This window comes from Providencia sp. Je.9.19 (assembly GCF_051129765.1).
Lineage (GTDB): Bacteria > Pseudomonadota > Gammaproteobacteria > Enterobacterales > Enterobacteriaceae > Providencia.
Genome location: NZ_JBCPSS010000006.1, coordinates 1 through 57671, shown reverse-complemented (window position 1 = coordinate 57671; position 57671 = coordinate 1). Strand labels below are relative to the sequence as shown.

The following is a 57671-nucleotide window of genomic DNA, read 5'->3' as shown; positions in this document are numbered from 1 at the left end:
GATTTAACGTTATTAGAGTGTTTAACTTATAGTTTTTTTGGTCGTAGTTTATGGAATTTTGAAAAAGAGGGAGAGTCATTTTCAGTTCTTGTCGATGGTCGATTAAGTGCAAATGAATCAGTTTTTTTGGCTGAGGCGACGTTAAATGGGGCTGGTATTGCCATGCAACCTTATTATTCAGTTGCTAAATATTTAGATACGGGGCAGCTAGTTCAGTTATTACCTGATTATATCCCAATGCCTTTAGGTATTTATGGCGTGTATACTAGCCGCCAGAATATGCCAACCACACTGAGGGCTGTTATTGATTTTCTCGTTAACTGGTTCAATACATCGGCATATTGGCAATCATTGATGCAGCAAGGCCGTCGCTAAATTCGTTTCAATTTGCTTGAATGTTGTGATTAAGTGCTGGGTGAAAATATCCGTAAGTTGTGAATAAGGGCGATGAATTGGTTTAATCAGGCTGACAGTAAACGGAATTGAAAAGCTTAGCGGACGAATGACTAATTTACCCGCCGATTGTTGATGAAAATCGAGTGCGGTTAATGGATTTACAATTGAGATACCAATACCTTTTAACGCCATTGCACAAATAGACGAAGCAGAATGGGTTTCCATGATCATTTTCCTATCAACTTGTTGCTCGGTAAAGATTGCATCGATTAGTTGTCGATAACTATCTGTTAATGACAAACTGATAAATCGTTGATGTTGAAAATCTTTTGGTGTCAAGATGCTCTTTTCTTCAAGAGGATGTCCTGCGGGTAAAACACAGACTTCATTAAGCGAGCCAAGAGTTTGCTGTTCAGTGCCTGGGGGCGTTTGAAGATGCTCTGTTAATCCAAAATCATAGCGCTGTGCTGATAGCCACTCTTCGAGTAATGGAGATTCTTGTGGGATCACCGTTAAACTGACTTCAGGGTAACTTTCCATAAAAGACTGACAAACTTGTGGGAGCAATGATTGTGCGAAAGCGGGTAGGCAGGTGACAGAAACCTGAGCATGTTCAAAGCGTCGAATTGTTTCTGCGGAATTTTTGATCCGCTCTAAACCATAATAAGAGCGTTCTACCTCTTCAAAAAAGCGTAATCCTTGCACGGTAGGATGTAAACGGCCTTTTACCCGATCAAAGAGCCTGAATTGCAATAAATGTTCAAGGCGAGCAAGTTCTCGGCTGATTGTAGGCTGAGATGTATTGAGCAGCACAGCGGCTTCCGTTAAGTTCGGTGCTGTCATGACTGCCCGAAAAATTTCAATGTGGCGCCATGAAATAGTCTGCATTATCACTCTCCAAGACTTATATATATCAAATATGAATAGACTCTAGCAAAATAGATATTTTTTTTCCCGTTTTTTCTCTGAATAATAGAGAACAACATAATAATGATATTAAAAAAACTTGCTGACGAGAAAACCATGACTTCATTCGCTACGACCACAAGCCAGTATTTAACACCTGAATATTTACGCGAGCTACCAGCGCAATATGGTACGCCGCTATGGGTTTATGACAGTGCCGTTATTGTTGAACGTATCAAGCAGCTTCAATTATTTGATACTGTTCGGTTTGCACAAAAGGCTTGCTCAAATATTCATATTCTTCGTTTGATGCGTGAGCAAGGCGTTAAAGTTGACTCCGTTTCTTTAGGGGAAATTGAACGTGCGTTAGTTGCGGGGTTTCAAGCAGGAAGAGATAACGCAGAAATTGTGTTTACTGCGGATGTGCTGGATAAAGCAACTTTAATAAAAGTGACCGAGTTAGATATTCCTGTAAATGCCGGATCTATAGATATGCTTGAGCAAATTGGTGAGCAAAAAGCGGGTCATCCAGTTTGGTTACGCATTAACCCAGGTTTTGGTCACGGTCATAGTCAAAAAACAAATACTGGTGGCGAGAACAGTAAGCATGGCATCTGGTACCAAGATCTGCCAGAGGCATTAGAAAAAATTCGCCAATACAACTTATCGCTTGTTGGATTACATATGCACATTGGTTCAGGTGTTGATTATCAACATTTGGCTAATGTATGTGATTCGATGGCTGAATTAGTTATTTCTGCGGGTGTTGATATTCAGGCTATTTCAGCTGGTGGTGGTTTATCCACCCCTTACCGTGAAGAAGATGAATTAATTGATGTGCAAAACTATTACAGTTTATGGAATAGCGCACGTCAACGTATTGAACAACATTTAGGTCATTCAATTGAGCTCGAAATTGAACCAGGGCGCTATCTTGTCGCTGAGTCGGGCGTATTATTAGCAGAAGTGCGAGCGGTTAAAGATATGGGTAGCCGTCATTATGTGCTGGTGGATAGCGGTTTTAATGATTTGATGCGCCCAGCGATGTACGGCAGCTATCACCATATTTCTGTTTTGCCTGAAAATGGGAATACGGTAGATAGTCGTCAACAAAAAGAAACGATTATTGCAGGGCCTCTTTGTGAATCAGGCGATGTATTCACACAGCTTGAAGGGGGAATGGTTGAAACGCGTTTACTCCCAGATGTAAAAGTTGGCGATTATTTGGTATTTCATGATACCGGCGCGTACGGCGCGTCCATGTCCTCTAATTATAATAGCCGCCCTTTATTACCTGAAGTGATGTTTGTGAATGGACAAGCAAAACTGATCCGCCGCCGTCAAACTATTGAAGAATTATTAGCATTAGAATTATAAGAATTAGAATGTAGATTATATTTGTTCTTTTAAAACCAGCGATTAATAACCGCTGGCTTTTTTTGTTTTAAAATATACTGAGGTATGAAAATAACTATTATGGGTTATTTGAAAGTGATTTTTATTAATTCAAGGGCGCTATTTTAATAATTTAAATCATTATTTGGATTCTGATGAAATTATTATCATAATGGCTTTTGTTTTTGGTGTTTTTAATAGTTATGGATTTACCGAAAGTGAAGTAAATGATTTTCGATTACCTTCATATAGAATGTTGAATTTTTCTTTTTCTAAAGTTGAGATTAAATATAATAAAGAATTAATCTCACTACTCGTATTACCTAAAACTTCGAAGGATTTTGTTGAATTGCAAATAAAAGCAAGTAAAGGGGATGCGGCAAGTAACTATCTTTTGTTTTTTTTGTATTATGATGATTCTAATTGCTCTGAAAAAAGTACGATATTACGGAAAAATCCTCATGAAAATTGTCTTATTGCATTAGATTATCTTAATAAGTCAGTTGAAATTAATCCTAAATTTGAAGCCAGTTTATATAAGCTAGCTTATTTTAATCAACAAGGAATTGGTATGGCTGTTGATGTAAAAAAATCAGCTGATTATTACCAACAAGTAGCTATATTAGAAGGGAGTTATCGACATATTGCAATGCGAGAGCTTTCTAATATGTATTTATATGATTTTCAACAGACCGATAAGGCTAAATATTATATTAATCTTTGTGCCAAAGAAGGTGATGAGTTGTGTAAGTTTATGGATTCAAGCTGGGATAGAACATTAAAATATTCGCCTTATATTATTAAAGCAAAAGAGAGAGAAAGGCAAAGCAAGAGTGAGTAAATATTTAAGTTTTGGTACCATTGAATTTTATGATTAAAAAGGGAGCAATTAAGCTCCCTTTTTGTTAATGATTGGTGTTCGTGATTGCTAATGAATCACTTCATTAGGCCGCTTTTTTCTTCTTGGATGCTTGCGCATCTGATGGTTCATCTAATAACTTTTTTTCTGGGATGACTCCCAAATCATTAAAGTCAAACTCATCAACATTAATAGTGCGTAATCTGCTGGCTTCCGCTTTACACAGAATATCAGCTTCTTCTTGAGTGATAACTTTAGTGGTTAACATCTCCTCTGCCAGCTTATCTAAACGAGTGAAGCTAAGTTTACGTTCTTTTAAACGACAGATACGGTCGAAAATAGGCTCTGCGGCAATAATGTCATATAGCGCTTGGTTTACTAAACCATGTGGATTATTTGCTGTTGGCGTCAAGTACTGACCACGCCCTAATCTGTCTCGAGTTTCTGATGGTTCCATAATCAGTTGAGCTAATTTGTGATCAAGTCTATCAGAAGGCATCGACATAGCACGGCCTGTAGGGAATAACGTAATACGCATTAGCCCAGCAATAACACGGTTAGGGAAGTTTTTCAGTAAATCGTCAATGGCTTTTTCAGATTGATAAAGACAATCTTCGACGGCCCATTTAACTAATGGTAAATCTGCTTTTTGACGACCTTCATCTTCGTAGCGTTTTAGTGTAGCAGACGCAAGGTATAAGTGGCTTAAAATATCACCTAATCGTGCTGAAATGCGTTCGCGGCGTTTTAAGCTGCCACCAAGCACTCCCATCGCAACATCAGATAATAAGGCTAAGTTGGCGCTTTGGCGGTTTAACATTTGATAATAACGACGGGTTTCATCTTTTGTAGGCGCGCTGCTACCACGGCCGTTTGTTAATCCTAACCAGAAGCTACGGAATTGATTACTAATCACATGACCAATGTGACCAAATACCGCTTTATCAAATTTGTGTAGATTGTTGTCTTGTGCTGCTGCCATTTCTTCTAATACATAAGGGTGACAGCGAATAGCTCCCTGTCCAAAGATAATCATGCTGCGGGTCAGAATGTTTGCACCTTCAACCGTAATGGCAATCGGTGCGCCTTGATAAGCGCGAGCAACAAAGTTGGAACTGCCAAGACAGATACCTTTACCTCCAGTGATATCCATTGCATCAATCACTGCACGTTGACCACGGTGGGTACAATGATATTTTACGATAGCGGATAAAACAGCGGGTTTTTCACCCAGCATGATCCCTGAGGTAATTAAGGTTGCTGCTGCATCCATCAAATAGGTATTCCCAGCGATGCGAGCCAAGGGTTCTTCAATCCCTTCCATTTTACCGATAGAGAGCTTGAATTGACGGCGAATGTAAGAATATGCGCCAGTAGCCATTGCAATGCTTTTTAGACTACCAGTTGAATTTGATGGCAGAGTAATACCGCGACCAACAGACAAACATTCAACGAGCATTTTCCAACCTTGTCCGGCCATTTTTGGACCACCAATAATATAATCGATAGGAACAAAAATATCATTTCCCCGCGTTGGGCCATTCATAAAAGGCACATTAAGCGGGAAATGGCGGTGACCAATTTCGACACCTGGTGTATTAGTTGGGATTAAAGCGCAGGTGATGCCTAAGTTTTTCTCGCAACCTAACAGTTTTTCAGGATCAGATAATTTAAAGGCAAGACCAAGAACGGTAGCGATAGGTGCTAAAGTGATATAACGTTTATTCCAAGTTAAGCGCATCCCCAGAACTTGTTCACCTTGCCATTCACCCATACAAACAATTCCTGAATCAGGGATTGCACCCGCATCTGAACCAGCTTCTGGGCTAGTTAATGCAAAGCAGGGGATTTCTTCACCTGTAGCAAGTCCGGGTAAATAACGTTGTTTCTGCTCATCAGTACCATAATGCTGTAATAGCTCACCGGGACCTAAAGAGTTTGGTACGCCGACGGTGATGGCTAAAATGCCGGATACACCTGCAAGTTTTTGTAAAATTTGTGATTGAGCATAGGCAGAAAAATCTAAGCCGCCATATTCTTTTTTTATGATTAAGGCGAAGAAACGGTGATCTCTGAGGTATTGCCATACTTCAGGGGGCAGATCGGCAAGTTCATGACTCACTTCAAAGTCATTGACCATGCCACAAACGGTTTCAACTGGGCCATCAATGAAAGCTTGCTCTTCGGCAGTGAGTTGTGGTTTAGGATAATTATGTAATTTATGCCAATCCGGTGCGCCACGGAATAGGTCACCTTCCCACCAAGTGGTGCCAGCATCAATCGCTTCCTTTTCGGTGCGAGACATTGGAGGCATCACTTTCTGGAACATTTTCATTCCACGGGCTGAAAATAGTGACTGACGAACAGGTGTAAATACAAAAGGAAAAAGTACAATCGCTACAGGTAGTAACATCCAGTAGCTCCAAATATTTAACACACCCATAATTGCGGTATAAATGAGTAATAATGCGGTACTGAGTACTAAAGATGTTTTGTGGTAGCAAAGAATACCAATTAACGCGAAAAACAAAATTATGCTAAGAAGGGTCATAATGAAACTCCTGTCCACTTGTAAGAGGTCTGACCTGTTTGTTGCTTTAATCTATATCCATTAATAAACAATTAGCAACATATTTACATCTTAATTACAACTTGGCTCACAAAAACATCAAATAACAATTAGTGATAATGTCATTGGGCATGTGATTTTAGATAAGTAGCCGCATTTCTAGACGAGAAAACATTAAATTGGGGGGCTAAGGTCAATACAGCACAATCAAAAGTAGAAACAAAATGTACCCTGTGCAACAATCTGAGTACTAAAGACTTATCTCAATGACCCCTTCGTTAAATTTAAGAGGAAACCTCATGTATCAAGATTTGATCCGTGGTGAGCTATCTGAAGCAGCCGATACGCTGTCAAACTTTTTAAGTGATGATGCAAATATTAAGGCAATTGAACAAGCTGCGGTATTACTAGCCGACTCCTTTAAAGCGGGGGGCAAAGTATTATCATGCGGTAATGGCGGTTCTCATTGTGATGCGATGCATTTTGCAGAAGAATTAACCGGTCGTTATCGTGAAAATCGCCCTGGTTATCCGGCGATTGCTATTTCTGATGTTAGCCATTTATCTTGTGTCAGTAATGACTTTGGTTATGAATTTGTTTTTTCTCGCTTTATTGAAGCAGTTGGAAAAGAGGGGGATGTTTTACTCGGGATTTCAACTTCAGGTAATTCAGGAAACATTATTAAAGCTATCAATGCTGCTCGTGAAAAAGGCATGAAAGTGATTACCTTAACAGGTAAAGATGGCGGAAAAATGGCAGGCAGCGCTGATATTGAAATCCGTGTTCCTCATTTTGGTTACGCAGATCGTATACAAGAAATTCATATCAAAGTTATTCATATCTTAATTCAGCTAATTGAAAAAGAGATGGTGAAATAATTTTTTTTCGAGTTTAGGAGTCTTTAAATGTGCGAATTACTTGGTATGAGTGCCAATGTACCAACTGATATTAGTTTCAGTCTTAGTGGTTTGATATCTCGAGGAGGGCAAACGGGTCCTCATAAAGATGGCTGGGGTATCACTTTCTACGAGGGGCTGGGATGTCGCACATTTAAAGATCCGCAACCAAGTTCTGTTTCGCCAGTTGCACGCTTTGTGCAGGAATATCCCATTAAGTCTGAAACTATTGTGGCTCATATTCGCCAAGCAAATCGTGGTGATGTTGCATTGGTGAATACCCACCCGTTTACACGGGAGCTTTGGGGAAGGAACTGGACTTATGCACATAATGGTCAACTTAAAGGTTATCGAACGCTAAAAACAGGAAATTATTGGCCAATTGGTGAAACGGATAGCGAATGGGCATTTTGTTGGATCTTGCATCAGCTCAATGAGAAGTACCCACGCAAGCCATCAAACTGGAAAGCCGTTTTTCGCTTCATTGCTATTCTTGCGGATCAACTTCGCAGCAAGGGGGTGTTTAATATGCTGTTATCAGATGGGCAATATTTGATGGCTTTCAGCTCGACAAAATTGCATTGGATTACACGAAAATCACCGTTTGGTAAGGCTAAATTGCTGGATCAAGATATTGAAATTGATTTTCAGCAATGCACGACTCCTACCGATATTGTTTCCGTTATTGCGACTGCACCGTTAACTGGAAATGAAAGCTGGCAAAAGATTGAGCCTGGTGAATTTGTATTATTTCATCTTGGTCAGCGCATATTGTGATTTAGAGCCTAATAACTTAGTTGGTGTCTCGGGCATATTAAGCACGGCATATTCGCCTAATAATACTGATATTTCCGCGGGCTTGCCTGTGCGATTAAAATAATCATAAGCTGGCTGTAGCTGCTTCCAAAATGTGTAATGACTTGAATTACGATAGCGTTGCATGTTTTCTTTCGTCATTTTGAAAGGATAGATACTGACATCAATAGCGGATTGGCCATTACGTAATGCACGTTCTACAGTCTGATAAATCTCGCCCATATATTCATCTGTCATTGCATAACAGCCTACAGATACACAGTCTCCATGGATCATCAAATAATTGCCATTATATCCTTGAGCCTTATCGAACTCATTAGGAAAACCAATATTGATAGATCGGTAATACCGACTATTTGGGTTTAACTGTGATGTGGTTATTTGATAAAATCCTTCAGGGCTTTTTAAATCGCCTTCAATCTTTTTTGGACCGAGTCCGCCAGAAAATTTACATATCGGATACGTTTTGGCTAATTTGTACTGGCCGCTAGGCATTTTTTGGTAAAGCTCTAAGATTGCTTCTTGTTTAAATATTTGGATAAAAATTGACGGATCTTGATTGTTTTTCGATTTGTTATTATTCAAAAATGACTGGTTTTCAGCTGGTGTGGCTGTTGAATATAGGAAGGCAAAGGTAATAATTGCACTGATAAAGTTACTTTTTTTCATTCTTAAACCAAATATAAAAGATAGCATTGATTAAAAATAGCACCTGTTTAAAACATTTTAGGTGGCTAGATAAGAATGTAATATAGCATGTTAATAGTTTTCAATTGAATCTTTATTGTTTGAAAAACAATCAAAACTCGATAAACATGATGTAATGCATCGTCAATACCGAGTTGTTAAAAATATATTTCAAATGTTATTACGATTTGCTTGAACTATGTCACTTCTATAACCGGACATAGGTCAAGGGAACTGATAAAATTACGACCGGCGAAATAAGAAACTTGAGTAAAAATATTTGAGAATTACGTGCTTAAGTCATTAACGTGACTTGAGTTGTTTTTATTAATGAGTCGCTATCATTCATTGTTGAATCGTTAGCATAGGGTTTAACTAATAAACTTGTGCAGATCTTATGATTAAAATTAAAAAAGGCCTCAACCTTCCTATTGCAGGTGAGCCAGCCCAAGTGATAGAAGACGGCCCGAAAATTCAACACGTAGCTTTGCTAGGTGAAGAATATGTCGGAATGCGTCCTTCGATGCTGGTTAAAGAAGGTGAGCGTGTCATAAAAGGACAGATTCTTTTTGAAGATAAAAAGAATCCAGGCGTGATGTTCACGAGTCCAGCCTGCGGTAAAGTTGTTGCTATTCATCGCGGTGAGCGTCGAGTTCTTCAATCTGTCGTTATTGAAATCGATGGGGATGAGCAAGAAACTTTTACTGCTTATAATCGAGATGAACTTGCAACGATAGAAAGTACAAAGGTTGAAGAAAATCTTTTAAAGTCAGGTTTGTGGACATCTTTACGAACGCGTCCATTTAGTCGCTCTCCACAGCCGGGCTCATCACCTGCTGCTATTTTTGTGACAGCGATGGATACAAATCCTCTCGCGGCAGATCCGATGATTGTTATTCGTGAAAATGAACAAGCATTTAATGATGGGCTGGTGGTGCTTAGTCGTTTAACTGAAGGTAAAGTTCATGTTTGTCATGGAATGGGAGAATTACCAAAAGTTACTTCGAGCTCACAAATTAGCTATACGCAGTTTGTCGGTCCACATCCGGCGGGTTTAGCAGGAACACATATTCATTTTCTTGAGCCTGTGAGTATCAAGAAAAAAGTATGGAGTCTTAATTATCAAGATGTTATCGCGATAGGTAAGTTATTCATTACTGGGTATCTTTATACAGATAGAGTTATTTCTTTAGCAGGACCGCAGGTTGAAAAGCCTCGTTTACTGCGCACTTGTTTAGGTGCAGATCTGTATGAACTCACCAAAGGTCAGCTTAAAGATGGGGAAAACCGTATTATTTCCGGTTCCGTGCTTTGGGGGGGTACCTGTGATGAAACGCATCATTATCTTGGCCGTTTTCATAATCAAGTCTCTGTTTTATCTGAAGGCCGTGATAAGGAACTATTTGGTTGGATCATGCCGGGTGCGGATAAATTTACGATTACACGCACGACTATTGGGCATTTTCTCAAAAATAAGCGCTTTAATTTCACCACAACAATGAATGGCGGTGAGCGTTCAATGGTACCAATTGGTAATTATGAGCGTGTTATGCCACTCGATATCATGATCACCCATCTGCTACGTGATCTCCTTGTTGGGGATACGGACACATCTCAAGAGTTGGGTTGTCTGGAGTTGGATGAAGAGGACTTAGGGCTAAGTACGTATGTATGCCCGGCCAAATATGAATATGGTCCAGTACTTCGTGACGTTCTGACTAAGATTGAGCTAGAAGGGTAATTCCATGGGTCTGAAAAATTTATTTGAAAAGTATGAGCACCATTTTGAACCCGGTGGAAAGTTAGAGAAATACTATGCGTTGTTTGAAGCTGTTTCGACCGTTTTTTACACGCCGGGAACTGTTACTAAGGGTCGTTCTCACGTTCGTGACACCATTGACCTGAAGCGTATGATGATTTTAGTTTGGCTTGCCGTATTCCCTGCGATGTTTTGGGGAATGTATAACGTTGGTAACCAAGCTATTCCTGCATTACATCACCTATATAGTGGCGTTGAGTTACAGCAAGTGCTTGCCGGTGATTGGCATTACAGTGTTGCTCAATTTTTAGGTGCATCATTGACGCCTGATGCGGGCTGGGGAAGTAAAATGCTGCTTGGTGCAGTGTATTTTCTTCCTGTCTATCTAGTTGTCTTTCTTGTTGGTGGGTTCTGGGAAGTTTTATTTGCCATGATCCGTGGGCATGAAATCAACGAAGGCTTCTTTATTTCCTCAATATTATTTGCGCTAATTGTTCCACCAACCATTCCATTATGGCAGGCGGCGTTAGGGATAACATTTGGTGTTGTGGTTGCGAAAGAAATTTTTGGTGGAACAGGGCGCAATTTCTTAAACCCTGCTTTGGCAGGCCGAGCTTTCCTTTTCTTTGCTTATCCTGCACAGATTTCAGGTGACTTGGTTTGGACTGCGGCTGACGGTTTTTCGGGTGCAACTCCATTATCACAGTGGGCAACTGGTGGTGAACATGCGCTGATGAACACAGTGACAGGTGAACCCATTACTTGGATGCAAGCATTTCTAGGTAACATGCCGGGTTCTATTGGTGAAGTCTCGACATTGATGATTTTCATTGGTGGTGCACTTATTATTTTCTTCCGTATTGCTTCTTGGCGTATCGTTGCTGGAGTGATGTTAGGCATGATTGCCATGTCTTACTTGTTCAATCTAATCGGTTCAGACACCAATCCATTATTTGCTATGCAATGGTGGTGGCATATGGTTTTAGGCGGCTTTGCATTTGGTATGATTTTTATGGCGACAGACCCCGTTTCTGCATCATTTACAGATAAAGGTAAATGGGCATACGGTATTTTGATCGGTGTAATGTGCGTGCTTATCAGGGTTGCGAATCCAGCCTATCCAGAAGGAATGATGCTAGCAATCCTGTTCGCCAATCTGTTTGCTCCTCTGTTTGACTATATGGTCGTTCAAGCAAATATTAAGCGGAGAAAAGCCCGTGGCTAATGAAAAACCAAACAATAAAGATGGTATCGGAAGAACATTTCTAGTCGTTTTCATTTTATGTCTAGTATGTTCTGTCGTGGTAGCCGGTGCTGCTGTTGGGTTAAAACCTCAACAACAAGAACAAATCTTGTTAGATACACAACGTAATATTTTGAGTGTTGCGGGTTTGTTGAAACCAAATATGACTGTTGAAGAAATTCAACAAGTTTATCGTGAACGTATTACACCTAAACTTCTGAATTTTAAAACTAATGAGTTATCCGATAGCACTAGCCGATATGATTTGAACAATGAATTACGCAGTGATGAAACCAGTATTGCACTTTCACCTGCTGAGGATATTGCTAAAATTCGTCGTCGTGCAAATAGCGCTGAAATTTATCTGGTTAAAGATGAAGCGGGTAAAGTTTCTCAAATCATTTTGCCAGTATATGGTTCAGGTTTATGGTCGGTGATGTACGCATTTGTAGCAGTGGATATTGATGGCGTGACATCTCGCGGTATTACTTACTATGCACATGGTGAAACACCGGGCCTAGGTGGTGAAGTTGATAACAAACAATGGATAGCACAATGGCCAGGTAAAAAATTGTTTAACGAACAAGGTATGCCTGCGATTAAAATCGTGCGTAGTGGCTCAACCGATAGCCCATATGGTATTGATGGTCTTTCAGGTGCAACGCTGACATCAAACGGAATTCAACACACATTTGATTTCTGGATGGGTGATAACGGCTTTGGTCCGTTCCTGAAAAAAGTACGAGAAGGAGCGCTGAATAATGGCTGATTCAAAAGAAGTAAAACGCGTCCTACTTGGGCCGTTATTTGATAATAACCCAATTGCATTACAGGTTTTAGGTGTGTGTTCGGCATTAGCCGTTACTACTAAGCTGGAAACTGCGCTGGTTATGACTATCGCTGTAACCTTGGTTACTGCGTTCTCTAACTTTTTTATCTCACTGATTAGAAATTATATTCCAAGTAGTGTGCGGATTATTGTACAAATGGCAATTATTGCTTCACTGGTAATTGTTGTTGACCAAATTCTACGCGCTTATGCCTATGAGATATCAAAACAGCTTTCTGTCTTTGTTGGTTTGATTATCACCAACTGTATCGTTATGGGACGCGCTGAAGCTTATGCAATGAAAGCGCCACCTATTGAAAGCTTTATGGATGGTATCGGTAACGGCCTTGGTTATGGCGTTATTTTAGTTTTAGTGGGTTTCTTGCGTGAATTATTTGGCTCAGGAAAACTGTTTGGTATCACGGTATTTGAATCGCTGCAAAATGGTGGTTGGTACATGCCGAACGGCTTGTTCCTTTTAGCACCAAGTGCGTTCTTTATCATCGGTATGCTGATTTGGGGATTACGAACCTTGAAACCAGCTCAGATAGAGAAGGATTAACCTGATGGAACATTATATTAGCTTGTTTGTTAAAGCCATATTCATTGAAAACATGGCATTAGCGTTCTTTTTAGGTATGTGTACATTCCTTGCCGTATCGAAAAATGTCAAAACAGCTTTTGGTCTTGGAATTGCAGTTACTGTCGTTTTAGGTATCTCTGTGCCTGCAAATAACCTCGTGCTTAATTTAGTATTGCGCGATGGTGCTTTAGTTGAAGGAGTGGATTTATCATTTTTAAATTTCATTACCTTTATCGGGGTGATTGCAGCACTGGTTCAAATTCTCGAAATGATTTTGGATCGCTATTTCCCATCACTGTACAACGCATTGGGTATCTTCTTACCGTTGATTACCGTTAACTGTGCAATTTTTGGTGGTGTATCTTTCATGGCCCAGCGTGATTATAACTTTAGCGAATCCATCGTGTATGGTTTTGGTTCAGGTATTGGCTGGATGTTGGCGATTGTATTAATGGCCGCAATTCGTGAAAAAATGAAATATTCAGATATCCCAGCGGGTCTAAAAGGTTTAGGCATCACCTTTGTGACGACCGGTTTAATGGCATTGGGCTTTATGTCCTTCTCCGGCGTGCAGCTATAAAGGCGAGAAGAATTCATGGAAATTATTATTCTAGGTGTAGTGATGTTCACCCTGATAGTTTTGGTTTTGACAGGTTTGATCCTGTTTGCAAAATCTAAACTTGTCAATACAGGGAACATTAAGGTTGAAGTAAACGGTGACCCAGAGAAAAGTTTTGATGCGCCAGCAGGGGATAAGCTGCTAGGTATGCTGTCAAACCAAGGTATCTTTGTTTCATCGGCTTGTGGTGGTGGCGGTTCATGTGGCCAGTGTCGCGTAGTTATTAAAGAAGGTGGTGGTGATATTCTTCCAACCGAGCTTTCACATATTAACAAACGTGAAGCGAAAGAAGGTTGTCGCTTAGCTTGTCAAGTTAACGTCAAGCAAGACTTAAAAATTGAATTACCTGAAGAAATTTTTGGGGTTAAAAAGTGGGAATGTGAAGTTATCTCTAATGATAATAAAGCCACTTTCATTAAAGAATTGAAACTGAAAATTCCTGATGGGGAAGTGGTACCATTTCGTGCGGGGGGCTTTATTCAAATTGAATGCGCTGCACACGTAGTGAAATACTCAGATTTTGATGTGCCATTAGAGTACCGCGAAGATTGGGATAAATTTAATTTATTCCGCTATGTTTCTGAAGTGAAAGAGCCAACAGTACGTGCTTACTCGATGGCAAACTACCCAGACGAACATGGCATTATCTTGTTGAACGTGCGTATTGCAACACCTCCGCCACGTAATCCAGATGTTCCACCAGGCATTATGTCCTCTTATATTTGGTCATTAAAACCGGGTGATAAGGTCACTATCTCGGGTCCATTTGGTGAGTTTTTTGCCAAAGAGACTGATGCTGAGATGATTTTTGTGGGTGGTGGTGCAGGTATGGCACCTATGCGCTCTCATATTTTTGATCAACTTCGTCGTTTAAATACTAAACGTAAGATTAGTTTCTGGTATGGGGCTCGTTCTAAACGTGAAATGTTCTACACCGAAGATTTTGATCAATTAGCAGCGGAACATGAAAATTTCACATGGAATGTTGCACTTTCCGATGCTTTACCAGAAGATAATTGGACTGGCTATACTGGATTTATTCATAATGTCCTGTATGAAAATTACCTCAAAGATCACCCAGCGCCAGAAGATTGTGAGTTCTATATGTGTGGACCTCCAATGATGAATGCTGCGGTCATCAAGATGTTAAAAGACCTTGGTGTTGAAGATGATAATATCCTACTGGATGATTTTGGTGGCTAATACTACTAACGCTAAGTAAGTTGTATTGATTGTTCATGTATAGTGGCAGTAAAATCTGAAACAAAGAGGGGAAAACATGTTTTTCCCCTCTTTAAGATTTAAGACCGAAAATCAGTGAATTGATTTTTTATTTATTTTGACTGAAACATTCTCTTTATTTGTAAAAATGTTGATATTGTTAATAGTCTAAGTGTCCACAAATGTGAACATTTACGATTGAAGCAGAGAAAATTATGCTAAACAGAAAGATTATCGCCCCAATACTGTTATTTGCAGCAACTTTATTTTTAACCGCCTGCGGTGGACCTGAACAGCAAAATATTCAGGGACAAACAATGGGGACTTATTATTCTGTTAAGTATGTCTCTGATTCGTCAGAACATTCAACTGAAGCGATTCAATCGGAAATTGATAAGCGTTTGGAAGAAGTTAATGACCAAATGTCAACATACAGACCTGATTCTGAGCTAAGTCGTTTTAATCAATCAAAAGCGGTCAACGTGCCTTTTCCTGTTTCCGCAGCAACGGCTAAAGTCGTTTCAAAAGCGATTGAAATTAATAAGTTAACCGATGGTTCTTTAGATGTGACGGTCGGCCCTTTAGTGAATTTATGGGGATTTGGACCGGAAGGACGCGTAACAAAAGCACCTACAGATGAAGAGTTAGAAAAGCGTCGGGCATGGGTTGGTATTGAAAAACTGTCTGTACAGGATAATAACCTAATTAAAACCATACCTGAGCTCTATGTAGATTTGTCATCAATAGCTAAAGGTTATGGTGTTGATGTTGTTGCTGAGTATTTAGAATCACTTAATATCAATGATTATATGGTTGATATCGGTGGAGAAGTTCGCACTAAAGGCCATAATGGTAAAGATGCACTTTGGCGGATTGCAATTGAAAAGCCCTCTACTGATGGCGTAAGCCAAACTGCACAAGAAATCATCGAACCAGGAAATCTGTCTATTGCGACTTCTGGTGATTACCGTAATTATTTTGAGCAAGACGGTGTTCGCTTCTCACATACAATTGATCCAAAAACAGGCAAACCAATTGTTCATAACCTCGTTTCGATTACTGTGCTTGCCGATAATTGCATGAGCGCTGATGGGTTATCGACGGGGCTGAATGTGTTAGGTCCAGATGTAGGTTTTGCACTTGCCGAAAAAATGAATATTCCTGTTTTTATGATTGTTAAGACGGATAAAGGGTTTGAAGAGCGTTATACTAAAGCATTCGAACCATTCTTAAAGAAAGACAGTAAATAGGAGGAGAAAGGAATGCTAAATACCTTTATTGCAGCCTTTGTCTTATTTTTATTGGCATTTTTAGGTATGTCACTTGGATATATTATTAAGCGTAAAAGTATTCAAGGGAGTTGCGGTGGGCTAAGCAGCATTGGTGTTGAGAAAGTATGCGATTGCCCAGAGCCTTGTGATGCACGTAAAAAACGGATGGCGCGTGAAGAAGCACGGCAAAAAATGTTAGATAAACATAGAATTATTTAAAGTGATATTTCTCGGTAAGCATACTTATGGAATATGGGTATGCTTATATTTATTAATATCTAATACATTTCTTTCGAACAAGAACCAGATGTAGGGTAAATAATAGACATCTGCTTTGAATTCCCGTTAAAATTAATGGTTACTTTGCCATTGTCGTTATTCTGAATTTGACAAGGCAGATAATCCCCACTACTCCAAAACTGCCCATCTTTAGTGACTATTTTTGCTTTCCATGCCATTTTGTCTTTTAAATCAAAGCTAAAGGTCTAGATATCCTTAATAGTTCTTTTATCTGCCAAATTATAAAGAACAAAAACGTTCTCGATGATATTAGAACCTCGTTGATAAAAAATTTCGACTTTCTTTAAATCTTCATTCCAAAAATTCTCAATCGAGATTTGCCCAAGTGATGTAGACATAAATTTAGCCCTTTGATTATTAGATGTAATTAATTATCACACCAATATCTTAGGGTGTAATTAATATTGATTATCATTTGCTAACAATAAGGTATTCATTGGAATGCGTTATGAAATAAAAATGGCTTAATTAATCTATAGCGGGTAACAATATAATTTTGTTATTACATAAATTAGCTTAAGCCAGTTAATAAACTACTGTTTGAAGGCCTTCGGTGAGTCAACCATCACTGCATCTGCACCAATTTCTTTAGCTAATTGATAGTCACTGGCATTGTTTACACCAAATAAAATAATATAGGCGTTCCCTGTTTTTCTAAAACAATCAACTGCTTCTTTATCCCAAGACAGTGTTGCAGGAGAACGGGCTTCACCTAAAGTGTATTTCTCAACAACCTCGACTTTGCGGTGTAATTCAAAGCCATACCAACGAACGGATTGCGTATCTTGAGTGGTAGATTGTTCAGCTGCGACGGGGCACTGATGGTTCATTACGCTATTTGCTAATAGGGTACGGGTATCATCACGGCTTTCAAAGGTATTAATTTTTGTCGAAATCTTTGGCAATGCTTTAATGAAATCGTTATTAGTGGAATAGAAGCGAACCTGATTAAATGCATTGGTTTTATTTAATAATGAAAATATCGCTTTTGCTTGGATATCAGGATCTGCATCTGGAGATTTCAAATCGATATAAAAAGGTGTATCTGGATATTTTTTTAAGATAGTTTCTAAAGTAGTAATGGTTGTTTCTTGAGCGGGTAATTGTAAGTTATTTTTTTGATTAAATTGGTGAGCTGCGCTTATTTGGCTGAGTTGTTCGGCAGAATAATTTGAAATTGGCCCTTTTTTATTGGTTAGCGCATCTAAGTCACTTGGTCGATACAGCACCAGCTGATCATCTTTACTGAGTTGTACGGTGAGCCAAATCGCATTGGCTTTATTATCTTTTGCTAAGTTAATGGCATAAAGGGTATTTTCTGGGGCATCAGCAGTTCCGGCTCGGTGTGCCACAATTTGTGGGTTTTGTGCGAATGCACTGTGGCTAGCAAGAAGAAATAGACTGATAACCATTCCTTTTTTTATACGTGGTGTTAATTTATTCATTGTGTGTATTTCCTATGATGTTAATTATATCAATATGTTGTGTTAATTTTAATGAATTGTTGTTGTAATACTTTTTTTGTCATTTGTAAGTAGTTCTTCATGAAATTAAGACTAACTTGCAATTGTAATCCGATTTTTTAATGGCTCTTCTCATCAAATTATATGGGTGAAGTTTAAGCTAATTGCTAGAATGCATTGATGTACAGGCACTATATACATATGGAAATCGTAGATTCTGGCAGTAATATATTTCAATCGTATGAATAAGTGCGTGACTGAATATTTCAAACGTCATCACACAATGAGGCATGTATATAATTGAATGTTTCATAACTATACTGTATATTTAATCAGTATTTTATGGTGTGAGTGTATTATGCGTAAAATTATTCATATTGATATGGACTGCTTTTATGCAGCGATAGAAATGCGTGATGATCCCTCTTTACGCAATGTGCCTGTCGCTGTGGGAGGAAGTACGGATCGCCGAGGGGTTATCTGTACGGCAAATTATGAAGCGCGGCGCTTTGGTGTGCATAGTGCCATGTCCACGGCGATTGCGTTACGACTTTGTCCTCATCTTAAAGTTGTTTCAGGGCGAATGTCGTTATATAAAGAGACATCTGTCCGTATTCAGCAAATTTTCGCACGTTACACTGACTTAATTGAACCTCTTTCCCTTGATGAAGCTTACTTAGATGTTACTGATTGCCAACAATTACATGGCTCAGCAACCTTAATCGCAGAAGCTATTCGTCAACAAATTTTTGATGAATTACAACTCACCGCATCTGCGGGTATTGCACCGATAAAATTTTTGGCAAAAATCGCATCTGATCTGAATAAACCGAACGGTCAATACGTGATTAAACCGCAAGATATGGCTGAGTTTGTTTTAACATTGTCACTTAAAAAGATCCCCGGAGTAGGCAAAGTCACGGCTCAAAAATTAGCAGATATGGGATTACATACTTGTGCCGACGTCCAAAAATATGACGTAATCGCATTAATTAAAAACATGGGTAAATTTGGACAATCATTATGGGAGCGTTGTCATGCTATCGATGAGCGCCCAGTGAATCCTGATAGATTACGTAAATCGGTTGGGGTAGAGCGCACATTAGCGCAAGATATTCATCAGTGGGAGGAATGTTTATTGTTGTTGGATAAGCTATACGATGAACTGCAATTGCGCTTAGCAAAAGTAAAACCAGACTTACGTATTGCTCGCCAAGGTGTGAAATTTAAATTCGCTGATTTTCAACAAACAACACAAGAGCATGTTTATCCAATACTTGATAAATCAGATTTAGTTCAAATTGCAAAACAAGTTTGGGAAAATCGTCGGAAAGGTAGGGGAGTCCGGCTAGTGGGGTTACATGTTATGTTGATAAGTCCTCAGCTCGAGCGGCAATTATCCTTCATACTTTGAGCTATAACGTTGTTGGCTGCATTCGCTAACCGTGGTCACATACTTATGTATGCTCCCAAGGATTAGCTCAATTGCCGCCTAGTTACAGCTCAAATTATTTTGGATAATATTTCAAAATTCAAAATTCAAAATTCAAAATTCAAAATTCAAAATTCAAAATAAAAAAGCACCCTTTGAGGATGCTTTGATATGCAAAGATAAAATGAAGTTAAATTAATTTTTAACTGGAATATCTTTTAAAATTGCGGTTAATAATGTCCAGTATTGGCCAACACTTTCAATATGCACGCGTTCATCGGGTGAGTGAGCACCACGAATAGTTGGGCCGATAGAAACCATATCCATTAATGGGTAAGGTTTTTTGAACAAGCCACACTCAAGACCCGCGTGGATAACCATAATATTAGGTGTTTTACCAAACAGTTTTTGGTAAGTTGCGCTAACAATGTGCATAACCGGTGAATTTGCATCAGGTTGCCAGCCTGGGTAGCTGCCTTGTGCTTTGCATTTGGCTTGCGCTAATTTGCTGATTGAAGTCAGCATATTAACAACATAATTTTTGCCACTATCAATCAAAGAGCGGACTAAGAAGATAACTTCGGCTTTATCTTCTGTCATGGTGACAACGCCTTCATTCAGTGAAGTTTCAACAACACCTTTAGCAACATCACTCATACGAATAACGCCATTTGGCGCAGCATTTAAGAAGAACACAAACCGTTTTTGGCAATCATCAGTGATCGCTTTAAGCTCAGTTTTGGTTTCATAGAGCAAAAAGACCACATTAGGCTCTACAGCCGCTAATTCATTTTGCAAAATAGCTTCATAACGTGCTCTAAGCGCTGTTAACTCATCTACTTTATCAGCAGGAACTGCAACAATAGCATGACCTTCACGTGGAATTGCATTGCGCAGAGTGCCACCAGTTAATTCGAGCAATTTTAAGCCCAAGTCTTCTGCATGACCTGCGAGAAAACGTGCTAATAGCTTGTTGGCATTGCCTAATCCAAGGTGTACATCACCACCGGAATGGCCACCTTTTAAACCTTTTAACGTTAAGGTAAAGGTTTTATAGCCTTGGGGTAATGCTTCACGAGTTAAATCGAATGTTGCAGTGAAATCAACACCACCCGCACAACCCATGTAAATTTCGCCTTCTTCTTCTGAGTCCGTGTTGATCAGAATGTCAGCTTGTAACCAATTAGGCTGTAAACCAAATGCGCCGTCCATGCCTGTTTCTTCGGTCATGGTTAGCAAAACTTCAAGTGGACCATGTTCAACTGTATCATCAGCCAACACTGCAAGTGCAGATGCCATACCGATGCCATTATCAGCACCGAGGGTAGTGCCTTCAGCAGTGACCCATTCACCATTCACATAAGGACGGATTGGGTCTTTTGTGAAATCATGAACAGTATCATTATTTTTTTGTGGAACCATATCTAAGTGTGCTTGTAAAACGACTGCTTTACGATTTTCGTAGCCTGCCGTTGCTGGCTTACGGATCAAGATATTACCCACTTGGTCTCTTTCTACGTGAAAACCTTTTTGTTTTGACCATTCGATAATATGTGCAGCAAGCGCTTCTTCATGCTTAGAAGGGTGTGGAATTGAGCAGATTTTGGCGAAAATGTCCCAAAGCGGTTGTGGTGAGAGTTTAGATAGTTGTGACACGTTTTTTCTCCTTAAATTTTCCCGTTATATTTCAAGTTGTCGCATTATCGGGCGGCTAAACTACAACTCTCAATATTTAAAGGATATATCGCTTAAATGGTTGCCTAACAGCATGAAGCCTATAGTTAAAGACCTCATTATTGATTGGTTCAGCATACCACTTTATTTTGAACAATGGACAGTGTAAATGATATTAATTCAGGCCAGTAGGTGATTATTACTGGTTTTTAGTGCGCCGAATCACTATAATCTCGCGCAACCTTTTTTCCGCAAAACACATTCAGTTTTACTCAGCGTCGGGACCCGAATATTATGAGCGAAAAATATGTCGTAACGTGGGATATGTTGCAAATACATGCCCGTAAACTCGCACAACGTTTGTTACCAGTAGAGCAATGGACTGGGATTATCGCGGTTAGCCGTGGTGGTTTAGTTCCTGCCGCACTTCTTGCTCGTGAGCTAGGTATCCGTCACGTTGATACCGTATGCATCTCTAGCTATGACCATGACAATCAACGCGAAATGAATATTATTAAGCGTGCAGAGGGTAATGGTGAAGGCTTTATCATCATTGATGATTTAGTTGATACCGGTGGTACTGCACAAGCTATTCGTGACATGTATCCAAAAGGTCATTTTGTCACCATTTTCGCAAAACCTGCGGGTCGTCCATTAGTTGATGACTATGTTATCGATATCCCTCAAGATACTTGGATTGAACAGCCATGGGATATGGGGGTTGTATTTGTGAAACCTCTGTGCGAGCAAGATAAATAAATCGTTATTTTATATTTTTAATGCATAGGTAAAAGATAACGACAATTAAATCTTAAAAGTTTTTAGTTGTTGTAAACAAAACATGAATACCTAATAAATTTGTTAAAAATACGATATTATAGGGGAATGCAATAGCATTCCCTTTTGTTTTATATAGCCGTCATATTCCAAAATTATATGAGTAGGTGATAAGTAATGACTCAGCAAAATCTCTCCGAAAAACTCTTCAAACCTAAAATAAGACAAGTTGAAACCTCTACATTAGTCTCTTATTCCTCATATGATCTGCCTGAAATAAAAGATCATAGCGTATTAAACGGAACTCAACATGCCGGTTGGTACCGGATGATTAATCGCTTAATGTGGATTTGGCGTGGTATCGACGCATTAGAAATTGAGGAAGTTTTAAGTCGTATTGCTGTTTCAGATGCTAAACGCAGTAATGAGAACCTTCTTGATACTGTTATTGGTAATCGACGCGGTAATTGGTGCTTTGAATGGTCGCATCAAGCCATGCTTTGGCAGCAAAAGGCATTACAATTCGAAAAGGGTGAAAAGGCATGCGATGCATGGTTACGGGCGGCTAATTTATATAGTATCGCCGCTTATCCTTTTATTAAAGGCGATGAATTAGCTGACCAAGCTGTATTATTGGCGTGTAAAGCTTATGACAGTGCAGCACAATTTTCTGAATATCAATTGAAAAAAATTGCGTTCAAAATTGAAGGTGGTAAAGAGGTTTGTGGTTTTTTACATATTCCTTCAAATGCACAAGGACCTTATCCTACCGTGATGGTTTGCGGTATGTTAGATAGTTTGCAAATTGATTTTAATCGTTATTTTCGGGATTATTTAGAGCCGCTTGGCATTGCGATGTTAACGTTGGATATGCCTTCAATTGGCTACTCAATAAAATATAAATTATCTCAAGAAACCAGTACATTACATGAGCAAGTTGTTCGCCAGTTAGATACCATTCCTTGGATTGATCATACTCGTTTTGGTATTGTAGGGATGCGCTTTGGGGCAAATATAGCATTAAGACTAGCTTATATGTGTCCTGATAAAATAAAAGGCGTTGCCGTCATCGGACCAATTGTTCACAGTTTACTTAATGACGAAAAATATCAAAAAGATATTCCTCGTATGGTATTAGATGTATTTGCGAGTCGTATTGGTATTTATCAAGTTGATGGTGCTTCTTTACGTCATGAATTAAGTTGTTATTCATTGAAAAAACAAGGCCTTCTTGGTAAACGTAGTAAAGTACCTATGATGTCAGTATGTTTGAAAAATGACATTTATAGTCCGAAAGAAGAGTCAACTTTAATCGCGCGTTCATCAGTGGATGGTGATTTAGTTATGTTGCCAAGTAGTCCAATTTTTGCAAATTTTGAAAAAGCACTGAGTGAAACGACAGCTTGGTTAAAAACTAAAATACTTTAATTTTATTGAATGACTTGCTTATTTCTTGGCTTTTGTTAAAAAGGGATCTTCCCAAGAAGGAGATCCTTAACATGGCTTTACCGACTGAATATTCAAATGGAAAGTATTTAAAGAAATTTGCTGCAATGGGTCCTTATTTACGCGAAAAACAATCACTAAATGGTTGTTATTTTTTTGATAGCTTAGTTGTTTGCGTTAATGCGAATATCTCACCCGAAAAACGTGAATTTTGGGGGTGGTGGTTGAAATTAGTTGCCACTAGCGAAGGTTTTGAATTTTCTTATCAACTTGGCTTATATAATAGCCATGGTAGTTGGCAAGCTAAAGTGTTGAAAGATCCTGTCACGATAGCCGCAGTAGAAAAAAATTTGGTATCGTTTCACCAAGCCCTTTCTAAACAATTATCCGAGCTTGAGTTAACCCTCTTCCCTTCGCAACTAATGACAGAATTAAAACTGGAATTAAGCGCATAAATTTGTTTTAAACAAACTTTTGTTGAATTTTGCGTTATGCCTGTTGGCATAACGCGTTTCACCTGATAAAAATGATAGCTACTTTGTAATTTATTAATCCTAATGGCAGAAAAATGATGAAAAATAGCCAGACGCTGGTTGTTAAGTTAGGTACCAGTGTATTGACGGGGGGCTCACGCCGTTTAAATCAAGCTCATATTGTTGAGTTAGTTAGGCAGTGTGCGCAGCAATATGAAAAAGGGCACCGCATTATTATTGTGACATCAGGGGCAATTGCCGCTGGTCGCGAACATCTTAATTACCCCGAATTACCAGCAACTATTGCATCTAAACAGTTGTTAGCGGCGGTCGGTCAAAGTCGTCTGATCCAATTGTGGGAAAGGTTGTTTTCTATTTACGGCATTCATATTGGCCAAATGTTGCTAACTCGGGCAGATCTTGAAGACCGTGAACGTTTCTTGAATGCCAGAGATACACTTCAAGCATTACTTGATAACGGTATTATTCCTGTTATTAATGAAAATGATGCGGTAGCGACTGCGGAAATTAAAGTGGGCGATAACGATAACTTATCGGCTCTTGCCGCAATTTTAGGCGATGCTGACAAACTTTTATTACTGACCGATATCGAAGGTTTGTATGATGCAGACCCCCGCAGTAATCCTGATGCTAAGTTGATCCCAGAAGTTTATGGTGTTAATGACGAATTACGTAAAATGGCGGGTGATAGTGTAAGTGGTTTAGGGACAGGCGGAATGGCAACTAAATTACAAGCTGCGGATGTTGCTGGTCGAGCGGGTATTGATGTTATCATTGCCGCGGGTAATAAGCCGGATGTAATCAGTGCTGTAATTGAAAATATTCCTGTGGGGACAAGGTTCTACGGACAAAAAAATCCAATGGAGAACCGTAAACGCTGGATTTTTGGTGCGCCAGCCGCAGGTGATGTTTATATTGATGATGGCGCACAGCTTGCCATCTTAGAAAAAGGCAGCTCATTATTGCCTAAAGGTATTAAGAAAATCGAAGGTGATTTTTCACGAGGTGCAGTGATCCGAATTCGTAATATGGTCGGAAAAGACTTAGCTCATGGTGTGAGCCATTACAATAGCGATGCACTGCGCATGATTGCGGGTCATCATTCACAAGAAATTGGTCGCATACTTGGCTATGAACATGGCTCAGTTGCTGTTCATCGCGATGATATGATAGTGAGTTAATTATGTTAGAGAAAATGGGTAAAGCGGCACGAGTGGCCTCATGGCAATTAGCGCAATTAAGCACAAAACAAAAAAATGCAGCCCTTGAGCAAATTGCTGATTTATTAGAACAAGAAAGTGCAGTTATTTTGTCTGCTAATCAGCAAGACATGAAACTGGCGAAAGACAGTGGCATGACTGAGGCATTACAAGATCGTTTGTTATTGACCGAAGCTCGCCTAAAAAATATTGCTGATGATGTTAGGCAGGTTTGCCAATTAGCAGACCCTGTTGGTCAAATTATTGATGGCAGCTTACTTGATAGTGGCCTAGATTTACAACGTCGCCGAGTTCCTCTTGGGGTTATTGGTGTGATTTATGAAGCTCGCCCGAACGTTACTGTTGATGTCGCTTCCTTGTGCTTAAAAACAGGTAATGCGGTTATTTTGCGTGGTGGAAAAGAGACTCATAATACCAACCTTGCCGTTGTGAGTGTTATTCAACAAGCGCTTAAAAATAGCGGATTGCCTGCTGATGCAGTACAAGCAATTAATAACCCTGATCGTGAATTGGTTGCTCAGCTACTAAAATTAGATAGTTATATCGATATGCTGATACCACGAGGTGGCGCTGGTTTACATCGATTATGTCGTGAACAATCAACGATCCCAGTCATAACGGGTGGTATTGGTGTTTGCCATACTTTTGTCGATGAATCCGTTGATTTTGATAAAGCACTCAGTGTGATAGTCAATGCTAAAGTTCAGCGTCCAAGTGCGTGTAATTCACTTGAAACATTATTAGTGCATCAAAGTATTGCAGCTGATTTTATGCCGCGATTGAGTGAAGTCATGGCACAAAAACAAGTCACCTTACATGCCAGTGAGCAGGCTATGCCTTTCTTACAGCAAGGGCCAGCTAAGGTTATTGATGTTAAACCTGAAAATTTAATTGATGAGTGGTTATCGCTTGATCTGAATGTTGAGATTGTGGCTGATATAGATGCGGCGATTGACCACATTCGACATTATGGTACCTCTCATTCAGATGCGATTTTGACTGAATCGCTGAGTCAGGCAAATTATTTTGTTCATCGGGTAGATTCCTCAGCGGTTTACGTTAATGCGAGCACACGTTTTACCGATGGTGGGCAATTTGGTTTAGGTGCTGAAGTTGCTGTGAGTACGCAAAAATTACATTCACGAGGCCCTATGGGGCTTGATGCACTAACGACCTATAAGTGGATTGGCTACGGTGATTTTCTTAGCCGTGCTTAACGCGTAAACTGTTATAACGAGAGCTACACTAAGGTGTAGCTTTATTTTTTTATTGTTTGCCGTTTTTGACCGCCACTGATTAACAGCTGTGTGGCAGATGTAACGTAACAATCATGATGGGATGAATTTTGATGTTTTACATTATAGGTCCAAGAGGTTCAGGAAAGACAACAATCGGCAAGCGTTTAGCTGAGCATAAAGGGTATCAATTTGTCGATACTGACAAACTTATCTTAGAACATGCAGGTAAAAGTATTGCTGAAATTGTTGCTCAACATGGATGGGCGTATTTTCGACATCTAGAAAGCGAGATATTACAATCAATTAAGCAAGACAAAACGATTGTTTCGACCGGTGGTGGAATTATTCTTTCTGAAGAAAACCAGCGGATTATGCGTGATAACGGCACTGTGATTTATTTGAGTGCAGATCCAGCAATATTGGCGCAGCGGTTAGCCGCAGAACCTCAAGAAGATCAACGCCCTAGCTTGACTGGAAAGTCTTTATTAGAGGAAATAGAAGAAGTGATGCAGCTAAGAGAGCCTATTTACCTAGCTACAGCGCATCATGTTGTTGATGCCACTCAACCTATAGATGTTATTATTCAACAAGTGAAAGATTTAACATAAATGCTTTACCGTTTAATCACACTTTCGGAATAAACTACTTAGTATCATAAGTAATATCGCGACATAATCATGATTGTATAATTATTCACTAATTCATAAAGCATCGTCATAATATAGGGATTCATTATGTTGGCAAAAATTGTCAAAACCATACTTAGATTTTTATTTCGAGTTCAAGTTATTGGCGACGCTAAGGAATTTAATCAAGATAAATGTTTGATTACACCTAATCATGTTTCCCTTCTTGATGGTGTTTTAGTCGCTTTATTTTTGCCTGTAAAACCCGTATTTGCTGTCTATTCTACATTTGCGACACCGCGAATGATTAAGTTATTAAAGCCTTATGCTGATATTGTTCCTCTCGATCCCGCTAACCCTTTAGGTATTAGAACGTTAGTCAAAGAAGTCGATAAAGGGCGTCCAATTGTTATTTTTCCGGAAGGGCGCATCTCTGTTCATGGCTCTTTGATGAAAATCTATGAGGGTGCTGCATTTGTGGCGGCTAAATCCCAAGCTAAAGTTGTCCCAATTCGTATTGAAGGGGCTGAACGTAGTCATTTTGGATATCTAAAGGGGATTATTCCGCTTAAATGGTTCCCTAAAATCACGTTGCATATTTTACCCGCTCAAACAATCCCAATGCCTGATGCACCTAAATCGGTTGAACGCCGTAGCCTTGCAGGGGAACATCTTTATCAAATAATGAAGTCGGCGCGTATGGCTTGTCGACCACAAATGACATTAGTTGAAGCTTTCATCGATAGTGTGCAACGCTTTGGTCGATGCACTCCATGTATTGAAGATATTGCGTTCAAAGAAGATTCTTACCAAGGCCTACTAAAAAAAACCTTGGGTGTGGGGCGCATTATCGAACGCTACACAAAAGAAAATGAGCGTATTGGTCTATTGCTACCGAATGCAACCGTTACTGCTGCTGCTATATTTGGCGCATTAATGCGGGGGCGAGTGCCTGCCATGCTGAATTATACCGCAGGTAGCCATGGAATTAGTAATGCATTAAAAGCCTCTGCGGCAAACGTGGTCTTTACTTCTCGTCAGTTTTTAGAAAAAGGCAACTTGACCTATATTCCTCAGCAAGTGCCGGAAGCAACTTGGATTTATCTTGAAGATTTAAAAGATACCGTCACTTTGCAAGATAAGATTTGGATTGTTAAACATTTATTTTCACCCCGTAAGGCAATAATCCCTCGCAAAGTTGATGATGAAGCTATCGTACTGTTTACCTCTGGCTCAGAAGGTACGCCAAAAGGGGTGGTTCATAGTCATGCAAGCTTGTTAGCGAACGTTGAGCAAATTAAAACCATTGCAGACTTCACTCCGCGCGATCGCTTTATGTCATCACTGCCATTATTTCATGCATTTGGTTTGACGGTGGGTTTGTTTATCCCTCTCTTTTCCGGTAGCCGCGTATTTCTCTATCCAAGCCCTTTGCATTACCGAATTATTCCTGAGTTGGTTTACGATAAAAACTGTACCGTTTTATTTGGTACTTCGACCTTTTTAGGTAATTATGCCCGTTTTGCTCATCAATATGATTTTGCTCGCTTGCGTTATGTCGTTGCTGGTGCTGAAAAATTATCAGATAGCACCAAAAAAATCTGGTTTGAAAAATTTGGTATTCGTATTCTTGAAGGCTACGGCGTGACCGAATGCGCACCTATAGTGTCAATCAATGTGCCAATGGCAACCAAAGAAGGCTCTGTGGGACAGATCTTGCCAGGAATGGAAGCTCGAATCATCCCACTTTCAGGTATAGAAAAAGGTGGAAAGTTGCAACTCAAAGGCCCGAATATCATGAAAGGCTATTTGCGTGTTGAAGCGCCGGGTATTCTAGAAACGCCGAGTGCTGAAAATGCACAGGGTGAGCGAGAGCCAGACTGGTACGATACTGGTGATATTGTTGAATTAGATAAAAGAAATTACTGCACCATTAAAGGTCGAGTAAAACGTTTTGCAAAACTTGCAGGCGAAATGGTTTCTTTGGAAAGTATCGAACAAATGATCTTTAGCATGTCACCGAATGCACAGCACGGAGTTGTTACTAAACCAGATAGTAGTAAAGGCGAAGCACTCGTTTTATTTACTACCGATAAGCAATTAGACCGTAGTGCATTATCTACGGCGGCTAAAAGTAAAGGGTTAACTGAACTTGCCGTTCCTCGTGATATCCGTTGGGTAAAAGAACTTCCTGTATTAGGTAGCGGAAAAACTGATTTTGTTACGCTAAAACAAATGGCTTTGAAGGATGAATAAAATGGAAGATTTAGCGCAAAAGGCTCCGTTATTAAGTCGAGGGATGAAGGCTGTACTAGCTTCACAATTTCTTTCTGCTTTTGCGGATAACGCATTGTTATTTGCAATTTTGGCGCAGCTCAAGGCTGAGTTTTATCCAGAATGGAGTCATCCAATACTGCAAATGGTTTTTGTTTTTACCTATATCGTATTAGCACCTTTTGTCGGCCAAATCGCAGATCGGTTTTCAAAAGGCCGAGTCATGTTGTTTTCTAATATCTTTAAATTTATTGGTGCGCTTGGTATCTGTGTCGGAGTCAATCCATTCTTATGTTATGGATTAGTGGGAATAGGTGCTGCATCTTATTCACCTGCTAAATACGGGATATTAGGTGAATTAACTGGGGGGGATAACCTGGTTAAGGCCAATGGCATGATGGAAGCTTCAACTATTGCGGCAATCCTTGTTGGTTCAGTCGTAGGTGGAATGTTATCTGATATCAATCTCATGCTTGCACTTGGCACCTGCGCTGCATTATATGCGCTCGCCGTTGTGGTCAACTTTTTCATTCCGCATCTTGCTGCCGCAAGACCGGCTAAGGGTTGGAATTTCAAACAACTTTTAATCGATTTTTTATCTGCTTGTCGTATATTGTGGGCGAATCAAGAAAGTCGTTTCTCTTTGGTAGGTACAAGCTTGTTTTGGGGGGCTGGTGTCACGTTACGTTTTTTATTAGTGGCATGGGTACCTATTGCTCTTGGGTTACAAGATAACACAACGCCAACAGTCCTTAATGCGATGGTTGCTGTGGGAATTGTTGCTGGGGCAGGGCTTGCCGCTAAATTTATCACACTTAAAACAGTTTATCGTTGTATTCCTGCTGGTATTGTTATTGGTGTGATGGTTATCTTACTTTCGTTACAAACTAGCCTATTACCTTCCTATTTTATTCTCATTGTTCTTGGGATATTTGGCGGTTTATTTGTCGTTCCTCTTAATGCGTTATTGCAAGAGAAAGGAAAAGAAACTGTCGGTGCAGGTAATGCCATCGCTGTTCAAAATTTAGGTGAAAATAGTGCAATGCTAATTATGTTAGGATTGTATTCACTGGCAATAAAAGTAGGATTGTCGGTAGTTCATGTGGGAATTGGCTTTGGTGCGGTATTTACTATCGCTATTGCAGGATTATGGATTTGGGATCGCGCTCGTAAAAAAGTTTAAATAAAGGTGTACAACAAAATGGTCGATGAGAAGCAACTCGAAATATTAAGTATTCAGATTGGCAAATTACTCTTGCAACAAGGTAAAACAGTCACCACTGCGGAGTCTTGTACTGGAGGATGGATAGCTAAAGTACTTACGGATATTGCAGGTAGCTCAGCCTATTTTCATCGTGGTTTTGTAACATACAGTAATGATGCAAAGCACCAAATGATTGGTGTACAAAATGAATTATTTCAGCAATTTGGTGCGGTAAGTGCACAAGTTGTATCTGAAATGGCAACAGGCGCACTAAAAGAAGCCGCGGCTGATTATGCTGTATCTGTGAGTGGTATTGCAGGTCCTGATGGCGGTAGTATAGAAAAACCAGTTGGGACCGTTTGGTTTGGTTTTGCTCAAAAACAAGCTGATGGAAGCAGTGATGTGATAACAAAACAGTGCTTGTTTCAAGGTGATAGAAATCAAGTTCGTTTAGAATCAACGTGTTATGCACTTGAGTTTCTTTTACAGATCATAAGTAAAAAATCTTCTTGATACTGTATGATTATACAGTATACTTGGTTCCAACAAATTAAATCCAATCGTTTTATCGCAGTGGTTAATATCATTGCACTTAGGGAGTGAACATGGCTATTGATGAAAACAAACAAAAAGCACTTGCTGCGGCACTTGGTCAAATTGAAAAGCAATTTGGTAAAGGTTCTATTATGCGCCTTGGTGAAGACCGCACAATGGATGTTGAAACTATCTCAACAGGCTCTTTATCACTCGACGTTGCACTAGGTGCTGGTGGTTTACCATTAGGGCGTATTGTTGAAATCTATGGCCCTGAATCTTCAGGTAAAACAACGCTGACATTACAAGTTATTGCATCAGCTCAACGTAGTGGTAAAACATGTGCGTTTATCGATGCTGAGCATGCTCTTGACCCTATCTATGCTAAAAAGCTAGGCGTTGATATCGACAACTTGCTTTGTTCTCAACCGGACACTGGTGAGCAAGCATTAGAGATTTGTGATGCACTGACACGCTCTGGCGCTGTAGATGTTATCATTGTTGACTCCGTTGCCGCTTTAACACCAAAAGCAGAAATTGAAGGTGAAATTGGCGATTCACATATGGGCCTTGCTGCTCGAATGATGAGCCAAGCGATGCGTAAGCTTGCGGGTAACCTGAAAACATCAAATACACTTTTAATCTTTATCAACCAAATTCGTATGAAAATTGGTGTGATGTTCGGTAACCCAGAAACTACAACGGGCGGTAATGCACTGAAGTTCTATGCATCTGTACGTTTAGATATTCGCCGCATTGGCGCTGTAAAAAATGGTGACGAAATCGTTGGTAGCGAAACGCGTGTCAAAGTGGTGAAAAATAAAATTGCTGCGCCATTTAAACAAGCAGAATTCCAAATCCTTTACGGTGAAGGTATTAATACCGTTGGTGAGCTGATTGACCTTGGTGTTAAACATAAGTTGATTGAAAAAGCAGGGGCTTGGTATAGCTACAAAGGCGAAAAAATTGGCCAAGGTAAAGCTAACTCAACAGTTTATTTGAAAGAACGCCCAGAAATCGCAAATGAAATCGATACGAAACTGCGTGAAATGTTATTAAACCACACTGGTGAATTTAATAGTGCAGCAACTGACTTCATCAGTGATTCTGATGAAGAGGAAACGACAGAGGAAATTTAATTCTAGTTTAGTTTTCTAATAAATCAGTCGGTTATAGACGCCACTCTAAAATGAGTGGCGTTTTTTTGTTTTTATCTATCATAATATTTATTTTCACTTATCATAATAATAGTTTATCGGGTTGTTTTTCTGTGGAAAAATACCGTGACCAGAGGTATAAACATACTTTCAGAAAATATCTAGACGCTTTACAATAAAAGCCGCAAATGGATGTATCTAAATTTTACTTCTAAATAAAGAGACTTTATTTTATTAGTCACTTTTTAATCGGAGAGTTGATTAGAGGTGATGTTACATTCCATCTCAACAATTCGTAATTCAGTTTTCAGCTTGTTATCGGGATAAATATGAGTAAAAGCACCGCTGAGATCCGTCAAGCGTTTCTCGACTTTTTTCATACGAAAGGTCATCAAGTGGTCGCCAGCAGTTCGCTAGTGCCAAATAATGACCCTACTTTATTGTTCACTAACGCAGGGATGAACCAGTTCAAAGATGTATTTCTTGGCCTGGATAAAAGAGCATATTCCCGAGCGACAACCGCACAACGTTGCGTGCGAGCAGGTGGTAAACACAACGACCTAGAAAACGTAGGTTATACAGCACGTCACCATACCTTCTTTGAAATGTTAGGTAACTTCAGTTTCGGCGACTATTTCAAGCATGAAGCGATACAATTTGCTTGGGAATTATTAACCAGTGAAGATTGGTTTAATCTACCGAAAGAAAGACTGTGGGTTACTGTATACGCGACAGATGATGAAGCTTATGACATCTGGAATAAAGAAATTGGCATTCCAGTTGAACGCATAATTCGTATTGGCGATAACAAAGGTGCTCCATACGCGTCTGATAACTTTTGGCAGATGGGCGATACGGGGCCATGTGGTCCTTGCACTGAAATTTTCTACGATCATGGTGATCACATTTGGGGTGGACCGCCTAATAGCCCTGAAGAAGACGGTGATCGCTATATTGAGATCTGGAATCTTGTTTTCATGCAATTTAACCGTCAATCAGACGGTACGATGGAACCGCTACCTAAACCATCAGTTGATACAGGAATGGGCTTAGAGCGCATTTCAGCAGTACTACAGCATGTAAATTCTAACTATGATATTGATATTTTCCGCGAATTAATTTCAGCCGCTGCAAATGCGACAGGTGCAAGTGATCTTTCTAATAAATCATTGCGCGTGATTGCTGACCATATTCGTTCGTGTGCATTCTTAGTTAGCGATGGTGTCATTCCGTCGAATGAAGGGCGTGGTTATGTACTTCGTCGTATTATTCGCCGTGCGGTACGTCATGGTTATATGCTAGGTGCGAAAGAGACATTTTTCTACAAATTAGTCGCGCCGTTAGTTAAAGTCATGGGCTCAGCTGCGGATGAACTTCAACGTCAACAAGCGATGGTAGAAAAAGTTCTTAAAACAGAAGAAGAGCAATTTGCACGCACGTTAGAGCGTGGTTTGCAATTACTTGATGACGAATTAGCTTCTTTAAAAGGCGACACCCTAGAAGGTGAAGCGGCATTCCGTCTATATGATACTTACGGCTTTCCTATTGATTTAACGGCAGATGTTTGTCGTGAGCGTAATATCAAAGTAGATGAAGAAGGTTTTGAGCGTGCAATGGAAGATCAGCGCCGTCGCGCAAGAGAATCTAGCGGTTTTGGCGCGGATTATAACTCATTGATTAAAGTTGAAAAAAGAAGTGAGTTTTCAGGTTATCAAGAGGATAAGCAACAAGCGACAATCACTGCACTTTATAAAGATGGTCAGCCTGTTGATTCTTTAAATGTAGGTGAAGAAGGCATTGTAATCCTTGATAAAACTGCATTTTATGCAGAGTCAGGTGGTCAGGTTGGTGATACTGGTATCTTGAAAAATGATAGTGGAAACTTTGTTGTTACAGATACTCAGAAATATGGTCAGGCAATCGGTCATATTGGTAAGGTGACAACGGGTTCGTTGGTTATCAATCACCGTATAAATGCTGAAATTGATAGTGAAAGACGTAATGCTATTCGCTTAAATCACTCAGCAACACACTTATTACATGCTGCACTGCGCCAAGTTTTAGGTGAACATGTTTCACAAAAAGGCTCATTAGTTAACGATAAATACCTGCGCTTCGATTTTTCGCATTTTGAAGCCATGACGCAGGACCAATTACGTCAAGTAGAAGATATTGTTAATGCTCAAATCCGTCATAATTCAGTAATTGAAACAGAATTGATGGATTTAGAGGGGGCAAAAGCAAAAGGTGCTATGGCATTATTTGGTGAGAAATATGATGAGCGTGTGCGAGTATTGAGCATGGGCGATTTTTCTATCGAATTATGTGGTGGTACACATGCTAGCCGCACGGGTGATATTGGTTTATTCCGTATCTTGAGTGAATCAGGTACCGCAGCAGGCGTTCGTCGTATAGAGGCCACAACAGGCTCAACGGCGATTGAAAGTGTTCACAGTCAATCTGAGCAACTTGCCGCAATTGCTCATTTATTGAAAGGTGACATGAATAGCTTGGTTGAAAAAGTTAAGTCTGCATTAGATAAATCTCGTCAACTCGAAAAAGAAATTTTACAACTTAAAGACCAGCAAGCTTCCCAAGAAAGTGCTTCATTAAGTAGCAAAGCAAAAGATATTAAGGGTGCTAAGTTACTCGTTAGCCAATTAAGTGACACTGAACCTAAACTATTAAGAACCATGGTTGATGACCTGAAAAATCAGTTGAAGTCAGCGATTATCGTGCTTTCAACAACGAGTGGTGATAAAGTCAGTGTGATTGTTGGTGTAACTAATGATTTGACTGCTAAAGTTAAAGCAGGTGATTTGATATCTTATGTTGCACAGCAAGTTGGTGGTAAAGGTGGTGGACGCCCAGATATGGCTCAAGCTGGAGGTAATGACGTTAATGCGTTACCGGCGGCTATGGCGAGTGTCGAAGAATGGGTTGCTTCACGACTATAACAGCTTGTCTAAATTGCCTCATCATTTTATGAGGCAATTTTAATCTGTTGCAGCATTGTTAAAGTGTTGCGGGTAGTGCTATATTTTGCTTGTAAATAATTAGAATGCTTGCCTTGATGGCATCAATGCTTTAGGTGAATGTCATTGCTTTACGTTTTCACGGTGTGTGATGGACAATAGCGGGGATACCTAGAGACCCGACTCTTTTAATATTTCAAGGAGCAAAGAATGCTTATTCTGACTCGTCGAGTTGGTGAAACACTCATGATAGGCGATGAGGTAACAGTTACTGTATTGGGCGTCAAAGGCAACCAAGTTCGTATTGGTGTTAATGCCCCAAAAGAGGTTTCTGTTCACCGTGAAGAAATTTATCAACGGATCCAGGCCGAAAAGACTCAACCAGATAATCAATAATAATGAATAAGCGTCCAGTTATTGACCACACAGCATGAATGGGCGCTTGTCTTACTCCTTAAATTCAATTCAACAAACTTAATTTCTAAGTCTTTATTAGTGAAATTTAATGCCTTTGAGTCGTTAGCAAATAAATTTGCGGGCTGCTATCAATTCTATTTCTTTCTTTTTTATTTTTCTTTAGCTTAAGATTTGGCCGATTTTAGATGGTTAATCAAAATAATGCGATTAATTACTCATTTTGGGTGCGCTGTTTTTATTCATAAAGTTATACAGATAACAGCGGATAAATATGTATTTCGGTGTTAAACTAAGCATCTTGCTTGTGAAATGTGCAAACAGACACTGGAATGCAAAAAGTTTAGAGAAATTGTTTGACTTCTAAGTGTAGGAAAGTAATATGTGCGCCACACAGAGACGAGATGTTTGAAAAAACAAATCGTGTGTAACTAAAATATGGTGAGGTGGCCGAGAGGCTGAAGGCGCTCCCCTGCTAAGGGAGTATGCGGTCAAAAGCTGCATCGAGGGTTCGAATCCCTCCCTCACCGCCATTTTAGATTGTGCATCCGTAGCTCAGCTGGATAGAGTACTCGGCTACGAACCGAGCGGTCGGAGGTTCGAATCCTCCCGGTTGCACCATATTCAACCCTATGAGTAAATCTGATGGGGTTTTATTTTGGTTTTAAAATGCCAAAATAGAGTAAAAATTAAAAGTAAGTTTTGATAAAGAAATAAGTTTTAAACGACATGCATCCATAGCTCAGCTGGATAGAGTACTCGGCTACGAACCGAGCGGTCGGAGGTTCGAATCCTCCTGGATGCACCATTTCTTGGCTAGAAAATCTAGTATATCAATATAATATTTACCCTTAATTTGTTATTCCTGAGAGTCGATTGATTATCGACATAAAAAATTATGCATCCGTAGCTCAGCTGGATAGAGTACTCGGCTACGAACCGAGCGGTCGGAGGTTCGAATCCTCCCGGTTGCACCATCATTAAAAAACTCCTCATATTGAGGAGTTTTTTTTATCTAAAATTTTGCATATCACATTCACTTACCTATCTATTACACCATTCATCGATAAACCACACATCTAGACAGCGACAATTTATGTGATTTAAGCTAAAGTAATTGCCTTAATAACATAAAACTAAATCACAGGCGGGAGGTCGATTTGATCCCGGACGTATCTAAAGCGCTCTCATGGTTAGAGGCGCACCCAAAAGCACTCAATGGCATTCAACGCGGTATTGAGCGTGAAACCTTGCGTGTTACTCCAACAGGTTCTATTGCAGAGACATTGCATCCTGAAGCGCTGGGAAAGGCGCTAACACATAAATGGATCACGACAGATTTTGCAGAGTCGTTACTTGAGTTTATTACACCTGTAGATAAAAGCATCAGCCATAACTTAGCATTTTTGAGAGATTTGCATCGTTATACTGCTCGTCATCTTAAAGATGAAAGAATGTGGCCTTTGAGTATGCCGTGCTTTATTGAAAGCGAAGGAAAAATTACGCTTGCTCAATATGGTTCTTCCAATGTCGGACGTTTTAAAACACTTTATCGTGAAGGGTTAAAAAATCGTTACGGTGCATTGATGCAGACAATTGCAGGGGTGCATTATAATTTCTCTTTACCTATTGAGTTTTGGCAAGCTTGGGCAGGGGTAGAAGACGAAGAAAGCGGTAAAGATAAGATTTCTGATGGCTATTTGCGCCTTATTAGAAACTACTATCGCTTTGGGTGGGTTATTCCATACTTATTCGGCGCATCACCCGCTATTTGTGGCTCTTTCCTTAAAGATAGAGACACCATGCTAACTTTCAATAAAACCGAATGTGGTACGTATTACTTGCCATATGCGACATCATTGCGAATGAGCGATCTTGGTTATACCAATAAATCTCAAAGTGATTTAAACATCACGTTTAATCATTTAGAGGAATATGTCGAAAGTCTTAAAAAAGCGATTCACAAGCCATCTGAAGAATTTAAACAACTTGGTGTGAAGAAAGAGGGTAAGTACATTCAGTTAAATACGAATGTGCTACAAATTGAAAATGAGTTATACGCACCAATTCGTCCTAAGCGTGTGCCAAAAGGCAGCGAATCGCCTTCGGATGCGCTAATCCGCGGTGGTATTGAATATATTGAAGTGCGTTCTCTCGATATCAACCCATTTAGTGCAATTGGTGTAAATGAAACACAAGCTCGATTTGTTGATCTATTCTTAATATGGTGCGTACTTGCTGATGCACCTGAGATGAATGCTCAGGAGTTAGATTGTAGTCGTCAAAATTGGAATCGAGTGATCCTTGAAGGTCGAAAACCGGGACAAGTAATTGGTTTAGGCTGTGGTAGTGAAGTTAAGCCTCTCGTTGAAGTCGGACAGCAACTTTTTAAAGATCTTATTCGTGTTGCTGAAGTTTTGGATACTTGCTGTGATGAAAAATATCAGGAAGTTTGTCATCAGTTCGTGGCGATGTTTGAAGATCCAACTTTGACATATTCGGCATTAGTGATGGATGAAATGTTGGATAAAGGGATCGGTGGTTATGGTTTAGAACTAGCTGAGAAATATTTTGAGCAGTTAATTAATGAACCTTACGAAGTGATCACAGAAGCGCAATTTGAACAAGCTCGATTGGCTTCAATTGAAAAGCAAGCGTTGATGGAACAAAACGAAACGGAAAGTTTTGAAGACTACCTGCATACGCACGCAGGACGTTAAAAGAAAATGGCCACATTAAGTGGCCAAATAAAAAATCTTAGAGAATCAGGGATGATAATAAAAATGTGCGTCTTTCAGTAATTCAGACTGCGTATTTTTTAAATAGTTTCATTTATTCTATAAATATTTTTTTATCTTCTAGGAGGTCACGAAATGCCGTTATTAGACAGTTTTACTGTAGATCATACGCGTATGGCTGCACCTGCTGTTCGCGTGGCAAAAACCATGCAAACGCCGAGCGGTGATACGATCACCGTATTCGATTTGCGTTTTACCGTTCCAAATCAAGAAGCAATGACTGAAAAAGGGACTCATACTCTAGAGCATTTGTTTGCAGGTTTCATGCGTGACCATCTAAATGGTAATGGTGTTGAAATTATTGATATCTCGCCAATGGGATGTCGTACAGGCTTTTATATGAGTTTAATCGGTCAGCCTGACGAGCAACGTGTTGCAGATGCTTGGAAAGCCGCTATGCAGGATGTTTTGAACGTCAAAGATCAAAATAAAATTCCTGAATTAAATATTTATCAGTGTGGAACTTGCCAGATGCACTCATTGGAAGAAGCACAGCAAATCGCCCGTAATGTGATTAATACAAAAATTGGTATTAATAAAAACGACGACTTAGCACTTCCAGAAGATAAGTTAGCGCAATTACATGTTTAATTATTGGATACAATAATTGATTCAAAAAGATAGAGCCTTAAATCATTTAAGGCTCTATTTGTATGAAATAGCGTAACAAATCAAACAAGTTAAAATTCAGGAGGTTGAGCATTGAATGCTAATGGACTGATCCTTACCTGTTTGACGATATTATCACTTACTAGCAAGACCTCGATAACATAGCGGCCAATCAAAATTTGCTCATTTGGTTGAGGAATATCGCCAATAGCCTCTAACACCATCCCGTTAATGGTCCTAGGACCCTCTATAGGGAGATTCCAATCAAAAGCCTTATTCAGCTCGCGAATATTAGCCGAGCCATCCACAAGTACGCTACCGTCGCTTTGAGGCATAACTTCTTCTGCTAAAGACGGAGACATTGAAGTTGTAAAGTCACCCACTATTTCTTCCAGAATATCTTCAACGGTAATTAGGCCTTGGATCTCACCATACTCATCAACAATAATCCCAAGTTTTTCTTTGTTATGTTGAAAGTTAACAAGCTGAAGATTTAAGGGAGTGCTGTTGGGAATAAAATAAATATTATCAGCGGCTTTGATTAAATTTTGCTTATTAAATTCTTGTTTTTCTACCATTAATCGATAGGCTTCACGTACCCGGAGAATACCGATAGCATCATCAAGAGAATCACGATAAAGCACAATACGGCCATGAGGCGAGTGGGTAAGCTGCCTGACAATTGATTTCCAATCATCATTGACGTCAATCCCAACAATTTCATTCCTTGGTAGCATGATGTCACCGACAGTGACCTTGTCTAAATCTAGGATAGAAATCAACATGTCCTGATTTCGACGGCTTAATTTATTTTTTGATTCATTAACAATTGTTCGCAGTTCTTCTTTATTAACTGCATCACTGCGAATCACCAATGATTTTATGCCACAACAACGCATAAAGATGGCCGTAATTGCATTGAACATCCATACAATTGGCGTCATGATTTTTTGAAGTGGTTTTAATATATAACTGCTTGGAAAGGCTATCTTTTCAGGATAGAGCGCCGCGATGGTTTTAGGCATGACTTCAGCAAAAACTAAAATAACAAAGGTGAGAATACCCGTTGCTATAGCAACACCAGCATTACCATAGAGGCGTATACCGATGATTGTTGCAAGCGCAGATGCGACAATATTAATGAGGTTATTACCGATAAGCACAAGGCTTAATAGCTTATCGGGGTGCTGTAATAGTTTTTCGACGCGTATTGCAGAGCGATTGCCTTGCTTAGCTAAGTGCTTTAAACGATAGCGGTTTAGCGTCATCATGCTAGTTTCTGATGCAGAGAAGTAGGCTGATGAAAAAATTAAAACTATCAGTATGATGATTAGCGTACTTGTAGACACATCATCCAAAACAAGATTCCTTATTGCGATTTATCGGCATAATTGAGTATTAAGCCAAAAACTAAGCGATCATAAATTGTTGTAACAGACGGTTACCGAAAAAAGCCATGGTTAAAATAATTGAGCCGGCAACATGGAAAAATAAAACTCGTTTCCCTCGCCATCCACCATGGAAATGTCCCCAAAGCAGGGTGATATAAACAAACCATGCAATAACTGATAACACAGATTTATGAATATTTTCTTTATCGAAAATATTATCCATATAAACAAATCCAGTACACAGTGTCAGGGTCAACAAAATTACCCCGACTTGGGTGATATGAAACATTTTTCTTTCAACAACCATCATTGGTGGCATATCAGAACTAAACTTAAGTGTCTTATTTTTAAGCTGATGGTCAATAATTGCCACTTGAAATGCGTATAAAGCCGCAATGAGTAAGGTCGCATAACTTAATAATGCTAAACCGATATGAATAAATAATGGTGTGCTGGCTTCTAAGTGTGTAATAAATTCGCCAGGCATGATGGTTGAAAGCATCAGGTTGATAATCGCAAAACTATAAACGACAGGTGTTAAATACCAAGCTCGTCCCCAGTAGGAGACAACAGTCATAATCACACACATCAGTAAACTAACCGCAGAACCCAAATTGAGTAATGTGAGGTTTTGTCCTTCAGACTCACTAAAGATGAGTAGTTTTAGAGTAATAGCATGAGTTATCAGCGCGATAATGGCTAATAAAAGAGCTAGTCGGCGATATAGAGGCTGCTTACGAACCTGACTAGGAACAATCAGCAGTAGGCTGATCATGTATGTACAAACTGCTATGACTGCAAATACGGGCATAGTATAGTGTCGTTATTCATTTTTAGTGGAAAGTTATTTACAGTATAACTCGTGCAAGGGTAGGCTCCAACCATTGGTCGCTTGAACGACGTATAATTAGTTGTAGATAGCATTTCATGATACTGCTTAATTGATCATCAATGATAAAAGTAAATCCATAATAACCTGTAAAATCAGATCAAAACACAGAGCAGCGGAAAAACATCGGATATGATACACTAGCCAAATTATTTTTAGGGTTAGTTTTTGCTGTAATCGATTTACATATTGGATTAATGATAAGCAAATCGTTATTTTTTAATTATGACATCAAATACCTTGTAATGTAGAACCCGTATTTAATGACTTGTAATTAATCGTATTAGCAACCATATCAGGTTGTAACTTAGGCCCATAAACAGAATTGAGCTAATACATATGTTTGATAATTTAACTGACAGACTATCGCGCACTTTGCGCAATATCAGCGGGCGCGGACGTCTGACTGATGAAAACATTAAAGATACATTGCGCGAAGTGCGTATGGCTTTACTTGAAGCCGACGTCGCTTTACCAGTTGTTCGTGATTTTATTCAGAAAGTTAAAGATAGCGCAGTAGGGCAAGACGTCAATAAAAGTCTTACTCCTGGTCAAGAGTTCATTAAAATCGTTCAAAATGAACTTACGCGCGCGATGGGAGAAGAAAACCATCAGTTAAATTTATCTGCCCAACCGCCAGCTGTTGTTTTGATGGCAGGTTTACAAGGTGCGGGTAAAACAACTAGCGTTGCAAAACTGGGTAAGCACTTAAAAGAAAAACAAAAGAAAAAAGTTTTAGTGGTTTCTGCTGACGTTTATCGCCCTGCGGCGATTAAGCAGTTGGAAACATTAGCTGAATCAGTTGGTGTTGATTTTTTCCCTTCTGATACTCAAGAAAAACCCGTTACTATCGTACAAAAAGCATTAAAACACGCACAACTTCAGTTTTATGATGTGCTATTAGTGGATACTGCGGGTCGCTTGCACGTTGATGAAGCGATGATGGATGAAATTAAAGAAGTTCATCGTGTTATCAACCCAGTAGAAACATTGTTTGTCGTAGACGCGATGACTGGTCAAGATGCTGCCAATACTGCAAAGGCGTTTAATGAAGCACTACCACTGACCGGTGTTGTTTTAACTAAAGTCGATGGTGATGCTCGTGGTGGTGCGGCGTTATCTATTCGTGCTATTACTGGTAAGCCAATTAAGTTCTTAGGGGTTGGTGAAAAGACAGAAGCACTTGAGCCATTCTTCCCTGAGCGCGTTGCTTCCCGTATCCTAGGTATGGGCGATGTTTTATCTCTTATTGAAGAGATTGAGCACAAAGTTGACCGCGATGAAGCAGAAAAACTCGCTAAAAAGCTTAAAACAGGTGATGGCTTTGATTTAAACGACTTTTTAAGTCAGTTAAAACAAATGCGTAATATGGGTGGTATGGCAAGCATGATGAGCAAAATGCCAGGCATGTCCCAACTACCCGATAACGTTAAATCCCAAATGGATGATAAAATTACTGTTCGTATGGAAGCGATGATCAACTCAATGACGCGTAAAGAGCGTGCAAAACCTGAAATTATCAAAGGTTCACGCAAGCGTCGTATTGCAGCTGGTTCTGGTACAACAGTACAAGAGGTTAATCGCCTCTTAAAACAATTTGATGATATGCAGCGCATGATGAAAAAGATGAAAAAAGGCGGCTTAGCCAAGATGATGCGCGGTATGAAGGGTATGATGCCTCCGGGATTTCCGGGGCGTTAAGTAATAAAGCCTCAAACAATATGCACTTTTGGTTGATTTTTGCGTCAAAGTGAGTAAACTTTTCGGGCTTTTTATATAACAACCGGACTCTATCCCTCGATGGAGTCTGGTTGTTTTATTAACTAATGAGGATGTTATGGTAACAATTCGTTTATCTCGTGGCGGCGCTAAAAAACGTCCGTTCTATCAAATCGTTGTAACTGATAGCCGCAATGCGCGTGACGGTCGTTTTATCGAGCGTATCGGTTTCTTTAACCCGATCGCATCAGGTCAAGCAGAAGAACTACGTTTAGATCTTGACCGTATTGAGCACTGGGTTGGTTTAGGTGCAACTATTTCTGACCGTGTTTCACAACTGGTCAAACAAGCTAAACAAGCAGCTTAATCTGTCACGGTGGTAACAATGAGCAAGCAAACTAAACTACTGCCTCCTACGAACCCAATTATTTTGGGAAAACTAGGGGCCGCATATGGTATTCGTGGTTGGCTCAAAGTTTTTTCTTCCACCGAACATGCTGAAAGTATTTTTGAGTATCAACCTTGGTTTATCCAACGTTCAGGTCAATGGCAACATCTTGAGATTGAAGATTGGAAACATCACAACAAGGATGTCATTGTCAAGCTAAGTGGGTTTAATGACCGCGACGAAGCAACCCTTTTGACTAATTTTGAAATTGTCGTTGATTCATCTCAACTTCCTAAATTAGACAATAACGAGTACTACTGGAAAGACCTTATGGGCTGTCATGTAGTTACGTTAGAAGGGTATGACCTTGGTATCATTGTCGATATGATGGAAACTGGTTCAAATGATGTACTGGTTATCAAGGCGAATTTAAAAGATGCATTCGGTATCAAGGAACGGTTAGTTCCGTACCTTGATGGGCAGGTTATCAAGAATGTCGATCTCAATGCTAAACTTCTTGAAGTGGATTGGGATCCTGGTTTTTAAATCTCCGGTTGAACGGTGTTAATGAGTGGGACTAAGTCATGTGGATTGGTGTAATTAGCCTGTTTCCCGAAATGTTCCGCGCAATAACCGAGTACGGGGTAACTGGTCGGGCAGTTAAGAATGGCCTGCTGACTGTGTCGTGTTGGAATCCGCGAGATTTTACACACGATAACCATAAAACAGTCGATGATCGCCCCTATGGTGGTGGTCCAGGCATGCTGATGATGGTGCAACCGTTAAAGGATGCAATCCAGACAGCACGAACTGAGGCCGGTGCAGGTGCAAAGGTTATTTATCTTTCTCCTCAAGGGCGCAAACTTAGTCAAGACGGAGTTTGTGAGTTGGCAACAAGCGAGAAGTTAATTCTAGTTTGTGGCCGTTATGAAGGTATTGATGAGCGGATCATTCAAACCGAAGTTGATGAAGAATGGTCAATCGGTGATTACGTTCTCAGTGGTGGGGAACTCCCTGCTATGGTGTTGATAGACTCAGTCTCTCGGTTTATACCTGGAGTACTTGGGCATCAAGCCTCTGCTAAAGAAGATTCTTTTGCTGATGGCTTGTTGGATTGTCCTCACTATACTCGCCCTGAAGTGTTAGACGATATGCAGGTTCCGGAAGTACTACTTTCAGGGAACCATGCACGAATAAATAGCTGGCGCATGAAACAATCGCTTGGCCGAACCTGGCTTAGAAGACCTGATCTTCTGAAAAGCCTAGCTCTGACTGACGAGCAGAGGATGTTGCTGACTGAATTTCAAAATGAATATCAGTCTGAGCAACAAATGAATCTAGACAATTAAGTTGTCTAAACATATCAGTTTACCTAGGGTAAGAGAATTATTATGAGCAACATTATTAAACAAATTGAACAAGAGCAGATGAAGCAAGACTTACCTTCATTCCGTCCGGGTGATACCGTGGAAGTTAAGGTATGGGTCGTTGAAGGCTCTAAAAAACGTCTGCAGGCATTTGAGGGCGTGGTTATTGCTATTCGTAATCGCGGTCTGCACTCTGCATTCACTGTTCGTAAAATTTCTAACGGCGAAGGTGTTGAGCGTGTATTCCAAACTCACTCACCAGTCGTAGATAGCATCGCTGTTAAACGCCGTGGTGCTGTTCGCAGAGCTAAACTGTACTACCTGCGTGAGCGTTCTGGTAAGGCTGCTCGTATTAAAGAGCGTCTGAACGCCAAATAATACGCTTTCGCTACATCCGAAAGTTATAAGATAAGGCCCGCATCGTATGCGGGCCTTTTTATATTCGTCATATATTCGTCATATTTCGCGCCGTGGCGGTGTTGGCTTCATTCAGCCACGCAAGTCACATACTTGTGTATGTTCCCTGCGCTGTCTTCACTTTGCCGCCTAGCCACAACACGAACTATTTAGAATAAATATAAATAGAGTTAAGAAGTTATATTTCGCCCGCCGTGGCGGTGTTGGCTTCATTCAGCCACGCAAGTCACATACTTATGTATGCTCCCTGCGCTGTCTTCACTTTGCCGCCTAGCCACAACACGAACTATTTAGAATAAATAGAATAAATAGAATAAATATAAATAGAGTTAAGAAGTCATATTTCAAGTCATATCTGTGTTAGTAACATTTATTTGCACTAGTCCTCATGTACGCTCCTTGCGTCTCATTCATTTGCCTCCTTGCTACAACTTGAACTATTTGAATTATAGATTAGGCATAACCTTCTTCTTCACAATAACATTCTAAATAAATGTGATTTCGTTACTTTCTGTTTTTGTAAACTTAACTATACGATTTTTTGTTTAAAATCCACTTTTAAATATTTTAAATATTAATTTCAAGAAAAACTTATTTCTATTCAGTGCGTTATGCTTGTGTAATTAATTATTTACGGAGGTGGAAATATTTTACATCAATGGATTGAATTCTTTACGTACCATGGTATGTTATTGCTTACGCACTTAAACACAATATATAAATAATAAGCTAAATAGGTAAAAAAATGATCATGCAAAAAGATGTACTCAATAATGTGAATATTCAAGATGAACAGGTTCTTATTACTCCTGAAAGCCTGAAACATAAGTTTCCACTGAGTCACAACAATCTGCATGCCATTGCGACATCGCGTAAAATTATCGCTGATATAATTCATCAGCGTGATCCGCGCTTACTCGTGGTATGTGGTCCTTGCTCAATTCATGATGTAGATGCCGCTATTGAATATGGTGAGCGTTTACAAAGTCTAGCCGCAGAGTTAAGTGATAGCTTATATATTGTGATGCGTGTTTATTTTGAAAAACCTCGTACTACTGTGGGTTGGAAAGGATTAATCAGCGATCCTTTTATGGACGGTTCTTTTGAAATGGAAAAAGGATTACATATTGCCCGCGACTTACTGACAAGTTTAGTCAATATGGGATTACCGCTCGCGACAGAAGCACTAGATCCTAATAATCCTCAGTACTTAGGTGATTTATTTAGTTGGTCAGCTATCGGCGCTAGAACAACTGAATCGCAGACTCACCGAGAAATGGCTTCAGGCTTATCAATGCCAGTTGGTTTTAAAAACGGTACTGATGGTAGTTTATCAACTGCGATAAATGCGCTGAAAGCGGCTGCAATGCCACACCGTTTCATGGGAATTAATCAGTCAGGGCAAGTTTGTTTATTGCATACAAAAGGCAACGAGAACGGTCATGTGATCTTACGTGGCGGTAAAACACCTAATTACAGTGCTGAAGATATTGCTGCATGTGAAGCAGAAATGAAAAAAGCAGGGCTTGAACCGTCATTAATGGTCGATTGTAGCCATGGTAATTCAAATAAAGATTACCGTCGCCAGCCATTGGTTATTGATTCTATCATTGAACAAATAACTAATGGTAATGAGTCAATTACAGGTATTATGGTGGAAAGTCATATCAATGAGGGGAATCAAACCTCTGAACAGCCACGTGACACCATGAAATACGGTGTTTCTGTGACAGATGCTTGTATTGATTGGCAAACAACGGAATCTGTGTTGCGTAATCTACATCAAGCTATGTTACCTATGCTTGAACAACGCGCACGAAAATTAAGCAAAGTAAGCTAAGCAAGGTATTGGTATGTCTGTTGAATTATCCCATTTAAGGGACCAAATTGATGAGGTTGATAAATCTTTACTGGAATTATTGGCTAAGCGGTTACAGCTTGTTGCTGAAGTCGGTGAAGTAAAGAGTCAGCATGGATTACCAATCTACGTACCGGAACGCGAGTCGAGCATGTTAGCCGCTCGCCGTTTTGATGCCGAGCATATGGGGGTTCCGCCTGATTTAATTGAAGATGTGCTCAGACGGATTATGCGAGAATCTTATGCCCGTGAAAATGATAAAGGTTTTAAAACACTAAATCCATCTGCCGGTCCCATCGTTATCGTGGGTGGTGACGGTAAAATGGGACGATTATTTAATCGGTTACTCACTTTATCGGGATATCAGGTAAAAACCTTAGGTGAAAATGATTGGCCTCAAGCAAAATCTATCGTTGCTGGGGCAAGTGTGGTTATTATTAGTGTACCGATTCATTTGACGGTGAATGTCATTAATCAATTACCCACACTGGATAAAAGCACGATCCTTATTGATATTGCCTCGATAAAACAAAAACCATTAGAAGCAATGCTTACTGTTCATGAAGGCCCTGTTCTCGGGTTACACCCGATGTTTGGACCTGATGTCGATAGTGTGGCAAAACAAGTTTTTGCTTATTGTGATGGTCGAGATGCCGAGTCCTATCAATGGTTTCTTGAGCAATTATTAGTTTGGGGAGCTAGACTAAAAAAGATCACTGCTGAAGATCATGATAAGAATATGAGCTTTATCCAAGCATTGCGTCACTTTACGACTTTTGCTTATGGACAAAATTTAGCAAATGAAGAAGTCGATTTACAACAATTACTATCGCTTTCTTCACCTATTTATCGTTTAGAATTGGCGATGGTAGGGCGGTTATTTGCCCAAGATCCTCAACTATACGCAGATATCATTATGTCTTCAGATGAAAATGTTGAGCTTATTCGCCGCTACTATCGTTTATTAGGGCAATCGATTGAAATGCTCGAACGAAATGATAAGGCAGAATTTATAGAGCAATTTAATAAAGTTAGCCAGTGGTTTGGCGAAGATGCTCATCATTTTATGAAAGAAAGTCAGTCGTTATTGCAACGCGCTAATGATAATCGTAAATAATGTAATATTATAATATCCCTTAGGACAAAAGTGTCTCTAAGGGATAACGCATTTTTCTTTTCATTAATTATTTTTATGCTGAATTTCATTCCATATGATTAAATTTATTTAAAATAAGTAATTTTACTTATTATCATAGTTTATGGTGAATGAATCGATTGCCTTACTTCGCTATTGAATTAATCTATTGTATAAATTTAAATTAATCAATTTTTCAAATTGATATTTATAAATTAGTCGACTTATCTGATAAAGATCCCCCGATTTATACCGATAACACTATTCATTAAATGATGATAAGTGTGGTAACTATATGTCTTTTAAAAATCTTAAGATTAGTATTAAATTAACGATTGCATTCGGTGTATTTATAACCCTCATCGTTTTAAGTTCTATATTTTCATCGGTAAACTTAAGCCGAGCTAATGAAGGTATGCAACAAGTTCTATTTAAAAGTTATCCTATCGCATCGACAGCAGGGCAAATGATGGATAATTTTTATTCTTATATTGCTATGCAGCAACTTATTTTACTTGATGACCGCGGCAGCGATAAGCGCAAGGAAGAGTTGGCTAAAATTAGTCAAAATATTACTAGTCTCATTGATAAGCTCGATAATAGCGTAACAGATAGTCGCTCAAAAGAAGCATTATCTGATCTCCATCTTATTCGAAAACAATTCCATGAGTCACAAGCACGCATTATGGAATTATTGAATCAAAATAATCGTCAGGCTGCTATTGATGAAATGATGACAAAAACCTTGAGTATTCAGCGTGATTATCGTGAACAAATTCAAACGTTAATGTCAATTCAGGATTTGGATATGCAGGAGGTAGGGCATCAAGTTAATGAAGACTATGAAACAAATAAAGTTTTATTAGCAATATTGTCCTTTGTGAGTATCGCTATAGGTTGTGCAATGGGATGGTTTATAACGATCAGCATTACTCGCCCATTAGATAGCGCAGTTGGTTTTGCTCAAGCAATTGCGAGTGGTGATTTAACTAAAGATATTAAAATACAGTCTAAAGATGAAACAGGGGTTTTGTTGGAATCTCTTGTAGATATGAAAGCCCGGTTGCTGGAAATTGTACAAGAAATGCAAAATGGTTCTGAAAGTATTTCAGCTGCTGCGGGTCAAATAGTTGCAGGAAATCAAAATCTAGCGGCAAGAACTGAAGAACAAGCGGCTTCAGTAGAAGAAACAGCGAGCTCGATGGAGCAGATTACCTCAACGGTACAAAATACAACAGAGCACACTCATGAAGCGACCTCATTGGCAAACAATGCGGAGATCGCGGTAAAAGACAATGGTCGAATGATGATCCAGCTCACTGATAAAATGCGAGCTATCAATACCTCTTCAGCACAAATGACCGATATTATTAATTTGATTGATTCGATTGCATTTCAAACAAATATCCTTGCTTTAAATGCCTCGGTTGAGGCGGCAAGAGCTGGAGAACACGGGCGAGGTTTTGCTGTTGTTGCAGGAGAAGTGAGGTTGTTAGCACAAAAAAGTGCAGCTTCAGCAAATGATATTCGAGGTTTAATCGATAACTCATCATCTCAAGCTAAAGACGGTATGTCACTAGTCGAAAAGGCAAGTAACCAAATTCACGGTATGGTAGCGAGCGTACAAGAAATGAATGCATTGCTACAAGAAATTGGGCAGGCAAGTCGTGAACAAAGTGACGGTATCTCACAAATTAATAGTGCAGTAGGGCAGTTAGATTTAATGACGCAACAAAATGCAAGTTTAGTTGAAGAATCCGTTGTTGCCGCAGGCTCTCTTAATGAGCAAGCGTTTCATTTGAAAGAGCTAGCGAGCTATTTTCGTGTGAATTCAAAGCCTGTTACACAAGAGTAAAATTAAATTTTATATAATAAGCTGCCCTACTTATAGGGTTATAGGGCAGCTTATTTATTAAGGTATGATTTTCTCAGGTTCAACTGGCACAATATTTTCAGAAGGGTAGCATCCGAGTATTTTTATTGAACGAGTAATTGTCGATAATTCTTTTAATGCTTGCTGCATATTATCTGAACGTAGATTGGCGTGCACATCGACATAAAACATTTCTTCCCATGGCTTACCATTAATTGGTCGAGATTCTAGTTTACTCATAATTATCTTATTATTTTTTAAAATAATTAATGCATCGACCAATGCACCCGCTTGTTGACCAGTAGTTACCAACAGAGTTGTTTTAGCTGGAACTTGCTCTGTGACTTCAATTGCTTGCTGCGCGACAACAATAAAACGAGTCATATTGATTTGTTGATTAGCTAAATTATGCTCGAGAACTTTAAGATCATATAGTGCGCCACCAGCCTCACTACCTAAAGCTGCGACATTCGGTAAATTCAGTTCTGCCACCATTTGCATCGCCGTGGATGTACTATCGCAATATTTTATTTTCAAATGAGGGTATTGAGCTAAATATTGACTACATTGTTGGAAAGGTTGAGGATGGCTGTAAACGGTATCTATCTTACTTAAATCTGTGTTTCCCATAGTAAGTAAGCAATGGTTAATTGGTAGTCGGATCTCGCCTACAATAGATAGCGACGTATTTTGTAGTAAATCATAAACGTCATTAATTGCACCTGAGCTGGTATTTTCAATAGGTAAAATACCATAATCAGCTTGGCCACTTTCCACGAGAGAGAAAATATCTTGGAATTTATGGCAGCTACATTCAACTAATTGGTCAAAGTGACGAGCTGAATATTGGCGAGCAGCAATATGTGAATATGAGCCTTTAGGACCTAAAAAAGCAAATCTCGCCGAATCATTCGGTGTCAAATTTAGGTGCTGTTGTAGGATAGCTTGTTGAGTGAGTACTGAATCTTCAATTATCATTTGGAATAATCGAGTAACATAGAAGCCATCTAATCCTAATGGCTTTCCTTTGTTAATCAATATATCGAGTAATTGGCGCTCACGTTCTTTATCACGAATTGGACGATTATCATCAATTTTAGTTTCAGCGACTTCGACTGCATAACCTCTACGTTTTGCTAGAAGGTTGAGTAGCTCACTATCTAATAGAGTGATTTTTTCACGTACTTTCAATAAATTATTGCTATTTTCCATCCAACCCACCCTATAAAATATTATTGAATAAAAAAGCCCCCTAAGTAGGGGGCTTTAAAATATTGTCTTCTTTTTTTTCTCGAACGACAAAAGCCCCTTATTTAAGAGTAACTAAAAAAGAAGAAAAAGAAGACAGAATTGAAGTTCATCTATAACACCTATAATTAAACATCTGTTAAATAGACCTGATAGCTAGGAGAAAGTCAATTAAAAAGAATAACTAGCAAAAAACGCGCCCGTAATGAGCGCGTTAGCAAAGTTTCAAGATAAGTTGATAGATAATATAAAATTATAACGTAACTATTTATAACGTAACTACTTATAACGTAACAATGTTCGCTTCTTTTACACTATTGTTAGCCCTTCTTGATTCTCCTTTGTGTTGAACTTTATTGAGTTGTCTTTCAAGTTTGTTAATCAGTTCATTTATTGCAACATACATGTCTTCATGTTTGGCGCTTGCTACTAATTTACCCGTAGCTGTTTTTATGTTGGCATCAACCATAAAGCCTTGTGGTTCTTTTGATAACACCACATGGGTATTAATCAGGGAAACTTGCCACTTATCGAGTTTTGTTAGACGGTCTTCAATGTGCTCACGAATTGCTGGGGTAATATCCATTTGCTTACTAGTAATGTTCACTATCATATAGTTACCTCTCATTGTTTCCGTCTCTAATGTATTTAGAATACCCATAATTCATGATGAAAAGTTGACGTGGATCACATTTCAATGAGGAGTAGTGAGTTGGCCATCTGAAGTGTGATTTTGCATAAAAAAGGGAATGAAAAGGATTGCCAAATTTACTTGATTAGGAGAAACTGACAGAGTTGACTATCGTAACGGTTAATGGTCGGTACTCTTTTTGGGTAAAATTTTAGGTTATTTGAAAGCAGATTAATAGATAGCAAGTTATGATAATTAGCGATGAAATAAAAACAGCAGCCAAGGCTGCTGTTTTAGATCTTACCAAGATGTTACTGAGGGTTAGCCGCTATAATGCTGCCAACTTTATTTGCTTCTTGATCTAGTCCCATCTGATTATAAGCAATTTCCATATACGCCAAAGCGTTACGTGTTGCTTCTGTATCTGGATAGTCTTTTAGCATTTGCTGCACACGATTAACAACCGCGACATATGCACCCCGTTTGTTGTAGTATTCTACGACAGACAGGTCAAACTTAGCTAAACGATCTTTTAGATATACTAGACGCTTGCTAGCATCATTTGAATAAAGACTGTTAGGATAGTAGCGAACGAGTTGGCTGAAATCTTTGAATGCAACACGCGCATGCTGAGGATCACGATCAGAACGATCGATACCTAAGAGGCCTTGCAGCAGACTGTCATCCAATGCCATAGCCGTTAGGCCACGGATATAAATAACATAGTCTATGTTTGGATGTGTTGGATTTAAACGCATGAAACGGTCAATCGCGGCTATCGCCATTGGTAGCTCAGCGGATTTATAATAGGCGTAAATAAGGTCTAATTGAACCTGCTGGGCATATGGGCCAAACGGATAGCGATTGTCCAAAGCTTCAAACTGTTTAATCGCAGCTTTATAGTTACCATCCTGTAATTTTTGCTGACCCGTACTATAAATTTCAGCTGGGGAGCTATCAGGGCTGATCTCGCTATTGCTGGAGCACCCGGTGAGAACCAGGCTTAACGTGGCAGCAGCCACCAGATGTTTCATACGTATCATCACGTGTAGGTTATCCTCTGAGTGTTTCGAGGGAGTCTATCCATAAGGCTCCCGGCAAAGATTCGGGTTACAATAGCATATATTTTAAATGAAACGGCAGCGCCGTCAAAATACAAACACGAAAAAAGTAGATTAATTTATGGCTCAACAAGTACAACTTAGTGCAACCATCGCTGAATCACAGCTCGGTCAACGTTTAGATCAGGCTTTGGCCGAATTGTTCCCTGATTATTCACGCTCACGCATAAAAGAATGGATTTTAGCTGATAGAGTGCAGGTTAATGGCAAAGTTATCAATAAGCCAAAGGAAAAAGTTTTAGGTAGCGAACAAATTTTAGTCGATGCGCTTATTGAAGAAGATAAACGCTGGGAGCCTCAAGATATTCCATTAGATGTAGTTTATGAAGATGATGATATCTTAGTTATCAATAAACCTCGCGGTTTAGTTGTTCATCCGGGTGCGGGCAACCCTGATGGCACGATACTTAATGCACTATTATATCGCTATCCAGAAATTGCCGATGTGCCAAGAGCTGGTATTGTTCATCGTTTAGATAAAGACACGACAGGCTTGATGGTCGTGGCGAAAACGGTTCCTGCTCAAACGCATTTGGTAGAAGCTCTACAATTGAGAGAAATTACACGTGAGTATGAAGCTGTTGCTGTTGGCAGAATGACAGCAGGTGGCATGGTTGAGGAACCTATTTCAAGGCATCCAACTAAAAGAACCCACATGGCCGTTCATCCAATGGGAAAACCAGCGATTACACACTATCGTGTGATGGAACACTTTAGAGCACATACACGCTTGCGCTTGCGTTTAGAGACTGGGAGAACACACCAAATTCGCGTTCATATGGCTCATATTAATCATCCTCTTATTGGTGATGCGTTATATGGCGGTAGACCTCGCCCATTAAAAGGCGCAACAGATGAGTTTTTAGAAGTGATGCGTGGTTTTGATAGACAAGCGCTTCATGCCACGATGTTGCGTCTATTTCATCCAATATCAGGGATCCAAATGGAGTGGCATGCACCATTGCCTGATGATATGGTAAAATTAATCGACGCTTTAAAAGCGGATACTAAATTACATAAAGACAATATGGATTGGTAATGAGCGCATTGATTTTTCCTGACTGGCCACAGCCTAAAAATATAGCAAGCTGCAGTACTACTCGTATTGGTGGCGTAAGTTTGCCACCGTTTGATAGTCTGAATTTAGGTTGTCATGTTGATGATGACCCTAAGGCTGTTAGTGAAAATCGTTGCAGACTGGTTTCTCTTGCTCATTTGCCACAGCAGCCGTTGTGGCTTGAGCAAGTGCACGGTACCACTGTATTACACTTAGATAACGGCATAATTAAAAGCAAACAAGCAGATGCTGTCTATACTAATACGGTAGAGCAAGTATGTGCGATCATGACCGCAGATTGCTTGCCTGTGTTATTTTGTAATAAAAATGGAACTGAAGTCGCGGCAGCTCATGCTGGTTGGCGTGGATTATGCAACGGTGTCCTTGAAAATACCGTTGCTAAATTTTCTTGTCCACCAGATGAAATCATGGCTTGGCTCGGTCCTGCAATTGGGCCTGAAAAATTTGAAGTTGGTGCTGAAGTTAGAGACGCATTTCTTAATCAATCGTCTGAATTGAGTTTAGCTTTTACCTCTCATGGTGATAAATACTTGGCGGATATCTATTTACTAGCGCGAAAAAAGTTGCAAGCAGTCGGTATAATATCTATTTATGGTGGTTCTTTTTGCACTGTGACTGAAGAAAACAGATTTTTTTCCTATCGACGTGAGGGGAAGACGGGAAGAATGGCTTCACTAATATGGATAAATAACTAGTAAATGGTTTTTTGTTCTGATTTAACAACTATATTGAAAATAATCGCACCTAAAACTTGAATCTTCAAAAATAGACCTCATCTTATTTCCAGTAGCAATTCTAATCCCATTTATTATCGGAGGTGTTATGCGTCTGGACCGTTTAACTAATAAATTCCAGCAAGCTCTCGCTGACGCCCAGTCATTAGCCCTTGGGCGTGAAAACCAGTTTATAGAACCTATTCATTTACTCAGTGCTTTGTTTAACCAAGAAGGTGGCACTGTACGTCCTTTGCTGACAACTTTAGGTGTTAATGCCGTACAGCTTAAGCAAAAGATTGAAGATGCATTGACGCGTTTGCCTCAAGTACAAGGTGTTGCTGGTGATGTTCAACCATCAAGTGATTTAATGCGTCATTTGAATTTGTGCGATCAACTAGCACAAAAGCATGGAGATGAGTTTATCTCCTCAGAATTATTTCTACTTGCCGCTTTAGAAGCCAATACAACATTAGCAGATATGCTCAAAGCAGCAGGTGTTAATAAAGATAACTTAAAAAAGGCAATAGAACAGATGCGAGGCGGAGAAAAAGTGAATGACCAAAGCGCTGAAGATCAGCGTCAAGCCTTGAAAAAATATACTGTCGACTTAACTGAGCGAGCAGAACAAGGCAAATTAGACCCAGTGATTGGGCGTGATGACGAAATTCGTCGTACTATTCAAGTTTTACAGCGTCGTACCAAAAATAACCCAGTTTTAATTGGTGAGCCAGGTGTGGGTAAAACGGCCATCGTTGAAGGTTTAGCACAACGTATTGTTAATGGTGAAGTGCCGGAAGGCTTAAAAAATAAACGCGTATTATCATTGGATATGGGGGCACTGATTGCGGGTGCTAAATATCGCGGTGAATTTGAAGAACGTTTAAAAGGCGTATTGAATGACCTTGCTAAGCAAGAAGGTAGCGTCATTCTATTTATTGATGAGTTGCATACGATGGTCGGTGCAGGTAAAGCTGACGGTGCAATGGATGCAGGTAATATGTTGAAACCTGCACTTGCTCGTGGTGAACTACATTGCGTAGGTGCAACGACACTGGATGAATATCGCCAATATATTGAAAAAGATGCGGCTTTAGAGCGTCGTTTCCAAAAAGTATATGTGGCGGAGCCTTCAGTCGAAGATACCATCGCAATTTTACGTGGTTTAAAAGAGCGCTATGAGCTTCACCATCATGTACAAATTACAGACCCAGCTATTGTAGCGGCCGCGACGTTATCGCATCGTTACATAACTGACCGTATGTTACCAGATAAAGCAATTGATCTAATTGACGAAGCTGGTGCGAGTTTACGTATGCAGATGGATTCGAAACCAGAATCCTTAGATAGATTAGAACGTAGAATTATTCAGTTAAAGCTAGAGCAGCAAGCATTGAAGAAAGAGTCTGATGATGCAAGTAAAAAGCGTCTCGAAATGCTTGAAGAAGAATTAGCTGAAAAAGAACGTGAATATTCTTCTTTAGATGAAGAATGGAAAGCTGAAAAAGCGTCATTGACAGGTACGCAGCACATTAAAGCTGAATTAGAAAACACCCGTATTGAAATGGAAAAAGCACGTCGTGTGGGTGATTTAGCTAAAATGTCTGAGTTGCAATACGGTCGTATACCTGAATTGGAAAAACAGCTTGATGCTGCAACCAAGGCAGAAGGTAAAAGCATGAAGCTTTTACGTAATAAAGTTACTGATGTCGAAATTGCTGAAATTCTTGCACGCTGGACAGGTATTCCAGTTTCAAGAATGTTAGAAAGTGAAAGAGAAAAACTATTGCGTATGGAGCAACAGTTACATCAACGAGTAATTGGCCAAGATGAGGCCGTTGTTGCTGTATCAAATGCTATCCGACGTAGCCGTGCAGGATTAGCCGATCCAAACCGTCCGATTGGTTCTTTTATGTTCTTAGGGCCAACAGGTGTAGGTAAAACTGAGTTATGTAAAGCGTTAGCGAATTTTATGTTCGATAGCGATGATGCGATGGTTCGTATCGATATGTCTGAATTTATGGAAAAACACTCAGTTTCTCGTTTGGTTGGGGCACCTCCAGGCTATGTTGGCTATGAAGAAGGCGGCTATTTAACAGAAGCGGTAAGACGTCGTCCATATTCAGTTATTTTATTGGATGAAGTTGAGAAAGCTCACCCTGATGTATTCAATATCTTATTACAGGTATTGGATGATGGACGTTTAACTGATGGTCAAGGTAGAACTGTCGATTTCCGTAATACGGTAATTATCATGACATCAAACCTTGGTTCTGATTTGATCCAAGAGCGGTTTGGCATGATTGGTTATTCAGAAATGAAAGATATGGTGATGGAAGTTGTTGCCCATAGTTTCAGACCTGAATTTATTAACCGTATAGATGAAGTTGTTGTGTTCCACCCATTAGGTCAAGAGCAAATTATGAATATTGCCAATATTCAACTTGCTCGTTTATATAAACGTCTTGAAGAACATGGCTATGAAGTGACAGCAACGGCTGCTGCTCTCGAGAAAATTGGTGAAGCAGGTTATGATCCAATATATGGGGCAAGGCCATTGAAACGTGCGATTCAGCAGGAAATTGAAAATCCACTGGCACAAGAGATATTGTCAGGTAGGTTAATCCCGGGCATCCCTGTTACATTAGATGTAGAAAATAATGAAATCGTAGCGAAACAGTAATAAATTAATTGCGATATTATTTTTAGATTCAATAGATAAACTGAATGGCGGCTTTGATAGCCGCCATTTTTTTATCAAATTAAGGCTAATCTCTCAGTTTTTGATGGATAAATGGGCGTAAAGTATGAAAGATAATCAGTTAAAATAAAAAATCAAAAAAACACTTGCCAGATTTTTCTGACTCCCTATAATGCGCATCCACTGACCGGGAACAAGACAACGCAAAGCGCGATGAACACTGAAACGGCAGCGAGAGAATCTGAAAAGATAAGCGAAAAAAAGCTTGACTCTCCATGAGGAAAACGTATTATACGGCTCCTCGCAACAACGACCTGATTCACAGAATTTGGTGTCGACATCGAAAGATGAGTTGCAACGCTCTTTAACAATTTATCAGACAATCTGTGTGGGCACTCACAAGACACTATCAAAAATGTATTATTTGAAGTTAAAGTCTTGAAGAGTGACTAACACGT

At 39.6% G+C, this 57671-nt stretch carries 49 protein-coding genes, 4 tRNA genes and 1 other annotated feature (1 of these 54 running past the window's edge); of the genes, 43 read left to right on the top strand and 10 right to left on the bottom strand.

Annotated elements, in window-relative coordinates; translation table 11 throughout:
- Positions 1-375, top strand: partial view of a LysR family transcriptional regulator gene (locus AAZR93_RS17665; protein WP_434720569.1) — the 3' portion only. The gene continues 546 nt to the left of window position 1, outside the view; 375 of the gene's 921 nt are visible here — the last part of the coding sequence; the start codon falls outside the window, past its left edge; it ends in the stop codon at positions 373-375.
- Here the strand turns inward: AAZR93_RS17665 and AAZR93_RS17660 are convergent.
- Positions 349-1284 carry a LysR family transcriptional regulator gene (locus AAZR93_RS17660; protein ID WP_434720568.1) on the bottom strand — a complete coding sequence of 312 codons (936 nt, stop codon included), beginning with the start codon at positions 1282-1284 and terminating at the stop codon, positions 349-351. The two genes, AAZR93_RS17665 and AAZR93_RS17660, sit on opposite strands and share 27 nt — an antisense overlap.
- Positions 1285-1419: 135 nt before the next feature.
- Here AAZR93_RS17660 and lysA point away from each other — a divergent pair, with 135 nt between their 5' ends.
- Complete coding sequence (lysA, locus tag AAZR93_RS17655; RefSeq protein WP_434720683.1) at positions 1420-2679, top strand: diaminopimelate decarboxylase; 1260 nt, start codon at positions 1420-1422, stop codon at positions 2677-2679.
- A gap of 190 nt (positions 2680-2869) precedes the next feature.
- Positions 2870-3538: a hypothetical protein gene (locus AAZR93_RS17650; RefSeq protein ID WP_434720567.1), complete on the top strand. Its 669-nt coding sequence runs from the start codon at positions 2870-2872 to the stop codon at positions 3536-3538.
- Positions 3539-3641: 103 nt separating this feature from the next.
- Here AAZR93_RS17650 and fadE read toward each other — a convergent pair whose 3' ends face one another.
- The gene (gene fadE / locus AAZR93_RS17645; RefSeq protein ID WP_434720566.1) at positions 3642-6107 is read right to left on the bottom strand and encodes an acyl-CoA dehydrogenase FadE; all 2466 of its coding nucleotides are present in this window, start codon (positions 6105-6107) and stop codon (positions 3642-3644) included.
- 317 nt (positions 6108-6424) lie between these two features.
- Between fadE and lpcA the strand changes: the two genes are divergently transcribed.
- The gene (gene lpcA, locus AAZR93_RS17640) at positions 6425-7003 is read left to right on the top strand and encodes a D-sedoheptulose 7-phosphate isomerase (RefSeq protein ID WP_294108800.1); all 579 of its coding nucleotides are present in this window, start codon (positions 6425-6427) and stop codon (positions 7001-7003) included.
- A gap of 27 nt (positions 7004-7030) precedes the next feature.
- Positions 7031-7798, top strand: coding sequence for a class II glutamine amidotransferase (locus AAZR93_RS17635; RefSeq protein WP_434720565.1), 768 nt, complete (start codon positions 7031-7033; stop codon positions 7796-7798).
- Here AAZR93_RS17635 and AAZR93_RS17630 read toward each other — a convergent pair.
- Complete coding sequence (locus tag AAZR93_RS17630; RefSeq protein WP_294108804.1) at positions 7769-8506, bottom strand: L,D-transpeptidase family protein; 738 nt, start codon at positions 8504-8506, stop codon at positions 7769-7771. The genes AAZR93_RS17635 and AAZR93_RS17630 overlap by 30 nt on opposite strands.
- A 415-nt stretch (positions 8507-8921) precedes the next feature.
- On the opposite strand from AAZR93_RS17630, the gene AAZR93_RS17625 reads away from it, so the two are divergent.
- The 8 genes from AAZR93_RS17625 (at position 8922) to nqrM (ending at position 16268) form a co-directional block, all read left to right on the top strand.
- Positions 8922-10265: a Na(+)-translocating NADH-quinone reductase subunit A gene (locus AAZR93_RS17625; protein ID WP_434720564.1), complete on the top strand. Its 1344-nt coding sequence runs from the start codon at positions 8922-8924 to the stop codon at positions 10263-10265.
- Between the two features lie 4 nt (positions 10266-10269).
- Positions 10270-11508, top strand: a complete 1239-nt coding sequence (locus AAZR93_RS17620; RefSeq protein ID WP_294108807.1) for an NADH:ubiquinone reductase (Na(+)-transporting) subunit B — start codon at positions 10270-10272, stop codon at positions 11506-11508.
- Positions 11501-12295 carry a Na(+)-translocating NADH-quinone reductase subunit C gene (locus AAZR93_RS17615; protein WP_434720563.1) on the top strand — a complete coding sequence of 265 codons (795 nt, stop codon included), beginning with the start codon at positions 11501-11503 and terminating at the stop codon, positions 12293-12295. Before AAZR93_RS17620 ends, AAZR93_RS17615 begins: the two co-directional genes overlap by 8 nt.
- Positions 12288-12917 (top strand): NADH:ubiquinone reductase (Na(+)-transporting) subunit D, encoded by a 630-nt coding sequence (locus AAZR93_RS17610; protein ID WP_006657395.1) that lies wholly within the window; start codon positions 12288-12290, stop codon positions 12915-12917. Before AAZR93_RS17615 ends, AAZR93_RS17610 begins: the two co-directional genes overlap by 8 nt.
- 4 nt (positions 12918-12921) lie before the next feature.
- Positions 12922-13518 (top strand): NADH:ubiquinone reductase (Na(+)-transporting) subunit E, encoded by a 597-nt coding sequence (gene nqrE / locus AAZR93_RS17605; protein WP_294108812.1) that lies wholly within the window; start codon positions 12922-12924, stop codon positions 13516-13518.
- A 15-nt stretch (positions 13519-13533) separates the two neighbouring features.
- On the top strand, positions 13534-14760 hold the full coding sequence (gene nqrF, locus AAZR93_RS17600) for an NADH:ubiquinone reductase (Na(+)-transporting) subunit F (protein WP_434720562.1): 1227 nt from the start codon (positions 13534-13536) through the stop codon (positions 14758-14760).
- Between the two features lie 233 nt (positions 14761-14993).
- Positions 14994-16028, top strand: a complete 1035-nt coding sequence (locus tag AAZR93_RS17595) for an FAD:protein FMN transferase (protein ID WP_434720561.1) — start codon at positions 14994-14996, stop codon at positions 16026-16028.
- Between the two features lie 12 nt (positions 16029-16040).
- Positions 16041-16268 (top strand): (Na+)-NQR maturation NqrM, encoded by a 228-nt coding sequence (gene nqrM, locus AAZR93_RS17590; RefSeq protein WP_294108818.1) that lies wholly within the window; start codon positions 16041-16043, stop codon positions 16266-16268.
- A gap of 614 nt (positions 16269-16882) precedes the next feature.
- Here nqrM and AAZR93_RS17585 read toward each other — a convergent pair.
- Positions 16883-17794 carry a glycerophosphodiester phosphodiesterase family protein gene (locus tag AAZR93_RS17585; RefSeq protein ID WP_434720560.1) on the bottom strand — a complete coding sequence of 304 codons (912 nt, stop codon included), beginning with the start codon at positions 17792-17794 and terminating at the stop codon, positions 16883-16885.
- 376 nt (positions 17795-18170) lie between these two features.
- Between AAZR93_RS17585 and dinB the strand changes: the two genes are divergently transcribed.
- A complete protein-coding gene (gene dinB / locus AAZR93_RS17580) occupies positions 18171-19226 on the top strand; it encodes a DNA polymerase IV (RefSeq protein ID WP_434720559.1) in 1056 nt (351 codons plus the stop codon).
- 213 nt (positions 19227-19439) lie between these two features.
- Here the strand turns inward: dinB and pepD are convergent, their stop codons facing one another.
- Positions 19440-20900 carry a beta-Ala-His dipeptidase gene (gene pepD, locus AAZR93_RS17575; RefSeq protein WP_434720558.1) on the bottom strand — a complete coding sequence of 487 codons (1461 nt, stop codon included), beginning with the start codon at positions 20898-20900 and terminating at the stop codon, positions 19440-19442.
- A gap of 312 nt (positions 20901-21212) precedes the next feature.
- Between pepD and gpt the strand changes: the two genes are divergently transcribed.
- The 18 genes from gpt to luxS all read left to right on the top strand — a co-directional run bounded on the left by gpt (position 21213) and on the right by luxS (position 38666).
- Positions 21213-21677, top strand: a complete 465-nt coding sequence (gene gpt / locus AAZR93_RS17570) for a xanthine phosphoribosyltransferase (protein ID WP_294108827.1) — start codon at positions 21213-21215, stop codon at positions 21675-21677.
- Positions 21678-21872: 195 nt separating this feature from the next.
- The gene (gene frsA / locus AAZR93_RS17565; RefSeq protein ID WP_294108828.1) at positions 21873-23123 is read left to right on the top strand and encodes an esterase FrsA; all 1251 of its coding nucleotides are present in this window, start codon (positions 21873-21875) and stop codon (positions 23121-23123) included.
- 71 nt (positions 23124-23194) lie between these two features.
- Entirely contained in the window at positions 23195-23596 is a 402-nt protein-coding gene (gene crl / locus AAZR93_RS17560; protein WP_294350834.1) for a sigma factor-binding protein Crl, read from the top strand.
- A 116-nt stretch (positions 23597-23712) separates the two neighbouring features.
- Positions 23713-24816, top strand: coding sequence for a glutamate 5-kinase (proB, locus tag AAZR93_RS17555; protein ID WP_294350840.1), 1104 nt, complete (start codon positions 23713-23715; stop codon positions 24814-24816).
- A gap of 2 nt (positions 24817-24818) precedes the next feature.
- Complete coding sequence (gene proA / locus AAZR93_RS17550) at positions 24819-26072, top strand: glutamate-5-semialdehyde dehydrogenase (RefSeq protein WP_294108832.1); 1254 nt, start codon at positions 24819-24821, stop codon at positions 26070-26072.
- A 131-nt stretch (positions 26073-26203) separates the two neighbouring features.
- The gene (gene aroL, locus AAZR93_RS17545) at positions 26204-26701 is read left to right on the top strand and encodes a shikimate kinase AroL (RefSeq protein ID WP_434720557.1); all 498 of its coding nucleotides are present in this window, start codon (positions 26204-26206) and stop codon (positions 26699-26701) included.
- Positions 26702-26827: 126 nt separating this feature from the next.
- Complete coding sequence (gene aas, locus AAZR93_RS17540) at positions 26828-28975, top strand: bifunctional acyl-ACP--phospholipid O-acyltransferase/long-chain-fatty-acid--ACP ligase (RefSeq protein ID WP_434720556.1); 2148 nt, start codon at positions 26828-26830, stop codon at positions 28973-28975.
- Position 28976: 1 nt separating this feature from the next.
- Positions 28977-30176 (top strand): lysophospholipid transporter LplT, encoded by a 1200-nt coding sequence (gene lplT, locus AAZR93_RS17535; protein ID WP_434720555.1) that lies wholly within the window; start codon positions 28977-28979, stop codon positions 30174-30176.
- 18 nt (positions 30177-30194) lie between these two features.
- The gene (gene pncC / locus AAZR93_RS17530; RefSeq protein WP_336430964.1) at positions 30195-30710 is read left to right on the top strand and encodes a nicotinamide-nucleotide amidase; all 516 of its coding nucleotides are present in this window, start codon (positions 30195-30197) and stop codon (positions 30708-30710) included.
- Positions 30711-30802: 92 nt separating this feature from the next.
- Positions 30803-31870 carry a recombinase RecA gene (gene recA, locus AAZR93_RS17525; protein ID WP_294108839.1) on the top strand — a complete coding sequence of 356 codons (1068 nt, stop codon included), beginning with the start codon at positions 30803-30805 and terminating at the stop codon, positions 31868-31870.
- A gap of 347 nt (positions 31871-32217) precedes the next feature.
- A complete protein-coding gene (gene alaS, locus AAZR93_RS17520) occupies positions 32218-34845 on the top strand; it encodes an alanine--tRNA ligase (RefSeq protein ID WP_294108841.1) in 2628 nt (875 codons plus the stop codon).
- A 228-nt stretch (positions 34846-35073) separates the two neighbouring features.
- A complete protein-coding gene (gene csrA, locus AAZR93_RS17515; protein ID WP_004264815.1) occupies positions 35074-35259 on the top strand; it encodes a carbon storage regulator CsrA in 186 nt (61 codons plus the stop codon).
- Positions 35260-35717: 458 nt separating this feature from the next.
- Positions 35718-35810: transfer RNA gene (locus tag AAZR93_RS17510), tRNA-Ser, on the top strand.
- Positions 35811-35821: 11 nt separating this feature from the next.
- A tRNA-Arg gene (locus tag AAZR93_RS17505) sits at positions 35822-35898 on the top strand.
- 110 nt (positions 35899-36008) lie between these two features.
- Positions 36009-36085 (top strand) — tRNA-Arg (locus AAZR93_RS17500).
- Positions 36086-36177: 92 nt separating this feature from the next.
- Positions 36178-36254, top strand: a tRNA-Arg gene (locus AAZR93_RS17495).
- 183 nt (positions 36255-36437) lie between these two features.
- Entirely contained in the window at positions 36438-37997 is a 1560-nt protein-coding gene (gene gshA / locus AAZR93_RS17490; protein ID WP_294107332.1) for a glutamate--cysteine ligase, read from the top strand.
- Between the two features lie 153 nt (positions 37998-38150).
- Positions 38151-38666 (top strand): S-ribosylhomocysteine lyase, encoded by a 516-nt coding sequence (gene luxS, locus AAZR93_RS17485; protein WP_294107333.1) that lies wholly within the window; start codon positions 38151-38153, stop codon positions 38664-38666.
- 89 nt (positions 38667-38755) lie between these two features.
- On the opposite strand, the gene AAZR93_RS17480 is transcribed toward luxS, so the two are convergent.
- Complete coding sequence (locus AAZR93_RS17480; RefSeq protein ID WP_434720554.1) at positions 38756-40042, bottom strand: CNNM domain-containing protein; 1287 nt, start codon at positions 40040-40042, stop codon at positions 38756-38758.
- Between the two features lie 52 nt (positions 40043-40094).
- Positions 40095-40886 (bottom strand): cytochrome C assembly family protein, encoded by a 792-nt coding sequence (locus AAZR93_RS17475; RefSeq protein WP_294107335.1) that lies wholly within the window; start codon positions 40884-40886, stop codon positions 40095-40097.
- A 417-nt stretch (positions 40887-41303) separates the two neighbouring features.
- Between AAZR93_RS17475 and ffh the strand changes: the two genes are divergently transcribed.
- From ffh to AAZR93_RS17435, 8 genes are all read left to right on the top strand, one after another.
- Positions 41304-42665 carry a signal recognition particle protein gene (gene ffh, locus AAZR93_RS17470; protein WP_294107336.1) on the top strand — a complete coding sequence of 454 codons (1362 nt, stop codon included), beginning with the start codon at positions 41304-41306 and terminating at the stop codon, positions 42663-42665.
- A 136-nt stretch (positions 42666-42801) separates the two neighbouring features.
- A complete protein-coding gene (gene rpsP, locus AAZR93_RS17465) occupies positions 42802-43050 on the top strand; it encodes a 30S ribosomal protein S16 (protein ID WP_294107337.1) in 249 nt (82 codons plus the stop codon).
- 18 nt (positions 43051-43068) lie between these two features.
- The gene (gene rimM, locus AAZR93_RS17460; RefSeq protein WP_294107338.1) at positions 43069-43617 is read left to right on the top strand and encodes a ribosome maturation factor RimM; all 549 of its coding nucleotides are present in this window, start codon (positions 43069-43071) and stop codon (positions 43615-43617) included.
- A 38-nt stretch (positions 43618-43655) separates the two neighbouring features.
- Positions 43656-44420: a tRNA (guanosine(37)-N1)-methyltransferase TrmD gene (gene trmD / locus AAZR93_RS17455; protein WP_294107339.1), complete on the top strand. Its 765-nt coding sequence runs from the start codon at positions 43656-43658 to the stop codon at positions 44418-44420.
- A gap of 42 nt (positions 44421-44462) precedes the next feature.
- Positions 44463-44816, top strand: coding sequence for a 50S ribosomal protein L19 (gene rplS, locus AAZR93_RS17450; RefSeq protein WP_294107341.1), 354 nt, complete (start codon positions 44463-44465; stop codon positions 44814-44816).
- Between the two features lie 784 nt (positions 44817-45600).
- A complete protein-coding gene (locus AAZR93_RS17445) occupies positions 45601-46695 on the top strand; it encodes a 3-deoxy-7-phosphoheptulonate synthase (RefSeq protein ID WP_294107344.1) in 1095 nt (364 codons plus the stop codon).
- A gap of 13 nt (positions 46696-46708) precedes the next feature.
- A complete protein-coding gene (tyrA, locus tag AAZR93_RS17440; RefSeq protein WP_434720553.1) occupies positions 46709-47830 on the top strand; it encodes a bifunctional chorismate mutase/prephenate dehydrogenase in 1122 nt (373 codons plus the stop codon).
- Between the two features lie 313 nt (positions 47831-48143).
- Entirely contained in the window at positions 48144-49703 is a 1560-nt protein-coding gene (locus AAZR93_RS17435; protein ID WP_434720552.1) for a methyl-accepting chemotaxis protein, read from the top strand.
- A gap of 57 nt (positions 49704-49760) precedes the next feature.
- Here AAZR93_RS17435 and pheA read toward each other — a convergent pair whose 3' ends face one another.
- From pheA to bamD, 3 genes are all read right to left on the bottom strand, one after another.
- Positions 49761-50933, bottom strand: a complete 1173-nt coding sequence (gene pheA, locus AAZR93_RS17430; protein WP_434720551.1) for a bifunctional chorismate mutase/prephenate dehydratase — start codon at positions 50931-50933, stop codon at positions 49761-49763.
- Between the two features lie 26 nt (positions 50934-50959).
- Positions 50960-51083 (bottom strand) — a sequence feature (Phe leader region).
- Between the two features lie 169 nt (positions 51084-51252).
- Positions 51253-51582, bottom strand: a complete 330-nt coding sequence (gene raiA, locus AAZR93_RS17425; protein WP_294107352.1) for a ribosome-associated translation inhibitor RaiA — start codon at positions 51580-51582, stop codon at positions 51253-51255.
- 329 nt (positions 51583-51911) lie between these two features.
- On the bottom strand, positions 51912-52643 hold the full coding sequence (bamD, locus tag AAZR93_RS17420; protein WP_294107354.1) for an outer membrane protein assembly factor BamD: 732 nt from the start codon (positions 52641-52643) through the stop codon (positions 51912-51914).
- A 139-nt stretch (positions 52644-52782) separates the two neighbouring features.
- On the opposite strand from bamD, the gene rluD reads away from it, so the two are divergent.
- From rluD to clpB, 3 genes are all read left to right on the top strand, one after another.
- Positions 52783-53760 (top strand): 23S rRNA pseudouridine(1911/1915/1917) synthase RluD, encoded by a 978-nt coding sequence (gene rluD / locus AAZR93_RS17415; protein ID WP_434720550.1) that lies wholly within the window; start codon positions 52783-52785, stop codon positions 53758-53760.
- Entirely contained in the window at positions 53760-54494 is a 735-nt protein-coding gene (gene yfiH / locus AAZR93_RS17410; RefSeq protein WP_434720549.1) for a purine nucleoside phosphorylase YfiH, read from the top strand. The genes rluD and yfiH overlap by 1 nt, the downstream gene beginning before the upstream one ends.
- 127 nt (positions 54495-54621) lie before the next feature.
- Positions 54622-57195 carry an ATP-dependent chaperone ClpB gene (clpB, locus tag AAZR93_RS17405; RefSeq protein WP_294107359.1) on the top strand — a complete coding sequence of 858 codons (2574 nt, stop codon included), beginning with the start codon at positions 54622-54624 and terminating at the stop codon, positions 57193-57195.
- Positions 57196-57671 lie beyond the last annotated feature (476 nt).

What these genes read in the sequence shown, in the direction of transcription:
- AAZR93_RS17660 (WP_434720568.1), bottom strand. Translation starts at nt 1,284, where the DNA reads ATGCAGACTATTTCATGGCGCCACATTGAAATTTTTCGGGCAGTCATG.
- lysA (WP_434720683.1), top strand. Translation starts at nt 1,420, where the DNA reads ATGACTTCATTCGCTACGACCACAAGCCAGTATTTAACACCTGAATAT.
- AAZR93_RS17650 (WP_434720567.1), top strand. Translation starts at nt 2,870, where the DNA reads ATGGCTTTTGTTTTTGGTGTTTTTAATAGTTATGGATTTACCGAAAGT.
- fadE (WP_434720566.1), bottom strand. Translation starts at nt 6,107, where the DNA reads ATGACCCTTCTTAGCATAATTTTGTTTTTCGCGTTAATTGGTATTCTT.
- lpcA (WP_294108800.1), top strand. Translation starts at nt 6,425, where the DNA reads ATGTATCAAGATTTGATCCGTGGTGAGCTATCTGAAGCAGCCGATACG.
- AAZR93_RS17635 (WP_434720565.1), top strand. Translation starts at nt 7,031, where the DNA reads ATGTGCGAATTACTTGGTATGAGTGCCAATGTACCAACTGATATTAGT.
- AAZR93_RS17630 (WP_294108804.1), bottom strand. Translation starts at nt 8,506, where the DNA reads ATGAAAAAAAGTAACTTTATCAGTGCAATTATTACCTTTGCCTTCCTA.
- AAZR93_RS17625 (WP_434720564.1), top strand. Translation starts at nt 8,922, where the DNA reads ATGATTAAAATTAAAAAAGGCCTCAACCTTCCTATTGCAGGTGAGCCA.
- AAZR93_RS17620 (WP_294108807.1), top strand. Translation starts at nt 10,270, where the DNA reads ATGGGTCTGAAAAATTTATTTGAAAAGTATGAGCACCATTTTGAACCC.
- AAZR93_RS17610 (WP_006657395.1), top strand. Translation starts at nt 12,288, where the DNA reads ATGGCTGATTCAAAAGAAGTAAAACGCGTCCTACTTGGGCCGTTATTT.
- nqrE (WP_294108812.1), top strand. Translation starts at nt 12,922, where the DNA reads ATGGAACATTATATTAGCTTGTTTGTTAAAGCCATATTCATTGAAAAC.
- nqrF (WP_434720562.1), top strand. Translation starts at nt 13,534, where the DNA reads ATGGAAATTATTATTCTAGGTGTAGTGATGTTCACCCTGATAGTTTTG.
- AAZR93_RS17595 (WP_434720561.1), top strand. Translation starts at nt 14,994, where the DNA reads ATGCTAAACAGAAAGATTATCGCCCCAATACTGTTATTTGCAGCAACT.
- nqrM (WP_294108818.1), top strand. Translation starts at nt 16,041, where the DNA reads ATGCTAAATACCTTTATTGCAGCCTTTGTCTTATTTTTATTGGCATTT.
- AAZR93_RS17585 (WP_434720560.1), bottom strand. Translation starts at nt 17,794, where the DNA reads ATGAATAAATTAACACCACGTATAAAAAAAGGAATGGTTATCAGTCTA.
- dinB (WP_434720559.1), top strand. Translation starts at nt 18,171, where the DNA reads ATGCGTAAAATTATTCATATTGATATGGACTGCTTTTATGCAGCGATA.
- gpt (WP_294108827.1), top strand. Translation starts at nt 21,213, where the DNA reads ATGAGCGAAAAATATGTCGTAACGTGGGATATGTTGCAAATACATGCC.
- frsA (WP_294108828.1), top strand. Translation starts at nt 21,873, where the DNA reads ATGACTCAGCAAAATCTCTCCGAAAAACTCTTCAAACCTAAAATAAGA.
- crl (WP_294350834.1), top strand. Translation starts at nt 23,195, where the DNA reads ATGGCTTTACCGACTGAATATTCAAATGGAAAGTATTTAAAGAAATTT.
- proB (WP_294350840.1), top strand. Translation starts at nt 23,713, where the DNA reads ATGAAAAATAGCCAGACGCTGGTTGTTAAGTTAGGTACCAGTGTATTG.
- proA (WP_294108832.1), top strand. Translation starts at nt 24,819, where the DNA reads ATGTTAGAGAAAATGGGTAAAGCGGCACGAGTGGCCTCATGGCAATTA.
- aroL (WP_434720557.1), top strand. Translation starts at nt 26,204, where the DNA reads ATGTTTTACATTATAGGTCCAAGAGGTTCAGGAAAGACAACAATCGGC.
- aas (WP_434720556.1), top strand. Translation starts at nt 26,828, where the DNA reads ATGTTGGCAAAAATTGTCAAAACCATACTTAGATTTTTATTTCGAGTT.
- lplT (WP_434720555.1), top strand. Translation starts at nt 28,977, where the DNA reads ATGGAAGATTTAGCGCAAAAGGCTCCGTTATTAAGTCGAGGGATGAAG.
- pncC (WP_336430964.1), top strand. Translation starts at nt 30,195, where the DNA reads ATGGTCGATGAGAAGCAACTCGAAATATTAAGTATTCAGATTGGCAAA.
- recA (WP_294108839.1), top strand. Translation starts at nt 30,803, where the DNA reads ATGGCTATTGATGAAAACAAACAAAAAGCACTTGCTGCGGCACTTGGT.
- alaS (WP_294108841.1), top strand. Translation starts at nt 32,218, where the DNA reads ATGAGTAAAAGCACCGCTGAGATCCGTCAAGCGTTTCTCGACTTTTTT.
- csrA (WP_004264815.1), top strand. Translation starts at nt 35,074, where the DNA reads ATGCTTATTCTGACTCGTCGAGTTGGTGAAACACTCATGATAGGCGAT.
- luxS (WP_294107333.1), top strand. Translation starts at nt 38,151, where the DNA reads ATGCCGTTATTAGACAGTTTTACTGTAGATCATACGCGTATGGCTGCA.
- AAZR93_RS17475 (WP_294107335.1), bottom strand. Translation starts at nt 40,886, where the DNA reads ATGCCCGTATTTGCAGTCATAGCAGTTTGTACATACATGATCAGCCTA.
- ffh (WP_294107336.1), top strand. Translation starts at nt 41,304, where the DNA reads ATGTTTGATAATTTAACTGACAGACTATCGCGCACTTTGCGCAATATC.
- rpsP (WP_294107337.1), top strand. Translation starts at nt 42,802, where the DNA reads ATGGTAACAATTCGTTTATCTCGTGGCGGCGCTAAAAAACGTCCGTTC.
- rimM (WP_294107338.1), top strand. Translation starts at nt 43,069, where the DNA reads ATGAGCAAGCAAACTAAACTACTGCCTCCTACGAACCCAATTATTTTG.
- trmD (WP_294107339.1), top strand. Translation starts at nt 43,656, where the DNA reads ATGTGGATTGGTGTAATTAGCCTGTTTCCCGAAATGTTCCGCGCAATA.
- rplS (WP_294107341.1), top strand. Translation starts at nt 44,463, where the DNA reads ATGAGCAACATTATTAAACAAATTGAACAAGAGCAGATGAAGCAAGAC.
- AAZR93_RS17445 (WP_294107344.1), top strand. Translation starts at nt 45,601, where the DNA reads ATGATCATGCAAAAAGATGTACTCAATAATGTGAATATTCAAGATGAA.
- tyrA (WP_434720553.1), top strand. Translation starts at nt 46,709, where the DNA reads ATGTCTGTTGAATTATCCCATTTAAGGGACCAAATTGATGAGGTTGAT.
- AAZR93_RS17435 (WP_434720552.1), top strand. Translation starts at nt 48,144, where the DNA reads ATGTCTTTTAAAAATCTTAAGATTAGTATTAAATTAACGATTGCATTC.
- pheA (WP_434720551.1), bottom strand. Translation starts at nt 50,933, where the DNA reads ATGGAAAATAGCAATAATTTATTGAAAGTACGTGAAAAAATCACTCTA.
- raiA (WP_294107352.1), bottom strand. Translation starts at nt 51,582, where the DNA reads ATGATAGTGAACATTACTAGTAAGCAAATGGATATTACCCCAGCAATT.
- bamD (WP_294107354.1), bottom strand. Translation starts at nt 52,643, where the DNA reads ATGATACGTATGAAACATCTGGTGGCTGCTGCCACGTTAAGCCTGGTT.
- rluD (WP_434720550.1), top strand. Translation starts at nt 52,783, where the DNA reads ATGGCTCAACAAGTACAACTTAGTGCAACCATCGCTGAATCACAGCTC.
- yfiH (WP_434720549.1), top strand. Translation starts at nt 53,760, where the DNA reads ATGAGCGCATTGATTTTTCCTGACTGGCCACAGCCTAAAAATATAGCA.
- clpB (WP_294107359.1), top strand. Translation starts at nt 54,622, where the DNA reads ATGCGTCTGGACCGTTTAACTAATAAATTCCAGCAAGCTCTCGCTGAC.